General features: G+C 69.8%; 53 protein-coding genes and 1 pseudogene (2 of these 54 cut by a window edge). 31 read left to right on the forward strand and 23 right to left on the reverse strand.

Annotated elements, in window-relative coordinates; genetic code table 11:
• A protein-coding gene (locus tag AB0J76_RS02400) for a proline dehydrogenase family protein (protein ID WP_352325256.1) crosses the window boundary here: on the reverse strand, positions 1–186 show its 5' portion. It extends 696 nt beyond the left edge of the window; 186 of the gene's 882 nt are visible here — the first part of the coding sequence; it begins with the start codon at positions 184–186; its stop codon lies off the left edge, out of view.
• Between the two features lie 81 nt (positions 187–267).
• On the opposite strand from AB0J76_RS02400, the gene AB0J76_RS02405 reads away from it, so the two are divergent.
• From AB0J76_RS02405 to AB0J76_RS02435, 7 genes and pseudogenes are all read left to right on the forward strand, one after another.
• Complete coding sequence (locus AB0J76_RS02405) at positions 268–711, forward strand: hypothetical protein (protein WP_352325255.1); 444 nt, start codon at positions 268–270, stop codon at positions 709–711.
• A 236-nt stretch (positions 712–947) separates the two neighbouring features.
• Entirely contained in the window at positions 948–2,819 is a 1,872-nt protein-coding gene (gene dnaK, locus AB0J76_RS02410) for a molecular chaperone DnaK (protein ID WP_352325253.1), read from the forward strand.
• Entirely contained in the window at positions 2,819–3,418 is a 600-nt protein-coding gene (gene grpE / locus AB0J76_RS02415; RefSeq protein WP_352325252.1) for a nucleotide exchange factor GrpE, read from the forward strand. The genes dnaK and grpE overlap by 1 nt, the downstream gene beginning before the upstream one ends.
• Positions 3,419–3,439: 21 nt before the next feature.
• Positions 3,440–4,621, forward strand: coding sequence for a molecular chaperone DnaJ (dnaJ, locus tag AB0J76_RS02420; protein ID WP_352325251.1), 1,182 nt, complete (start codon positions 3,440–3,442; stop codon positions 4,619–4,621).
• A 3-nt stretch (positions 4,622–4,624) separates the two neighbouring features.
• Positions 4,625–4,906 (forward strand): annotated as a pseudogene (locus AB0J76_RS02425) (helix-turn-helix transcriptional regulator); the annotation flags it as partial.
• A gap of 72 nt (positions 4,907–4,978) precedes the next feature.
• Positions 4,979–7,549, forward strand: coding sequence for an ATP-dependent chaperone ClpB (clpB, locus tag AB0J76_RS02430; RefSeq protein WP_352325250.1), 2,571 nt, complete (start codon positions 4,979–4,981; stop codon positions 7,547–7,549).
• Positions 7,550–7,767: 218 nt separating this feature from the next.
• On the forward strand, positions 7,768–8,421 hold the full coding sequence (locus AB0J76_RS02435) for a hypothetical protein (RefSeq protein WP_352325248.1): 654 nt from the start codon (positions 7,768–7,770) through the stop codon (positions 8,419–8,421).
• 149 nt (positions 8,422–8,570) lie between these two features.
• Here AB0J76_RS02435 and AB0J76_RS02440 read toward each other — a convergent pair whose 3' ends face one another.
• Positions 8,571–9,101, reverse strand: a complete 531-nt coding sequence (locus AB0J76_RS02440) for a tetratricopeptide repeat protein (protein ID WP_352319079.1) — start codon at positions 9,099–9,101, stop codon at positions 8,571–8,573.
• A 173-nt stretch (positions 9,102–9,274) separates the two neighbouring features.
• Between AB0J76_RS02440 and AB0J76_RS02445 the strand changes: the two genes are divergently transcribed.
• Complete coding sequence (locus AB0J76_RS02445) at positions 9,275–9,634, forward strand: hypothetical protein (protein WP_352319081.1); 360 nt, start codon at positions 9,275–9,277, stop codon at positions 9,632–9,634.
• 190 nt (positions 9,635–9,824) lie between these two features.
• Here the strand turns inward: AB0J76_RS02445 and AB0J76_RS02450 are convergent, their stop codons facing one another.
• From AB0J76_RS02450 to AB0J76_RS02460, 3 genes are all read right to left on the reverse strand, one after another.
• A complete protein-coding gene (locus tag AB0J76_RS02450; protein ID WP_352319083.1) occupies positions 9,825–10,493 on the reverse strand; it encodes a TetR family transcriptional regulator in 669 nt (222 codons plus the stop codon).
• Between the two features lie 578 nt (positions 10,494–11,071).
• On the reverse strand, positions 11,072–12,145 hold the full coding sequence (locus AB0J76_RS02455) for a CapA family protein (RefSeq protein ID WP_352319085.1): 1,074 nt from the start codon (positions 12,143–12,145) through the stop codon (positions 11,072–11,074).
• A gap of 59 nt (positions 12,146–12,204) precedes the next feature.
• Positions 12,205–13,032 (reverse strand): helix-turn-helix transcriptional regulator, encoded by an 828-nt coding sequence (locus AB0J76_RS02460; protein WP_352319086.1) that lies wholly within the window; start codon positions 13,030–13,032, stop codon positions 12,205–12,207.
• 109 nt (positions 13,033–13,141) lie between these two features.
• Here AB0J76_RS02460 and AB0J76_RS02465 point away from each other — a divergent pair, with 109 nt between their 5' ends.
• A complete protein-coding gene (locus tag AB0J76_RS02465; RefSeq protein ID WP_352319088.1) occupies positions 13,142–14,551 on the forward strand; it encodes an MFS transporter in 1,410 nt (469 codons plus the stop codon).
• Positions 14,552–14,816: 265 nt separating this feature from the next.
• On the opposite strand, the gene AB0J76_RS02470 is transcribed toward AB0J76_RS02465, so the two are convergent.
• Entirely contained in the window at positions 14,817–15,041 is a 225-nt protein-coding gene (locus AB0J76_RS02470; RefSeq protein WP_352319089.1) for a DUF397 domain-containing protein, read from the reverse strand.
• Between the two features lie 56 nt (positions 15,042–15,097).
• A complete protein-coding gene (locus AB0J76_RS02475) occupies positions 15,098–15,961 on the reverse strand; it encodes a helix-turn-helix transcriptional regulator (RefSeq protein ID WP_352319091.1) in 864 nt (287 codons plus the stop codon).
• Between the two features lie 669 nt (positions 15,962–16,630).
• Between AB0J76_RS02475 and AB0J76_RS02480 the strand changes: the two genes are divergently transcribed.
• From AB0J76_RS02480 to AB0J76_RS02505, 6 genes are all read left to right on the forward strand, one after another.
• The gene (locus AB0J76_RS02480; RefSeq protein ID WP_352319093.1) at positions 16,631–16,846 is read left to right on the forward strand and encodes a hypothetical protein; all 216 of its coding nucleotides are present in this window, start codon (positions 16,631–16,633) and stop codon (positions 16,844–16,846) included.
• A 1-nt stretch (position 16,847) separates the two neighbouring features.
• Positions 16,848–17,498, forward strand: a complete 651-nt coding sequence (locus tag AB0J76_RS02485; protein ID WP_352319095.1) for a hypothetical protein — start codon at positions 16,848–16,850, stop codon at positions 17,496–17,498.
• Positions 17,499–17,617: 119 nt separating this feature from the next.
• A complete protein-coding gene (locus AB0J76_RS02490; RefSeq protein ID WP_352319097.1) occupies positions 17,618–19,843 on the forward strand; it encodes a molybdopterin-dependent oxidoreductase in 2,226 nt (741 codons plus the stop codon).
• A 1-nt stretch (position 19,844) separates the two neighbouring features.
• Complete coding sequence (locus tag AB0J76_RS02495) at positions 19,845–20,456, forward strand: HD domain-containing protein (protein ID WP_352319099.1); 612 nt, start codon at positions 19,845–19,847, stop codon at positions 20,454–20,456.
• A gap of 120 nt (positions 20,457–20,576) precedes the next feature.
• A complete protein-coding gene (locus AB0J76_RS02500; RefSeq protein ID WP_352319100.1) occupies positions 20,577–21,398 on the forward strand; it encodes a Rieske 2Fe-2S domain-containing protein in 822 nt (273 codons plus the stop codon).
• 29 nt (positions 21,399–21,427) lie between these two features.
• Positions 21,428–22,267 (forward strand): NAD(P)H-binding protein, encoded by an 840-nt coding sequence (locus tag AB0J76_RS02505; RefSeq protein ID WP_352319102.1) that lies wholly within the window; start codon positions 21,428–21,430, stop codon positions 22,265–22,267.
• Here AB0J76_RS02505 and AB0J76_RS02510 read toward each other — a convergent pair.
• The 3 genes from AB0J76_RS02510 to AB0J76_RS02520 form a co-directional block, all read right to left on the reverse strand.
• Positions 22,264–22,494 carry a hypothetical protein gene (locus AB0J76_RS02510; protein ID WP_352319104.1) on the reverse strand — a complete coding sequence of 77 codons (231 nt, stop codon included), beginning with the start codon at positions 22,492–22,494 and terminating at the stop codon, positions 22,264–22,266. The two genes, AB0J76_RS02505 and AB0J76_RS02510, sit on opposite strands and share 4 nt — an antisense overlap.
• A gap of 51 nt (positions 22,495–22,545) precedes the next feature.
• Positions 22,546–23,472: an SPFH domain-containing protein gene (locus tag AB0J76_RS02515; RefSeq protein ID WP_352319105.1), complete on the reverse strand. Its 927-nt coding sequence runs from the start codon at positions 23,470–23,472 to the stop codon at positions 22,546–22,548.
• A 95-nt stretch (positions 23,473–23,567) separates the two neighbouring features.
• Positions 23,568–24,356 carry an ABC transporter ATP-binding protein gene (locus tag AB0J76_RS02520; RefSeq protein ID WP_352319106.1) on the reverse strand — a complete coding sequence of 263 codons (789 nt, stop codon included), beginning with the start codon at positions 24,354–24,356 and terminating at the stop codon, positions 23,568–23,570.
• An 89-nt stretch (positions 24,357–24,445) separates the two neighbouring features.
• Between AB0J76_RS02520 and AB0J76_RS02525 the strand changes: the two genes are divergently transcribed.
• Positions 24,446–25,162, forward strand: a complete 717-nt coding sequence (locus tag AB0J76_RS02525) for a hypothetical protein (RefSeq protein WP_352319108.1) — start codon at positions 24,446–24,448, stop codon at positions 25,160–25,162.
• A gap of 36 nt (positions 25,163–25,198) precedes the next feature.
• On the opposite strand, the gene AB0J76_RS02530 is transcribed toward AB0J76_RS02525, so the two are convergent.
• Positions 25,199–25,822: a response regulator transcription factor gene (locus AB0J76_RS02530; protein WP_352319110.1), complete on the reverse strand. Its 624-nt coding sequence runs from the start codon at positions 25,820–25,822 to the stop codon at positions 25,199–25,201.
• Positions 25,819–26,937 carry a GAF domain-containing sensor histidine kinase gene (locus AB0J76_RS02535; protein ID WP_352319112.1) on the reverse strand — a complete coding sequence of 373 codons (1,119 nt, stop codon included), beginning with the start codon at positions 26,935–26,937 and terminating at the stop codon, positions 25,819–25,821. The genes AB0J76_RS02530 and AB0J76_RS02535 overlap by 4 nt, the downstream gene beginning before the upstream one ends.
• Before the next feature lie 112 nt (positions 26,938–27,049).
• On the opposite strand from AB0J76_RS02535, the gene AB0J76_RS02540 reads away from it, so the two are divergent.
• The 4 genes from AB0J76_RS02540 (at position 27,050) to serB (ending at position 30,676) form a co-directional block, all read left to right on the forward strand.
• A complete protein-coding gene (locus AB0J76_RS02540; RefSeq protein WP_352319114.1) occupies positions 27,050–27,706 on the forward strand; it encodes an SDR family oxidoreductase in 657 nt (218 codons plus the stop codon).
• Positions 27,703–28,713 (forward strand): S-adenosylmethionine:tRNA ribosyltransferase-isomerase, encoded by a 1,011-nt coding sequence (locus AB0J76_RS02545; RefSeq protein ID WP_352319116.1) that lies wholly within the window; start codon positions 27,703–27,705, stop codon positions 28,711–28,713. The genes AB0J76_RS02540 and AB0J76_RS02545 overlap by 4 nt, the downstream gene beginning before the upstream one ends.
• A 96-nt stretch (positions 28,714–28,809) precedes the next feature.
• A complete protein-coding gene (locus tag AB0J76_RS02550; RefSeq protein ID WP_352319117.1) occupies positions 28,810–29,385 on the forward strand; it encodes a hypothetical protein in 576 nt (191 codons plus the stop codon).
• A gap of 73 nt (positions 29,386–29,458) precedes the next feature.
• A complete protein-coding gene (gene serB / locus AB0J76_RS02555; protein WP_352319119.1) occupies positions 29,459–30,676 on the forward strand; it encodes a phosphoserine phosphatase SerB in 1,218 nt (405 codons plus the stop codon).
• On the opposite strand, the gene AB0J76_RS02560 is transcribed toward serB, so the two are convergent.
• From AB0J76_RS02560 to AB0J76_RS02580, 5 genes are all read right to left on the reverse strand, one after another.
• A complete protein-coding gene (locus AB0J76_RS02560) occupies positions 30,666–32,819 on the reverse strand; it encodes an FUSC family protein (protein ID WP_352319121.1) in 2,154 nt (717 codons plus the stop codon). The two genes, serB and AB0J76_RS02560, sit on opposite strands and share 11 nt — an antisense overlap.
• A 15-nt stretch (positions 32,820–32,834) precedes the next feature.
• Positions 32,835–33,305 carry a histidine phosphatase family protein gene (locus AB0J76_RS02565; protein ID WP_352319123.1) on the reverse strand — a complete coding sequence of 157 codons (471 nt, stop codon included), beginning with the start codon at positions 33,303–33,305 and terminating at the stop codon, positions 32,835–32,837.
• Between the two features lie 316 nt (positions 33,306–33,621).
• Complete coding sequence (locus AB0J76_RS02570; protein WP_352319125.1) at positions 33,622–35,934, reverse strand: sodium-translocating pyrophosphatase; 2,313 nt, start codon at positions 35,932–35,934, stop codon at positions 33,622–33,624.
• Between the two features lie 1,672 nt (positions 35,935–37,606).
• Complete coding sequence (locus AB0J76_RS02575) at positions 37,607–38,032, reverse strand: ATP-binding protein (RefSeq protein ID WP_352319127.1); 426 nt, start codon at positions 38,030–38,032, stop codon at positions 37,607–37,609.
• A 1-nt stretch (position 38,033) separates the two neighbouring features.
• Complete coding sequence (locus AB0J76_RS02580) at positions 38,034–38,384, reverse strand: STAS domain-containing protein (RefSeq protein ID WP_043629845.1); 351 nt, start codon at positions 38,382–38,384, stop codon at positions 38,034–38,036.
• 349 nt (positions 38,385–38,733) lie between these two features.
• Between AB0J76_RS02580 and AB0J76_RS02585 the strand changes: the two genes are divergently transcribed.
• On the forward strand, positions 38,734–41,148 hold the full coding sequence (locus tag AB0J76_RS02585) for a DEAD/DEAH box helicase (protein ID WP_352319129.1): 2,415 nt from the start codon (positions 38,734–38,736) through the stop codon (positions 41,146–41,148).
• On the opposite strand, the gene AB0J76_RS02590 is transcribed toward AB0J76_RS02585, so the two are convergent.
• Positions 41,145–43,196, reverse strand: coding sequence for a hypothetical protein (locus tag AB0J76_RS02590; protein WP_364388537.1), 2,052 nt, complete (start codon positions 43,194–43,196; stop codon positions 41,145–41,147). The two genes, AB0J76_RS02585 and AB0J76_RS02590, sit on opposite strands and share 4 nt — an antisense overlap.
• Positions 43,197–44,287: 1,091 nt before the next feature.
• Positions 44,288–44,746, reverse strand: a complete 459-nt coding sequence (locus AB0J76_RS02595) for a MarR family transcriptional regulator (RefSeq protein ID WP_352319133.1) — start codon at positions 44,744–44,746, stop codon at positions 44,288–44,290.
• 64 nt (positions 44,747–44,810) lie between these two features.
• Here AB0J76_RS02595 and AB0J76_RS02600 point away from each other — a divergent pair, with 64 nt between their 5' ends.
• Both AB0J76_RS02600 and AB0J76_RS02605 read left to right on the forward strand, forming a co-directional pair.
• On the forward strand, positions 44,811–45,179 hold the full coding sequence (locus AB0J76_RS02600) for a VOC family protein (protein ID WP_352319135.1): 369 nt from the start codon (positions 44,811–44,813) through the stop codon (positions 45,177–45,179).
• Entirely contained in the window at positions 45,166–46,029 is an 864-nt protein-coding gene (locus AB0J76_RS02605; RefSeq protein WP_352319137.1) for an NAD(P)H-binding protein, read from the forward strand. Before AB0J76_RS02600 ends, AB0J76_RS02605 begins: the two co-directional genes overlap by 14 nt.
• 172 nt (positions 46,030–46,201) lie before the next feature.
• On the opposite strand, the gene AB0J76_RS02610 is transcribed toward AB0J76_RS02605, so the two are convergent.
• From AB0J76_RS02610 to AB0J76_RS02620, 3 genes are all read right to left on the reverse strand, one after another.
• Positions 46,202–46,564, reverse strand: a complete 363-nt coding sequence (locus AB0J76_RS02610) for an Rv3654c family TadE-like protein (protein WP_352319139.1) — start codon at positions 46,562–46,564, stop codon at positions 46,202–46,204.
• Positions 46,565–46,791: 227 nt separating this feature from the next.
• Positions 46,792–47,172: a TadE family type IV pilus minor pilin gene (locus AB0J76_RS02615; RefSeq protein WP_352319141.1), complete on the reverse strand. Its 381-nt coding sequence runs from the start codon at positions 47,170–47,172 to the stop codon at positions 46,792–46,794.
• The gene (locus AB0J76_RS02620) at positions 47,169–47,306 is read right to left on the reverse strand and encodes a DUF4244 domain-containing protein (protein ID WP_352319204.1); all 138 of its coding nucleotides are present in this window, start codon (positions 47,304–47,306) and stop codon (positions 47,169–47,171) included. Before AB0J76_RS02620 ends, AB0J76_RS02615 begins: the two co-directional genes overlap by 4 nt.
• A 60-nt stretch (positions 47,307–47,366) precedes the next feature.
• On the opposite strand from AB0J76_RS02620, the gene AB0J76_RS02625 reads away from it, so the two are divergent.
• From AB0J76_RS02625 to AB0J76_RS02650, 6 genes are all read left to right on the forward strand, one after another.
• A complete protein-coding gene (locus tag AB0J76_RS02625; RefSeq protein ID WP_364388544.1) occupies positions 47,367–48,536 on the forward strand; it encodes a tyrosine-type recombinase/integrase in 1,170 nt (389 codons plus the stop codon).
• The gene (locus tag AB0J76_RS02630; protein WP_352319145.1) at positions 48,533–51,052 is read left to right on the forward strand and encodes a tyrosine-type recombinase/integrase; all 2,520 of its coding nucleotides are present in this window, start codon (positions 48,533–48,535) and stop codon (positions 51,050–51,052) included. Before AB0J76_RS02625 ends, AB0J76_RS02630 begins: the two co-directional genes overlap by 4 nt.
• Positions 51,049–51,633, forward strand: a complete 585-nt coding sequence (locus AB0J76_RS02635) for a DUF6262 family protein (RefSeq protein ID WP_352319147.1) — start codon at positions 51,049–51,051, stop codon at positions 51,631–51,633. Before AB0J76_RS02630 ends, AB0J76_RS02635 begins: the two co-directional genes overlap by 4 nt.
• Positions 51,634–51,747: 114 nt before the next feature.
• On the forward strand, positions 51,748–52,590 hold the full coding sequence (locus tag AB0J76_RS02640) for a hypothetical protein (RefSeq protein ID WP_352319149.1): 843 nt from the start codon (positions 51,748–51,750) through the stop codon (positions 52,588–52,590).
• Positions 52,587–53,546 carry a hypothetical protein gene (locus tag AB0J76_RS02645; RefSeq protein WP_352319151.1) on the forward strand — a complete coding sequence of 320 codons (960 nt, stop codon included), beginning with the start codon at positions 52,587–52,589 and terminating at the stop codon, positions 53,544–53,546. The genes AB0J76_RS02640 and AB0J76_RS02645 overlap by 4 nt, the downstream gene beginning before the upstream one ends.
• Entirely contained in the window at positions 53,543–54,094 is a 552-nt protein-coding gene (locus AB0J76_RS02650; protein ID WP_352319153.1) for a hypothetical protein, read from the forward strand. Before AB0J76_RS02645 ends, AB0J76_RS02650 begins: the two co-directional genes overlap by 4 nt.
• Before the next feature lie 74 nt (positions 54,095–54,168).
• Here AB0J76_RS02650 and AB0J76_RS02655 read toward each other — a convergent pair whose 3' ends face one another.
• The gene (locus tag AB0J76_RS02655) at positions 54,169–54,483 is read right to left on the reverse strand and encodes a transposase (protein WP_352319206.1); all 315 of its coding nucleotides are present in this window, start codon (positions 54,481–54,483) and stop codon (positions 54,169–54,171) included.
• 198 nt (positions 54,484–54,681) lie between these two features.
• Between AB0J76_RS02655 and AB0J76_RS02660 the strand changes: the two genes are divergently transcribed.
• Together AB0J76_RS02660 and AB0J76_RS02665 are read left to right on the forward strand one after the other, a co-directional pair.
• Complete coding sequence (locus AB0J76_RS02660; RefSeq protein WP_352319155.1) at positions 54,682–54,927, forward strand: helix-turn-helix transcriptional regulator; 246 nt, start codon at positions 54,682–54,684, stop codon at positions 54,925–54,927.
• Positions 54,928–55,124: 197 nt separating this feature from the next.
• On the forward strand, positions 55,125–56,991 hold the 5' portion of the coding sequence (locus tag AB0J76_RS02665; RefSeq protein WP_352319157.1) for a hypothetical protein. 1,004 nt of this gene lie beyond the right edge of the window; only the first 1,867 of its 2,871 coding nucleotides appear in the window; it begins with the start codon at positions 55,125–55,127; the stop codon falls past the right edge of the window.

Genomic DNA, 56,991 nt, shown 5'->3' on the forward strand with positions numbered 1-56,991 from the left:
GTCGGTCACCTCTTCGCCCAGGTGGTCGACGGTCACCAGCAGGCCCTCGTGGGACAGCGCGCGGATGACCTCGCCGACGTCGTCGGCGACGTATCGCTTGACCACGTCCCTGGTCAGCGGCGATGTGGTGATGACGCGTTCGGCGCGTTCGCTCTTGGAGACGGCGAGCATTGCCTGACGGAGCACGTGACCCACACTAACCGCCCACTTCCCGGGTATATCGCTGAACCGCGGACCTGCCCTTTTCGTCTTAGGGATATGCGCACAATGACGACAGCGACTCTTCTCGCCGGTTCTCTGGTGCTCGCGACGGGTTGTGCCACATCGCCGCCGGCCGCCCGTCCGCTGCCGCAGACGCCCGCCGAGCACGTCGTGACACCGGTCACCTCCGCCCCCAGCAAGGCCCCCGAGCCGGTCAAGCCCACCGGCGACGCCATCAACGTGCACAAGGTCCGCTGGACCAAGGCGGCGTCCTTCGCACGCGGCAAGCAGGTCAAGCTCACCTGGTGGTCGGGCGTGGAGCCGTGCACCGTGCTGGACAGGGTCAAGGTGAAGGAGACCGCCAGGAAGGTCACCATCACCCTGTACGAGGGCACGTCCCCCAAGGCCAAGAGCGTCTCCTGCATCATGCTGGCCGTGGAGAAGACCACGACCGTCAAGCTCAAGCACGCCCTCGGCAAGCGCAAGCTCGTGGACGGCGCGAAGCCCTAAGCCCGACGTCCCCCCGGCCGCCCTCCTCATGACCGCGAGGTGGGCGGCTTCCTCATGCCGGTGGAACCGCCGGGCGTCCGCCCCCGTTACGCCTGATGTGTGGAATCACCCCAGTTCGTGGGAATGCCGACGCGCTCATGGGGGTTGAGTCGGGTAGGCTCAAGTCGTTTGACAAAGACGACACGAATCCGTAGCTTGAGTCCAACCGACTCAACTTTGACTACAAGGACGTACTCATGGCACGTGCGGTAGGTATCGACCTTGGGACGACCAACTCCGTCGTCTCGATCCTCGAGGGCGGTGAGCCCACCGTCATCGCCAACGCGCAGGGCTCGCGGACCACGCCGTCCGTGGTCGCCTTCGCGAAGAACGGCGAGGTCCTGGTGGGCGAGGTCGCCAAGCGGCAGGCCGTCACCAACGTTGACCGGACGATCCGCTCGGTCAAGCGCGAGATGGGCACCAACTGGTCCCAGGAGATCGACGGCAAGAAGTTCTCCCCCCAGCAGATCAGCGCCTTCGTGCTGCAGAAGCTGAAGCAGGACGCCGAGGCGTACCTGGGCGAGAAGATCACCGACGCGGTGGTCACCGTCCCGGCCTACTTCAACGACGCCCAGCGCCAGGCCACCAAGGAGGCCGGCACGGTCGCGGGCCTCAACGTCCTGCGCATCATCAACGAGCCGACCGCCGCGGCCCTCGCCTACGGGCTCGACAAGGAGCAGGACCAGACGATCCTGGTCTTCGACCTCGGCGGCGGCACCTTCGACGTCTCGCTGCTCGACGTCGGCCAGGAGGACGGCCACGGCTTCGTCGAGGTCAAGGCCACCTCCGGCGACAACCACCTCGGTGGCGACGACTGGGACCAGCGCGTCGTCGACGAGCTGGTCAAGCGCTTCCAGAACGCCCACGGCGTCGACCTCGCCAAGGACAAGATGGCCCTCCAGCGCCTGCGTGAGGCCGCGGAGAAGGCCAAGATCGAGCTGTCCAGCCAGGCCGAGACCAACATCAACCTGCCCTACATCACCGCCTCCGCCGAGGGCCCGCTGCACCTCGACGAGAAGCTGACCAGGGCCGAGTTCCAGCGCCTGACGGCCGACCTGCTCGAGCGCACCAAGGGCCCGTTCCACCAGGTCATCAAGGACGCCGGCATCAAGGTCTCCGACATCGCGCACGTGGTGCTCGTCGGCGGCTCGACCCGCATGCCCGCCGTCACCGAGCTCGTCCGCGAGCTGACCGGCGGCAAGGAGCCCAACAAGGGCGTCAACCCCGACGAGGTCGTCGCCATCGGCGCCGCCCTCCAGGCCGGCGTGCTCAAGGGTGAGGTCAAGGACGTCCTCCTGCTCGACGTGACCCCGCTGTCGCTGGGCATCGAGACCAAGGGCGGCATCTTCACCAAGATCATCGAGCGCAACACGACGATCCCGACCAAGCGCTCGGAGGTCTTCACCACGGCCGAGGACAACCAGCCGTCGGTGCAGATCCAGGTCTACCAGGGCGAGCGCGAGATCGCCTCGTACAACAAGAAGCTGGCCACCTTCGAGCTGACCGGCATCGCCCCGGCGCCGCGCGGCATCCCGCAGATCGAGGTCACCTTCGACATCGACGCCAACGGCATCGTCAACGTCTCCGCCAAGGACCTGGGCACGGGCAAGGAGCAGACGATGACCATCACCGGCGGCTCCGCGCTGCCGAAGGACGACATCGAGCGCATGATGCGCGAGGCCGAGTCGTACGCCGAGGAGGACAAGAAGCGCCGCGAGGAGGCCGAGGTCCGCAACAACGCGGACGGTCTGGCCTACCAGACGGAGAAGTTCCTCCGCGAGAACGACGACAAGGTCCCCGGCGACATCAAGACCGAGGTCAACGACGCCCTGGCCGAGCTGAAGAAGGCTCTTGAGGGCACCGACACCGACGTCATCCGCACCTCCGCGGAGAAGCTCGCCACGGTCAGCCAGAAGATGGGCTCGGCGATCTACGCCGCCGGCCAGGGCCAGCAGGCCGGCCCCGAGGGCGCTCCGCAGGACGCCTCGGCCGGTCAGGGCGCCAAGGCCGACGACGACGTGGTCGAGGCCGAGATCGTCGACGAAGACCAGCCGAAGAAGGACCAGTGATGCCGGCGCGCGACAACGGGCACGAGGAGCCGGTGATCCGCGACAAGCGCAAGATCGACCCGGAGACGGGCGAGGTTCGGGAGACCTCGGGCGAGCAGCCCGAGGCGCCCGCCGAGCAGGCGCCGGCGGCGGCCCACGACGGTGAGCTGGCGGCCCAGCTCGCCGAGCGGACCGCCGACCTCCAGCGCCTCCAGGCGGAGTACACGAACTACCGCAGAAGGGTCGAGCGCGACAGGGTGGCGGTCCGCGAGCAGGCCGTCGCCGGCGCGCTGACCGAGCTGCTCCCCGTGCTCGACGACATCGGACGGGCCCGTGACCACGGCGAGCTGACCGGCGGCTTCGCGAAGGTGGCGGAGTCGCTGGAGTCGGCGCTCACCAAGCTGGGCCTCAGCGCCTTCGGCCAGAAGGGCGACCCGTTCGACCCGACGGTCCACGAGGCGCTGATGCACAGCTACTCGCCCGACGTGACCGAGCCCACCGCGATCGAGGTGCTGCAGCCCGGTTACCGGATGGGTGAGCGGGTGCTGCGCCCGGCGCGGGTGGCGGTGGCCGAGCCCGAGGACGCTCCTCCCGCGTCCAATGACGACGAAGCAAACTGACAAAAGGACGAAGGGCCGTAGATGAGCACCAAGGACTACCTGGAAAAGGACTACTACGCCGTCCTTGGTGTGCCCAAGACCGCCACCGCCGACGAGATCAAGAAGGCGTACCGGAAGCTGGCCAGGCAGTACCACCCGGACACCAACCAGGGCGACGCCGCCAAGGAGACCAAGTTCAAGGAGGTCTCGGAGGCGTACGACATCCTGTCCGACAGCAAGCGCCGCAAGGAGTACGACGAGGCGCGCACGCTGTTCGGGTCCGGGGTGGGCGGTCAGCGCCCCGGCGGTGGCGGTTTCCCGTTCGACTTCGGCGACCTGTTCGGCGGCACCGCCGGCCAGCAGGGCGGGGGCGCCGGTGAGCGGCTCGGCGACCTGTTCGGCGGGCTGTTCAACCGCGGTGGGGCGGGGGGCTCCACCCGCACGACGAGCGCGACCAGACCGCGCCGCGGCCAGGACGTCGAGTCCGAGGTCACGCTCTCGTTCACCGAAGCCGTCGAGGGCACCACGGTGTCGCTCAGGCTGACCAGCTCGGCCGCCTGCACCGCGTGCAGCGGCACCGGCGCCAAGGCGGGCACGACCCCCCGGGTCTGTCCCACCTGCGAGGGCACCGGCGCGGCCAGCCGCAACCTGGGCAACTTCGCCTTCTCCGAGCCCTGCCGCGACTGCAAGGGACGCGGGCTGCTCGTGGACGACCCCTGCCCCGTGTGCGAGGGCAGCGGCCGGGCCAAGAGCACCCGCACGATCCAGGCCAGGATCCCCGCGGGCGTGGCCGACGGGCAGCGGGTCAAGCTCAAGGCCAAGGGCGCGCCGGGCGAGAACGGCGGCCCGGCCGGCGACCTCTACATCCTGACGCACGTCAAGCCGCACCCCGTGTTCGGCCGGACGGGCGACAACCTCACGATCACGGTTCCCGTGACGTTCTCGGAGGCCGCGCTGGGCGCCGAGATCAAGGTGCCGATCCTCAAGGGCATGCCGGTGACCCTGCGCATCCCGGCGGGCACGCCCAACGGCCGCACGTTCCGCGTGCGGGGCAGGGGCGTCACCCGCAAGGACGGCACCAAGGGTGACCTGCTCGCCAGCGTCGAGGTGCTCGTGCCGAAGACGCTCGACGACAAGTCGCGCGAGCTCCTCACCGAGTTCAACACCGCGACCGCGGGCGACGACCCGCGCGCCGATCTGATTCAGCGAGCCAGAAGCGAGTAGCCGATGGACGCCAACTATTTCGACCTGTCCGACGACACGCCTGTTTATGTGATTTCGGTGGCCGCGCAGCTCTCCGGGCTCCACCCGCAGACGCTGCGCCAGTACGACCGGCTCGGCCTGGTCAGCCCGGGCCGCACCGCCGGGCGCGGCCGCCTCTACTCCACAAGAGACATCATCCAGCTCCGCGAGGTCCAGCGGCTCTCCCAGGAGGAGGGCATCAACCTCGCGGGCATCAAGCGGATTCTCGAGCTCGAGAACGAAGCTCTGCGGCTGCGTGAGGAGGTTCACCGCCTGCGCGCCGAGATGCGGATGGTCCGGGCGCTGATCCGCTACGAGCTGCCACCGGGGGCCTAGGTTATGGACTACAAGCTCACCCAGAAGAGCCAGGAAGCTCTCTCGGGTGCCATGCGGCGCGCCGCCGCCGAGGGCAACCCGGAGATCTCTCCGGCCCATCTGCTCTCCACGCTGCTCTCCCAGACCGGCGGCACGGCCGTGCCGCTGCTCGAAGCGGTCGGCGCCGACTGGCGCACGCTGCGGGCGCGCGTCGAGGAGCAGCTCGCGGCGCTGCCGAAGGCTCAGGGCGCGACAGTGGGCGCGCCGTCGAGCTCGCGGCAGCTGCTCACCGTCATGAACACCGCCGCCCAGCACGCCAACCGCCTCGAAGACCTCTATGTCTCCACCGAGCACCTGCTCGTCGGCCTGGCGGCCGACGGCGGCGCGATGGCCGAGCTGCTCAAGTCGCAGGGCGCGACCCCGCAGGCGCTGCTCGACGCCTTCGAGAAGGTACGCGGCCACGCCCGCGTCACCAGCGAGACGCCCGAGGACACCTACCAGGCGCTGGAGAAGTACGGCGTCGACCTGACCGAGCGGGCCCGCGGCGGCGGCCTCGACCCGGTGATCGGCCGCGACTCGGAGATCCGCCGCGTGGTCCAGGTGCTCAGCCGCCGCACCAAGAACAACCCGGTGCTGATCGGCGAGCCCGGCGTCGGCAAGACCGCCGTCGTCGAGGGCCTGGCGCAGCGCATCGTGGCCGGCGACGTGCCCGAGTCGCTGCGCAACAAGCGGCTGATCTCGCTCGACCTGGGCGCGATGGTGGCCGGCGCGAAGTACCGCGGCGAGTTCGAGGAGCGTCTCAAGGCCGTCCTCTCCGAGATCAAGGAGAGCAACGGGCAGATCGTGACGTTCATCGACGAGCTGCACACCGTCGTCGGCGCGGGGGCCGCCGAGGGCGCCATGGACGCCGGCAACATGCTCAAGCCCATGCTGGCCCGCGGCGAGCTGCGCATGATCGGCGCGACCACGCTCGACGAGTACCGCGAGCGCATCGAGAAGGACCCCGCGCTGGAGCGCCGTTTCCAGCAGGTCTACGTGGGCGAGCCCACGGTCGAGGACACGATCGCGATCCTGCGCGGGCTCAAGGGCCGCTACGAGGCCCACCACCAGGTGCAGATCGCCGACAGCGCCCTGGTCGCCGCCGCCGCCCTGTCCGACCGCTACATCACCAACCGCTTCCTCCCCGACAAGGCCATCGACCTGGTCGACGAGGCCGCCTCGCGGCTGCGCATGGAGATCGACTCCCGTCCGGTGGAGATCGACCAGCTCCAGCGGAGCGTCGACCGCATGAAGATGGAGGAGCTGGCCCTGACGAAGGAGACCGACGAGGCGTCGGTCCAGCGGCTCGACCGCCTGCGCCAGGAGCTGGCCGACCGCCAGGAGGAGCTCAACGCCCTGGTCGGCCGCTGGGAGCACGAGAAGGCCGGGCTCAACAAGGTCGGCGAGCTGAAGAAGCAGCTCGACGAGGCCAGGGGCGCCGCCGAGCGGGCCCAGCGCGACGGCGACTTCGAGGCCGCGTCCCGGCTCATGTACGCCGAGGTGCCCCGGCTGGAGCAGGCCCTCCAGGCCGCCTCCGACGCCGCGCCGCCGGACAACGCCATGGTCAAGGAGGAGGTCGGCGCCGACGACATCGCCGAGGTCATCTCCTCCTGGACGGGCATCCCCGCGGGCCGCCTGCTGGAGGCCGAGACGGCCAAACTGCTGCGGATGGAGGAGGAGCTGGGCCGCCGGCTCATCGGCCAGCAGCAGGCCGTACAGGCCGTCTCCGACGCCGTGCGCCGCAGCCGGGCCGGCATCGCCGACCCCGACCGTCCCACGGGCTCGTTCCTGTTCCTCGGACCCACCGGTGTGGGCAAGACCGAGCTGGCCAAGGCGCTGGCGGAGTTCCTGTTCGACGACGAGCGGGCGATGACCCGCATCGACATGAGCGAATACTCCGAGAAGCACAGCGTGGCCAGGCTCGTCGGCGCGCCTCCCGGCTACGTCGGCTACGAGGAGGGCGGCCAGCTCACCGAGGCCGTCCGGCGGCGGCCGTACACGGTGGTGCTGCTGGACGAGGTGGAGAAGGCGCACCCGGAGGTGTTCGACATCCTCCTCCAGGTGCTCGACGACGGACGCCTGACCGACGGCCAGGGCCGCACGGTCGACTTCCGCAACACGATCCTGATCCTGACCTCCAACATCGGCTCGCAGTTCCTGGTCGATCCGAAGCTGGAGAACGACGCCAAGCGCGAGGCCGTCATGGGGGCGGTGCGCGGCTCGTTCAAGCCGGAGTTCCTCAACCGGCTCGACGACGTCATCCTCTTCGACGCGCTCGGCTCCGAAGAGCTGGCCCAGATCGTCGACCTCCAGGTCGACCGCCTGGCCCAGCGGCTGGCCGACCGCCGGCTGACGCTGGAGGTCAGCCCTGCCGCCCGCGAATGGCTCTCGCTGACCGGCTACGACCCCATGTACGGCGCCCGCCCGCTGCGCCGCCTGGTCCAGTCGGCCATCGGCGACAAGCTGGCCAAGGCCGTGCTGTCCGGCGAGATCGCCGACGGCGACAAGGTCAGGGTGGAGCTCGGCGACGACGAGTTGCTCATCCAGCGCGGCTGAGGTCGTGCCGTCGAGCCCGGAGATCCCCGCGGATCTCCGGGCTCCGGCATGTCATGCCAGGGTCATGTCCCGTCGCCGCGGGGTAAGGTTCCCGCCACCCTTCGGACAAGCCGCACGCGACCGGCCGGACACGTGGCTAGCTTCGGCGTTCGTCAGATCACCGATTCCGATCAGAGGGACGTGCGGTGTCATCTCGTAAGATCCGAAGCATCCTCACGGTGGCCGCTCTGACCGCGGGCCTCACCTGGCCGGTAGCCGGTCCTTCGGTGGCCGACACCTGCCGGCCGCGATCCGAGGCCATCGCCTCGTACTGCGACGGCCACGCCAAGCTCCAGCTCAACGAAGGCAGGACGAACGGCCACCGGGTCGTCACCGAGGAGGTCGGCAAGCTGGCCATGGCCGCCGGCGACATGGCCAGGCGGCTCGGCCTGACGGGTCTGGCGGCCGCCAGGTCCGCCATGGGCCCGCTGGCCGACCTCGGCGGCGTCGGGGCGACGTGGGGCATGCCCTCGCTGAACAGCGCCTCGCCCGCGCTGTTCCCCGCGGCCTCCGGCAACAGCGGGATGCGTGACCTGGCGACGACGCTGCAGGTGCCGGCGCTGCCCGCCCTCCCCGCGTTGCCGCAGACTCCGGTCGCGGCCCGGGTGCCGGCCGAGACGACGCTCGACGAGAGGCCGACCGCCCCCGCCTCGGCCCGCGCCGCGAAGTCGCCGGGCAAGGCGCGGCAGCCGGTGCGGGAGGTCGGCGAAGACCTGATCTCGACCCTGCTGCCCAGGGCCGTGCAGAGCATCGAGGGCGCGTCAGCGCTGCCCGGCGGCTACCCCGCGATCGACGGCTTCAGCCGCCTGCTGCCCGGTCTCGACCTGCACTGAGCCAATGCGTCCGGGCGCGGGTCGTGCCTGCCGCGCCCGGGCTTCCTCAGCCGGAGGGGTCGTGGCCGCGCACTGTCGCGGCCCCTCCGGCCCGGCTTCGCGGGCACGCGACAAGCCGGGCCCCGCGCGGGGGCCCGCCGGCCCCCGGACTAGGAGACGAGCTCGTCGAGCTCGTCCTCCGGAAGGCCGAGGTCGACCCTGATCCGGTATCGCGTCCGCAGCAGCGCCACCTGCTCGGGGTCGCCCTCGTCGCAGCCCAGCACGGCCTGGGTGGCCCATTCGAGGCCGCCCCGCAGATCGCCGTAGGCGACCAGGGTCTCCGCGATGGTGTGGGCCGTCGCCGTGGAGACGTCGCCCTCCGCGCGGATGGTCTCGATGAGCTCCCGGGCCTCGTCGGGCCGTTCGAGCTCGAAGAGGGTGTCGGCGATGCCTGCGCGCGGGTCGAAGCCCGCGTCGCCGCCGTCCTCCACGGCGCGCTGGAAACACTCCATCGCGCGTGCGGGCTGTCCCGCCGCTCGCCACTCCTCGGCGGCCAGGACGAGGATGGACGCCCTGGAGACGTCGCCGGACGAATAACCGAGCGCGACGTCGTAAAGCCGACTGGCCAAGGAACTGTGGTCGTCGGCCAGCAGGGCCTGCTCCAGCAGACGATCAAGGTGCTCTCGGGTCACATGCGCCACACCCGCGAGACTACCGAGCCGCCAGGCGGTTTGCCCGGTCAATGCGCATCGCCGGTCACATGCAAATTCGGCAACGTCTCGTCCAAGGCTGGTCACGCTGCGCGTGTATGCGCAGGTCAGCGGGCATATACGGCATGCTTTGCGGTACGCGGGCGGAGGGGGCTGTAATGGGCATGTCCAGGCAGATGACCTTCACGCTGGCCTGCGCCGTCGTTCTCTCGGCCCTCGGGCCCGGTGTGGCCGGGTATCTGTCGGCCCGGCTGGAGGCGATCCAGACGGCCGAACGCAACCTGCACGCGCTGCGGGCCAGGCTCGACGTCCGGCAGGCCCGGGACGTCCGGCCGGTGTCGTTCCCGCTGCCCTGCCTGCGCACGCCGGTGACGCCGCGCATCCAGCAGGTGCCCGCGACCGCGCTGGGCGACCGGCAGTCCGCCAGACGCCGGCACCGGGAGGCGGCGCCCCTGGTGCCCGAGTCGTGGCGGCGGGCCGCGCCCGGCGCCCACCGGCCGGTCATCGCCGGCACGGCCCGGTGATCCGGCCGGCGACCGCGGACCGCACGGCCCGGGCGAGCCCGAGCGCGACGCGGACCGGCCCACGCCTGTTGCGGGGGTCGAAGGGGGCACTGCGCTTGAAGGCGGACGGCGGAAGCTCGTACATCCTCACCTCAGGAAGACCCGTGACGGACAGCGACGATCGCTCGTCGCTGTCATGCCCAGATCTCGGTCAGCGTCCCACCTCGCCCTCGGTCAGCACGTGCGGCGACCACGACTTGAGCTGACGCGACAGGAACCCCCGCACCAGGTGCTTGGCGGCGTCGATGATGTCGGGCGCGCCGGCGGGGTCGCGCCGGAAGGCCAGCTTGAGCACCGCGTCGCCGGCCTCGACCGCGACCAGCACGGCCAGGTCGAGCGTCTCGCTGTCGGCCAGCCCGAACTCCTTGAGCAGCAGGCCGCGCAGCCTGCCCGCGATGACCGTGTTGTTCTCGGAGTCGGAGTCGAGCAGGTTGAGGTCGACGACGTCGCCGAAGTGCAGGCTCCTGAAGCCGGGGACCGTGCGGTGCATGTCGACGTACTCGTCGATGATCGCGTCGACGGCCTCCCACCAGCCGCGGTACTCCTCCTCCATGAACCGCAGCCCCACGCGCGCCACGAACTGCTCGACGTTGCGCCGGGTGAGTTCCTGGGTGATGGCCCGCTTGTCGGGGAAGAACTGGTAGACCGAACCGATCGCGACGCCTGCCCGCTCGGCTATGCGGGTGGTGGACAGGGCCTCGTAGCCGGTCTCGTCGAGGAGTTCGGCGCAGGCGTCGAGCATGCGCTCGACGCGCCGGGCGCTGCGGCGTTGGGCCGGCTGCCGCCGGAGAGCTTTGGGGTGGACGCAGTCATCATCCATTTGCGGCGAAGACACGGATTCATCTTCTCTCGTCTGCACGATCGTTACCTACTAATTTGCGGGATTTCTCGGACGACCGCCCGCCGCGTCGCCCATGGCGAAATCCACGGGCCGGCATAACCGAATATCCGTACTGGTCGGCGCGCCGAATCCGGCCCGGCCCGCGACCCGCGGCGCAGCGCGGACGCCCGGCGGCCCGGTGCCGCCGGAGGGGAATGCGGCCCGGGACGACACCCCCGCCGATGATATGTTCGATAAAATGTTCCGGACGACGACCGCCATATTGTTCAGCACAATGCCCGGCACACTATATTGCGAGACGATATTTCGCGAATAATCTTCAATTCGAGCGATATCAGCGACACCGGGCCGCACAGTCGTCGCGTGGCGGCCCCCCGCCGCGGGTGCACGGCGCGAACATGTTGCGCCGGTGGAGCTCCAGCCCGTTGCGCGCGCCCCTGACGCGGCGGGTCGGCAGCAGGATCGCGGGCGCGACGGGGGCGCCCTCGAAGACCGCCGGTCGCACCCAGCCGCATGGGCGACCTCCTATTGGACGAACTGTCCAGAGGATAGATCGATCATGGCCGCGCGGCCAGCCCCGAGCACGAGCGCAGCGCCTTCCAGTCGCTCACGGCCTGGCTCCTGGCCGCGCCCGTCATGGGGATCGGGATGCCGCCCTGGATCGTGGCCGGGGTCCACTGGTCCTTGAGCACCTTGCGGCCGTTGATCGTCAGCGTCAGCACGCCCGTCCTGCCCGTGGTGCCCGGGGTGGAGTTGTAGAAGACGAAGTTGCCCATGCCGTAGCTGACGTAGGCGTCGTCCAGGTATCCGGCGCCGAGCAGGATGTGCGCGTGCCCGCCGACCACGACGTCGGCGCCCGCCGCGACCAGCTTGGGGGCGAGCGAGCGCTGGGCCTCGTTGGGGCACTTCTGCATCTCGGTGCCCCAGTGCAGGTGCACGATGACGGTGTCGGAGGTCTTGCGCGCCTGGCGCACGGCCTTCAGCAGGCTGGCCTCGTCCTTGGCCGAGGCGAGTCCGCCCTTGTCGGCCGTGGCCGTCCACGACTGGATGAACTCGGCGTCGAGCACCTGCGTCGCGCCGATGATCGCCACCCGGTTGCCGTTCACCGTCTTGCGGAAGGGTCTGTAGGCCTGCGCGGCGTTCGCCCCGATGCCCACGATCGGGAACTTGCTGCGCTTGATGGCCGCCAGCGAGTCGGCCAGGCCGCTCTCCATGTAGTCCATGCCGTGGTTGTTGGCCATGGAGGCGACGTCCACCCCGGCCGCCTTGAGCGCGCTGAACGCGGTCGCCGGCGCGCGGAAGGTGAACTGCTTGCCGGGCGCGGGCGTCCCGGCCGTGGTGATGGCGGTCTCCAGGTTGACCATTGTCAGGTCGGCCTTGCGCAGCACGTTCGCGATGGGTCCGAGGGCGGTGCCCGGGTTGGCGAGCCTGCCGCGCAGGACGCCCTCGAAGTGCACGTCGCCGCCGAAGGAGATGGTGAACGGCCGGCGCGCGGGCTTCGGCTTCGAGCTCGGCGACCCGGCCGCCTGCTGCTCGACCTGCTTGCTCTGGGGCTCTTTGTCAGGTGCCGACGAGCATGCCGCGAGGGAGGCGGCGACGACCAGCACCGGTAGGACACGGGGGAGTCTCATCTATCGCCATTTCCGCTCGATCCAGACTTTTACGGATCGAGCATTCTATGGGCGGCAGATTAGGACTTGGTACCCATCAACCAGGTCAAAGCGGACCTGGTGGCGTCGTCCTTGGGGCTGTAGACGATCAGCCGCGTCTCGGGCGTGGCGGAGACGTTCAGGCTGGTCGTGCTGAAGCGGAGGTCGCCGGCGACCTCGTGCTTGAAGACCTTCACGCGGGGGCCCGGCTCGGCCACGTCCTGCCTGGCCCACATGCGGGCGAACTCGGCGCTCTCCGCGCTCAGCCGCCGTACGAAGTCCTGCCAGCAGGGGTCGTCGGCGTGCCGGCTGTAGGCGCCCCTGAAGACCGCGACCGCGCGCGGCAGCTCCGACTCGCGGTTGACGAGGGTGGTCGGGGCCTCCGTGTTGACGAACGTCTGCCACAACGAGTTCCGCTCGCCGTCCGGGGCCTCGACGACGTGCGGGAACAGGGCGGCGTAGGCCGCGTTCCAGGCCAGCAGGTCCGAACGGCTGTTGGTGACGGACGCGGGCATGTCGCCGAGCTGGTCGAGGATGCCCTGCAACTCGGGCGGCATGCGGCTGGCGTCGGCGACGGCGGGAGGCTCGGCCTGGCCGGTGAGCCGGTAGAGGTGCTGCCGCTCGGCGTTGTCCAGCATGAGCGTACGGGCGACGGCGTCGATCACCTGGCCGCTGACGTTGATCGGCCGGCCCTGCTCCAGCCACGTGTACCAGGTGACGCCCACCCCGGCGAGCTGGGCGACCTCCTCGCGGCGCAGCCCCGGCGTACGCCTGCGGGGGCCCGGCGCGAGGTTCACCATCTCGGGGGTGATGCGCGCCCGGCGAGTCCGGAGGAACGCCGCCAGATCCGTACGTCTTGCCTCGGTCACGGTCACACCTCCACTATGGGGGCATCCGCGCACACTTATCCAGGTGCCGCCAATACCAGTATAAAGGGACTCTCGTTACTGGTATCGGATTCGCTAAATAATGAAACACATGACCGAATCCGCCACTGTCACCACTCCTGTCCAGGTCACCCCACCGGACAGGGCCAAGGCCAGCGGTCTGCTCCTCGCAGTGATCCTCGTCGGGCAGTTCCTGGCCATCCTCAACGTCAACATCGTCAACGTGGCCACCCCGACCATCGAGGCGGACCTGCACTCCTCCGGCGCGGGGCTGCAGATGATCGTCGCCGGTTACACCATTGTCTATGCCGTCCTTTTGATCACCGGCGCCCGGATCGGCGACCTCTTCGGCTACCGCAACGCCTTCCTCGGCGGTCTGGCCGTGTTCACCCTCACCACGCTCGGCGCCGGCCTCGCGCCCTCGACGGGCTGGCTGATCGGCTTCCGCCTCGCCCAGGGCGCCGGCGCGGCCCTGATGATGCCGCAGGTGCTGACCCTGATCCAGCGCAACTACCAGGGCGCGGCCCGCGGACGGGCGATCGGGCTCTGGTCACTGGTGATCAGCGGCGGCATCGTCGTGGGCCAGGCGCTCGGCGGCATCCTGCTCGGTTTCGGAGCCGGCTGGCGGGTGGTGTTCCTGGTGCTCGTGCCGGTCGGGGCGGTGCTGCTCGGCATCGGGTTCCGCGCCCTGCCCGCCGACGAGGGCGGCGGCAGGACCGGGCTCGACCCGTGGGGCCTGGTGACCCTGTCGGCGGCCGTGCTGCTGTTCGTGGTGCCGCTGGTGCTCGGACGTGACCTGGGCTGGCCCGTCTGGGGCTGGGTCTCGATGGGGCTCAGCGTCGTGATGTTCGTGGCGTTCGTCCGGGTCGAGCGCTGGGTGACAGGCCGGGGCGGGCGTCCGCTGGTGGACGCCAAGGTGCTGGCCGCGCCGGGCATGCGTCCCGGCCTGGCGATCCTGCTGTTCGGCCCGGCGACGTGGGGCGCGTTCCTGTTCACCTCGGCCCTGCACCTGCAGGGCGACCTGCACCTCTCCCCGCTCGGCTCGGGCATGATGCTGGTGCCGTGCGCGCTCGCCTTCGGCCTCGTCGGCCTGCTGTGGCCGCGGCTGCCCGCGGGGCTGCAGCGCCCGCTCGTCCCGGTCGGCTACGTGGTGGCCGCGCCCGCCTACCTCGGCCTCGGCCTCGCCGCCGACGGCGGCGTCCTGTACGCGGTCATGAGCGCCCTCATCGGCGCCGGGCTCGGCGTGCAGGTGGCGGTGACCAACATGGCGACCGAGCAGGTCGACGGCGCGTACGCGGCGGACGCGAGCGGCGCGCTGCTCACCGTGATGCAACTCGGCCAGGTCATCGGCGTCTCGACCGTGGGCACCCTGTTCATCTCACTGAGCCAGGGCCACGGCACCGTCTCGGCCTCCCTCATGGCCGCCGTCGCGATGGCGGCCCTGGCCGTCCTGGCGGGCCTGAGCAGCCTCTTCCTGATCCGCCGCCGCGCCAGGCGCTGACCGCCGGACCGGTGCACGGGCGTACGCGATGCTTCGGGGCTCCTGGCCGATGGAGGGAGGGGCCCTGGGGCTTGGCGACGCAAGGGGCCAGGGCCGTTCGTCACCTCGGGCGGGCACAGACCTTGATCACCCGGGTGGTCCTCATGCGATGATGTAGGCGTCTTCACTGCTCACAAGCTGGGCGACCGAAGTACGGTCGTGGCCGATGCGGCCTCGTCCGGAGCGGCCCTGAGAGGTTGTGCCACCAACTCGCCAGGGCCGCTTTTCACACGCCGGCGGCCAGGGAGTCCAGGTCGAACTCACCGTCGCGCACGCCGGCCGTGAAGGCGGCCCACTCGGACGGCGTGAAGACGAGCACCGGGCCGTCCTGCACCTTGCTGTCCCGCAGGGCGACGTTGCCGTCGCCCAGAGGTGCGACCTCGACGCAAGAAGACGCTCCGTTGCAGAAGCTGCTCTTCCGCCAGGCCCGGATCGTAGTAGTGGTGTGCATTTTCTCCCCAAAAGGTATAGGCAGGCCCCATTGCCCGCCTACTGGGACCGCGTGCTCTAGCGCCGCCACAACATGGCTTTGCGTTGGATGAGTACGCGGGATTCGTCCTCGTCGAGTGCCTCTGCCCACATGTGGTCAAAAGCGTTCTCATAGCCGGCGACTCGTTCGAGGTCCTCTACGAAGTGAGCAGTGTACAAGTGCTCCAAATAGACGACATCGTCGAAACCGGTGAACTTCAGGTGAATGAACGCCCCGGTATTGACCGGATGGAGCGAGTCCAGCGGCAACACCCGGACGTTGACGTGCGGCAACAGGGAGACCTCGATGAGGTGTTCCATCTGCTCCCGCATGACCGAGGGCTCCCCGAAGCGCCGCATCAGCACCGCTTCGTCGAGCACCACGTTGAGGCGGCAGGGATCGGGCCGGTGCAGAACCCGTTGCTGACGGTCGAGGCGGGCCTCGACGCGACTGCGCACGCCGCTGTGCGTGATCCGGACGATTCCGCGCGCGGAGAGGATGACCTCTCGCGCGTAGTCCTCGGTCTGGAGGAGACCGGACACCAACTGGGGTTCCCAGTTGCGCTGAACCGTCGCCTCCGCCTCCAGCCCGAGAAGCCTGATGTACTCCTCGGGAAGGGAGTCTTCATAATCTTCCCACCACCCGCGCTGCTCCGCATCTCGCAGGAGGCCGAAGAGTTCGTCAAGTCTGTCGCCGTCGAGGCTGTAGAGCTCGCCCAACGCCTTGATGTCGGCGGCGCTCGGCATGGTCTTCGCGGCTTCGATGCGGCTGACCTTGCTGGCCGACCAGCCGAGCTCGCGCGCCGCCCGGGCCCCGGTGAACTTCCGTCGTTCGCGAAGGAGGCGCAACTCCTGGCCTAGGCGGAGCCTGCGCACTGTCGGACTGCCCTGCTGCGATGGCACCGTCCACTCTCCTTGTCGGGAATGAAGGTGTGGCGGGAACGGATCGTTTGGCAACCCGGTTTGTGGGCCGTTCACTCAATCTTACACTGCAACTTGCACGAACTCTGCCGCATGGGGTTGCCCGAAGGCTTTCACGGAGAGAGCGTGGGAGCAAGACAAGGCTTCACGTAGGCATAGAGGTCGGGGGGAGGATTTACGGCCGTCCCGGACGTCTCATATACACCTGACAGAACGCATGCAAGTTGCACGGCAACTGGAACAGCAACCTGCGAAGAAACTTAATTCTTCCCTTGCTCGATGTATTGCAGCATCTCCGTACGCGGAGGACGATCGAGCCAGGAGGGTTCTCGACCGACGAGGGGAGGCCGGGATGACGAAACGGCCCCGCGCGTCGGGCTCTCCGCTCACGATCGGGCGCCCGCGACAGGGCCGCCTCACCGGCAACGGAGCCGTCCCGGATACGAATGTCCGCCCAAGGGAGGCCGCTTGCCGGAAGGACCGTCCCATCACCTGAAAAGCGTGTCGCTCATCGGAGCACGAAAGAAATTGCCGGGCCGAGACCGGATCCGCGTTCGCCGCATATGGGCTGCCACCCTGCGGCGGGACGGGGACCCGACCTGCGACCCGGCGAAGAAGCCACCTCTGGAAATGCCGCGAAAGGGGTCTTCTATGTACTCACAAGGTACCAAGGGGCTCGGCCGAATCAAGACCCGGATCCGGGATCTGATCGCATGGGCGGACCGCGAGATCTGCATGGAGCCGGACGAGTTCGCCATCTACCGGGGCTGGACGGTCACCAGGACGGGCTTCGGCGCCCGCGCCTACCGCGACCCGCGCTTCGACCAGCTCACGGTGACGTCACGGGTGCCCGAGGAGGTGTCCTGACGTGCCGAGGAACCCGCGCAACCAGATCTACCCGGCCGTCGAGGACCTTCCGGGCGCGGGCGGTGGGGGCCCGCTGACGCGGATCTGGCGCGTCCGCAGCGAGCTCATGGTGCTCGGGGCGCTGGGGCTGCTGGTCCTGGCCCTGCTGGGCGCCGCGCGGGACGGCCACTGGGTGCCGTTCGTCCTGCTGAGCAGCGCCGTCTCGGTGCCCGCCGTCACCAGGACCGGCCGCAACTGGGCCCTGGCCCACTTCTGGTGCGTGGTCTCCCGCCACCGCCTGCAGCGGGTCTGCCTGGAGACGACCATGCACACCCGGTCGGGACGGATCCCGCTGGTGCTCTGGATCACCCCCTCGGCCAGGGGCGAGAAGGCGCTGGTCATGACGCGGGCGGGCATCTCGGCCGAGGAGTTCGACGCCTACGCCGCGGAGATCGCGGCAGCCTGCTGGGCCAGGAGCGCCACCGTCCACCGGCACCGCGACCGGGCCCACCTGCTGCTGGTGGAGATCGTCCGGCGGGACGAGTTGCCCGGCGTGACCGCTCCCGGCCTGGAACGCCTGTACGGCCGCCATTCCTGGACGCCGCTGCGGTCCGACCTGGAGGAGCCGCACGATCTGCGCACGCCGCTGGCGTTGCCGCAGGTCGTCCGATGACCTAGGGAAAGCGGGACATCTCCCTAGGAACGGCCCCGGGGACCGCGGGGGCTCCCGGGGCTTCCCCCTGCGGACGGGACGGGCCAAGATGAGTTCACCTGGCGAACTCAGGAGTCGCGATGACCTCGACCGTCCACCGCACCTGTCCCCTCTGCGAGGCCGTCTGCGGCCTGACGCTCACCCTCGACGACGGCGGCCACGTCACCGGCGTCCGCGGCGACCGGGACGACCCCTTCAGCAAGGGGTTCATCTGCCCCAAGGGCGCGAGCCTGGGCCGCCTCGACGAGGACCCCGACCGCCTGCGCAAGCCGCTGATCCGCGAGGGCGACCAGTGGCGCGAGGCGAGCTGGGAGGAGGCGTTCGAGGCCGTCGGGCAGGGCCTGGCCCGCGTCACCGAGCGGTACGGACGCCGGTCGGTGGCGGTCTACCTGGGCAACCCCAACGCCCACACGATGGCCGGCGGCCTCTACGCCGGGCCGCTGATCAAGGCGCTCGGCACCCGGAACGTCTTCACCGCCGCGACCGCCGACCAGATGCCCAAGCACGTCGCCAGCGGCCTGATGTTCGGCCACCCGCTGGCCGTCCCGGTCCCCGACCTGGACCGGACCGACTTCCTGCTGATGCTGGGCGCCAACCCGCTGGAGTCGAACGGCTCGCTGTGCACCGCCCCCGACTTCCCCGGCCGGCTCAAGGCCCTGCGCCGGCGCGGCGGCAGGCTCGTCGTGGTGGACCCGCGCCGCACCAGGACGGCGGCGCTGGCCGACGAGCACGTGTTCGTCCGGCCGGGCTCGGACGCGTACCTGCTGTTCGGGATCGTGCACACGCTGTTCGCCGAGGACCTTGCCAGGCCGTGGCACGAGGTCAACGGGCTGGCCGAGGTGCGCGAGGCGGCCAAGCACTTCCCGCCGGAGGCGGTCTCCCGGCGTACCGGCGTGCCGGCCGCGACGATCGTCCGGCTGGCCAGGGAGCTGGCCGGCGCGCGGACGGCCGCCGTGTACGCCCGGATGGGCACCTGCACGGCCGAGTTCGGCACGCTGGCCCAGTGGCTCGTGGACGTGCTCAACGTGCTCACCGGCAACCTCGACCGGCCCGGCGGGGCCATGTTCCCCAAGCCGGCGACCGAGTTCGGGGCGCGGCGGCGGCCGTACGCGACAGGGCGGTGGCGCAGCCGGGTGCGGGGGCTGCCCGAGTCCAACGGCGAGCTGCCCGTGGCCACGCTGGCCGACGAGATCGAGACGCCGGGCGAGGGCCAGGTCAGGATGCTGGTCACGATCGCGGGCAACCCGGTGTTGTCCGCGCCGCACGGCGACCGGCTGGCGGCGGCCTTCGCCGGGCTCGACTTCATGGTGAGCGTCGATCCGTACCTGAACGAGACCACCCGGCACGCGCACGTGATCCTGCCGCCGCCGCGCGTGCTGCAGTCGGGCCACTACGACTTCGCGCTGCTCGGGTTCGCCGTACGCAACTACGCCCGTTACTCGCGCCCCGCGCTGCCGCTGGACGGACGGCCCAGCGAGGCCCGGATCCTGGCCAGGCTGGCCGTGATCGCGTCCGGCATGGAAGGGCCGGGAGGGCCGGACGGGCCGGACGGGCCGGAGGCGGCCCTGGACGAGTTCCTGATCGGCGAGATGCTGCGCAAGGCCGTGCAGACGCCCGGCTCCGGCGTCGAGGGGCACGACGTGGCCGCGCTGCGGGCCGCGCTGGAGGGCGAGACGGGCGCCGAGCGCAGGCTGGACCTCATGCTCCGGCTCGGCCCGTACGGCGAGTGGGCCGGCAAGGGCGACCTGTCGCTGCGCAAGCTGCTCGACCACCCGCACGGCCTGGACCTCGGCGCGCTGGAGCCCCGGCTGCCCGAGGTGCTGAAGACCGCCTCCGGCGTGATCGAGCTGGCCCCGCCGCAGCTCGTCGAGGACGTCGAGCGCCTGCGCGGCAGGCTGGCGGAGGAGCCGCCGGACATGGTGCTGATCGGTCGGCGCCACCTGCGCTCCAACAACAGCTGGCTGCACAACGTGGGCCCGCTGGTCGGCGGCACCAACACCTGCACGCTCCAGATCAACCCCGCCGACGTGGCCAGGCTCGGCCTGGATGGCCAGGCCGTGGTCACCTCGGCCACCGGAAGTCTCACGGTGACGCTGGAGCCCACCGACACGATCATGCCGGGCGTGGTCAGCCTGCCGCACGGCTGGGGGCACGCGGGCAGCACGCAGCAGGTGGCGGCCCAACACGCCGGTGTCAACACGAACGTGCTGACGGACGAATCCGCCCTGGATATCCCAAGTGGTAACGCAGTGTTCAACGGAGTTCCGGTCACGATTTCACCAACCGGGGTGATCACCGCACATTAGGGTGTCGCGCGTGACTATCGCGCCAGAAGAGGACCGCCTGTACGCCCAGATCGCGTTCGCCGTCGAGATCGACAAGTTGAAGCGGATCATCCGCCGCAACCATCTGATCGACGGGTCGCGGCGGGAGAACTCCGCCGAGCACTCCTGGTACGTGGGCACGCTGGCGATGGTCCTCGGCGAGCACGCCCCGCCCGGAACGGACCTCCAGCGGGTGGTGGCGATGTTACTCGTGCACGACCTGGTCGAGATCGACGCCGGCGACACCTTCGTCTACGACCACGTGGCGGTCGCCGCCCAGGCCGCCGCCGAGACCGCCGCGGCCGACCGCATCTTCGGCCTGCTCCCCGCGGAGCAGGGCGCCCGGCTGCGCGAGCTCTGGGACGAGTTCGAGGCCAGGCAGACGCCGGAGGCCAGGTTCGCCAAGGCGCTCGACCGGTTCGCGCCGATCCTGGCCAACCACCACACCGAGGGCGGCACCTGGCCGCTGTTCAAGGTGACGGCCGGCGAGGTCAGGGAGAAGGTGCGGATCATCCAGGAGGGGTCGGCCTCCCTCGGCGCGTACGCGCTGGAGCTGGTAGAACTCTCCGTGGCCAGGGGACACCTCTCCGAGTGATCCCGTCTAGGCCGGGGTAGGGGACTTGTCGTGAAAGAGACAGTGCGAGCGAGACGTCGGCAATTGCGGGGTTTCGTCGGTCCGGTTGACCTCGCCGATCGACTCGAGAAGTCGAAGGCGATGGACAAACCGATCCGGGGGCTGGCCAAGGTCGTACGCGAGCGCCTGCGTCAGGGCACTCTGCGCGACCTGCTGCACGGCGTGCCCACGGGGAAACCGCTGCACCCGCCGCTGGCCACGGTCACCCTCGGCTGCTGGTTGTCGGCCGCCGTGCTCGACCTGGCCCACGCCGACCCCAGGGCGAGCAGGCTGCTCCTGGCCACGGGCATCGCCAACGCGCTGCCCACGGCGGCGGCCGGGCTGACCGACTGGTCCTCGCTCCACCGCGAGCAGCAGCGCGTGGGCTTCGTGCACATGGCGGCCAACATGACCGCCCTGGGCCTGATGTCGGCCTCGCTGGTGGCCCGGCTGCGCGGCGCCGAGCGGGCCGGGCGCGTGTTGTCGTACGTCGGGCTCGGGCTGGGCGGGCTGGGCGGCTACCTCGGCGGCCACATGGCCTACCGCCAGGCCGCGGGGGCCAACCACGCGCCGCAGGTCGCCCATCTCGTACCGCTGGGCTGGCACGACCTGTGCCCGCTCAAGGACCTGCCCGACGGCAGGCCGGTCGCCCGCCGGCTCGGCTACATCCAGCTCTTCGTGCTGCGCCAGGGCGACGGGGTGACCGTGCTGGCCGACCGCTGCCCGCACCTGGCGGGCCCCCTGCACCAGGGCCGGCTGGTCATGGAGGACGGCGAGGCGTGCGTGGTCTGCCCCTGGCACAGCAGCACGTTCCGGCTGGCCGACGGCTCGGTGAAGCACGGTCCCGCGACCGCGCCCGCGCCCATGTTCGAGACCCGCATCCGCCGCGACGGCACGATCCAGGTACGGCCGGGGTTGACCTGAACTTAACTTGAGGTCCTACCGTCGGGGCCATGAGCAAGATTCTGGTGACCGGCGCGACCGGCAATGTGGGCAAACATGTGGTCTCCCAGCTCGCGGAGGCGGGCCTGGACGTGCGGGCGCTGGTCAGGAACCCCGACAAGGCCCGGCTCCCCGAGGGCGTGGAGGCCGTGCGCGGCGACCTGACCGTGCCCGAGACCCTTGAACCGGCGCTGCGGGACGTCGAGAGCGTCTTCCTGCTGTGGCCCGGCTACTCCGAGGCGGCGACCGCGGGCGCGGTGACGGCCCTCGCCCGGCACGCCCGCCGCGTGGTCTACCTGTCCGCCGACGTCGAGGACCTGGCCGACGGCGAGGAGCCGACGCTGTTCCACCAGAGCGTCGAACGGCTGATCCGGCATTCCGGCCTGGCCTGGACGTTCCTGCGGCCCGGCGGCTTCGCCGCCAACACGCTGGGCTGGGCCGCCCAGATCCGGCAGGGAGTCGTGCGCTGGCCGTTCGGGCAGGCGGTCAGGGCGCTGATCCACGAGAAGGACATCGCCGCGGTGGCCACGCACGTGCTCACCTCGGCCGGCCACACGGGCGGCAGGTACGTGCTCTCCGGCCCCGAGCAGCTCACCCAGGCCGAGCAGGTGCGGATCATCGGCGAGGTGGCCGGGCACGAGGTGCGCTGGGAGGAGCAGCCGCTGGACGAGGCCCGCGCGCACCTGACGGCCGCCTGGGGCGATCCCGGGTTCGTGGAGGCCGCGCTGAAGGGCTGGGGGGCGGCGGTGGACAACCCGGAGCGGGTGACCGACACGGTGGAGCGGCTGCTCGGCCGGCCCGCGCTGACCTTCCGCCAGTGGGCCGAGGACCACGTGGCGGACTTCCGCTAGTCGTCCCCGGCGGCCTCGTCGGCCGGATGCTCCACGAGGGCGAGGATCCGGCTGGACATGAATCGGGCCGTGCGTACCGGCGTGCCGCTCCGGGTGACCTCGCTCACCTCCACCAGCCCGCGCCGGTTGGCCACCTCGACGCGCCGGCCCGCGCGGGTGGCCGTGACCTCGTAGGTTCGCGGGGAGCCGCCCGCGTCGATGACGATCTCCACCCGATCACCCTTCATGTACTGATTTATACCCACTTAGGCCGGTATTTATCCGTACATGTGTTTGAGTTATTCTTCGGGGTTCTTGGGCGCGGGCGGGGCGAACAGCCCGCCCAGCCCTTCCAGCACCTTGCCCATCTCCGAGGGCACGATCCACACCTTGTTGGCGTCACCCTTGGCGATCTCCGGCAGGGTCTGGAGGTACTGGTAGGCCAGCAGCCGCTGATCGGGTTTGCCGTCGTGGATGGCCTTGAAGACCATGCCGATCGCGTCGGCCTGGCCCTTGGCGCGCATGGCCTGGGCCTCGGCGTCCGCCTGCGCCCGCAGCACGGCGGCCTCCGCCTCGCCCCTGGCGCGCAGCACGGCCGCCTGCTTGTCGCCCTCGGCGGCCAGGATCGCCGCCTGGCGCTGCCCCTCGGCGGCCAGCACGGCGGCGCGCTTGTCCCGGTCGGCGCGCATCTGCTTCTCCATCGAGTCCTGGATGGACACGGGCGGGTCGATGGCCTTCAGCTCGACCCGGTTGACCCGGATGCCCCACTTGCCGGTTGCCTCGTCGAGGCTGCCGCGCAGCTCGGTGTTGATCTCCTCACGCGAGGTCAGCGTGCGTTCCAGGTCCATGCCGCCGACCACGTTGCGCAGCGTGGTGACGGTGAGCTGCTCGACGCCGATCAGGAAGTTCGCGATCTCGTACGTGGCCGCCTTGGGGTTGGTGACCTGGAAGTAGATCACCGTGTCGATCGACACCACCAGGTTGTCGGACGTGATCACCGGCTGCGGTGGGAACGAGACGACCTGTTCCCGCAGGTCGATCAGGTCTTTGATGCGGTCGACGAACGGGACCACCATGTTGAGCCCGGGCGTCAGCGTGCGGTGGTAGCGGCCCAGCCGTTCGATGATGGCCGCCGTGGCCTGCGGGACGATGCGGATGCTGCGGACCACCACGAAACCCATCGCCGCGACCACGACGAGGGCGACGACGAGCTGCTCGGTCGACATGGCGAAGCTCCGGAGTCGAGGGGACCGACTCGGTGCATGATATTTCGTTTCACCTTTAGGCGACCGATATCCGCATAAATGGTGATCCAGTGAGGTCAGTGTGCCCTGGCGTACCAGCGGCCCTCGGCACTCCGGTCGAGCGTCAGCGGCACCCCGAACGTCCGGGAGAGGTTGTCGGCCGTCATCACGTGGTCGAGCGGCCCCTGCGCCACCACCGAACCGTGCCGCAGCAGCAGGCCGTGCGTGAACCCGCTCGGCACCTCCTCGACGTGGTGCGTCACCAGCACCAGCGTCGGCGAGCGGTAGTCGCCGGCCAGCGCCGACAGCCGGCGCACCAGGTCTTCCCTGCCGCCCAGGTCGAGGCCGGCGGCCGGCTCGTCGAGCAGGAGCATCTCGGGGTCGGGCATGAGCGCGCGGGCGATCTGCACCCGCTTGCGCTCCCCCTCCGACAGGGTGCCGAACCGCCGCCTGATCAGGTGGGCCGCGCCCATCATGTCGATCAGCTCGACGGCCCTGGTGACGTCGTTGGAGTCGTACTCCTCCGTCCAGCGGCCCATGATGGCGTACGAGGCGGTCAGGACGAGGTCGATGACCTTCTCCTCCGGCGGGATGCGCTCGGCCAGCGCGGCGCTCGCCAGCCCGATGCGCGGCCGCAGGTCGAACACGTCGGTCTGACCCAGCCGCTCCCCCAGCACCTCGACCACGCCCTCGGTCGGATAGAGCAACGTCGCGGCGACCTGCAACAACGTGGTCTTGCCCGCGCCGTTGGGACCGATGACGACCCAGCGCTCGTCCTCGTTGACCGTCCAGTCGATGCCGCGCAGCAGGGCCGCTCCGTCGCGCCTGACGGCGACGTCCTGGAGCCGCAGCACCTGACCACCCATCCCCGTTCCCTCCTTAGGAGTCACCCTGGGGACCTCTGGAGTCACCCTGGGGACAAACCTATTGCAGGGCGAGCGCTTATCGTGGATCGGTGCACCCTGAATCACCTGTCTGTCCCTCGCTGGTCGCCTGGGGCAACGCGTGGCTCTCCGGTCACGTCGGCCTCGACGAGGCGGCTGACCACGTGGAAGCCGTCGCGGGGCCCGTCGTCGCCGGTGACGTGCCGCTGCGTAAATACCTCGCAAACCTGCGGTCCGACGGTCTGCACGAGTTCCGGCTCGCCCTTCCCGCGCCCGGCGACCCGCTGGGGCTGTCCGGGCCGGCGCCGTTCAACTCCTCCGCCGTGGAGGCCGGGCAGGCCGCCGTCGCCGTGCTGCGCGACCGGCGGCTCGGCCTGGTGCCCGTGCCCGACCGGCGCGGCTCCTCCTACGTGGGGACCCGCCTGGAGGTGCACGACGCCGGGCCGGTACGCCAGGACCTGCCCTCGCTGGCCGAGGCCGAGCACGAGCTGTCGTCGGCCATGCGCGCCGCCACCGAGGCGCTGACTGGCGTCGACGGCCCGGCCCAGGCGCGGCCCGACCGGCCGCAGCGCGGCGGCGAGCTGGCCCCCGGCTACCCGGCCCGCGCCCACCGCGTCTCCACGCTGGCCACCCGGCTGGCCGCCGTCCTCGTCCTGGCCGACGACCGCGGGCTCACCTCGACCCAGGTGGCGGCCAGGGCCACGGCCCTGCGGGAGCTCGACCGGGCGGTCCGCCGCGCCCTGGTGGCCGCCCATCACGCCATCTTCGAGCCGGCACGCCACTCGTAGGCGGCCCGGGGGCCCGACCGGCGAAGGCCGCCGAGGTCAGGCCAGGCCGTGCCGCACGGCGTACAGCGCGGCCTGGGTCCGGTCCTGGACGCCCAGCTTCATCAGCACGTTCGACACATGGGTCTTGACGGTCTTCTCGGCGACGGCGAGGCTGCGCGCGATCTCCCTGTTGGACCGCCCGGCCGCGATCAGGGCGAGCACCTCGCGCTCCCGCTCGGTCAGCGGCGCCGGCCCCGGCACGGCGGCCGCGGGCGCCGGGGCGGCCAGCATCGCCTCGGCCGCCTCCGGCGCGAGCAGCACCTGACCGTTGTGCACCGCGCGCACGGCCTGGACCAGCGCGGACGGATCGACGTCCTTGTAGAGGAAGCCCGCGGCCCCCGCCCGCATCGCCGGGCCGACGTCGGACCGGTCGCTCACGGACGTCAGCACCACCACCCGCGTGGCCGAGCCGGCCAGCCGCTCCAGCGCGCCGAGCCCGTCGAGCACCGGCATCTTCAGGTCGAGCAGCAGCACGTCGGGCCTCAGCTCGCCGACCAGCTCGACGGCCTGCGCGCCGTCGGCCGCCTCGCCGACGACGGTGACGTCGTCCTGGAGGTCGAGGAACGTCCGCAGCCCCTGCCGGACCACCGGATGATCGTCGGCGATCAGCACCCGGATCACACGCCCACCTCCACGCGTACGGTGGTCCCCTGGCCGGGGGCCGAGGAGACCGTCATCGCCCCGCCGACCGACTCCGCCCGGTCGCGCATCGACACCAGGCCCAGGCCGCGCGACTCCCCCTGCTCGAAGCCGTCGCCGTCGTCGTGGACGGTCAGCGCCAGCGCCCCGTCGCCGAGGGCCAGGCGTACGGACACCCGCGAGGCCCCGGAGTGCCTGAGCGCGTTGTGCAGCGCCTCCTGGGCCACCCGCAGCACGGCCACCTCCACCGCCGAGTCGAGCGGCGGCAGCTCGTCGCACTCGAACGTGACCAGCGAGGGGTGGAGCCGGTCGAGCATGCGCACGTGCTTGCGCAGCGTCTCGGCGAGCCCGTGGCGGTCGAGCTCGGCCGGGCGCAGCTCGACGATCACCGCGCGCAGCTCCGACAGCGCCTCCCCGGCCAGGCGCTGGACGCGTTCGAGCTCGGTGTGCGCCTTCTCGGGGGCCTTGTCCAGCATGGTGGCGGCGGCCTGGGCGGTCAGCCGGAGCGAGAACAACTTCTGGGTGACCGCGTCGTGCAGCTCGCGGGCCACCCGGTTGCGCTCCTCCAGCATGGCCAGCTCGCGCCCGCGCTCGTAGAGCCTGGCGTTGGTGAGCGCGATGGCGGCGTGCGCGGCGAACAGCGTCAGCAGCTCCTGGTCCTCCTGCGTGAACCCGCCGGGGGTGCGCTTGTTGGCCAGGAAGATGATGCCGATCACCTGGTCGGCGTCGCGGATCGGGACGCCGAGGAAGTCCTTCATCACCGGGTGCGCCTTCGGCCACCACTCGAACCGCGGGTCCTCCCGCAGGTCGGGCAGCCGGGCCGGGGTGCCTTCGCGGAGCATCGCGCCGAGCATGCCGTGCTGCCTGGGCAGCGGGCCGATGGCCTCCCACTGCTTGTCGGTGATGCCCTCGGCGACGAACTCGGCGAACGAGCCGTCGTCGTCGGGCACGCCGAGCGCGGCGTAGCGGGCGTCGAGGAGGCGCTGCGCCGACCGTACGATGACCTGGAGCACCTCGCGGACCGACAGATGCCGGGTGACCGCGAGCACGGCGGAACTCACCGCCTGCAGGATCTCGTCCCGGTCCGATGAGCTCACGGACCCACTCTAGGGTCCCGCTCCAGGGGCGGAGTCCTAGGACGATGTGCCCAGGCCGGGGCGGGCCCTGCGCCCGATGCCGGCGCGGCGCGCCGATCCTAGCGTCGATGTCATGACGAACACCGCTCTCATCACCGGCGCCTCCCGCGGCCTCGGCCTCGCCCTGGCGAGGTCCCTGGCGGAGGCGGGCTGGTCCCTCGTGCTCACCGCCCGCGGCGCCGACGAGCTGCGCCGGGTCGCCGACGAGCTGGGCGCCACCGCGATCCCCGGCGACGTGACCGACCCGGAGCACGTCGCGCGGCTGGGACGGGCCGTGCCCGAGCTGGACCTCCTGGTCAACAACGCCAGTGACCTCGGGGTGACCCCCCTGCCGCCGCTGGCGGGCTACCCGCTGGAGGCGTTCCGGGTCCTGCTGGAGACGAACGTGACCGCGCCGCTCGCGCTCATCCAGGCCACGCTGCCCGCCCTGCGCGCGGCCGGCGGGGCCGTGGTCAACATCACCTCCGACGCCGCCACCGGCGCCTACCCGGGCTGGGGCGGCTACGGCGCGACCAAGGCCGCCCTGGAGCAGCTGTCGAACGTGCTGGCCGCCGAGGAGCCCGGCCTGCGGGTCTGGTGGGCCGACCCGGGCGAGATGAACACCCGCATGCTCGCCGACGCCGTCGGGGCCGAGGAGGCGTCCGCGGCGACCGACCCCGCCAAGGTGGCCGCGGCGCTGCGCGACCTGGTCACGTCCCGGCCGGCGGGCGGGAAGGTGAGCCTGCAATGACGGCGCTGCTGGACTTCGCGCTGCCCGACGACCTGTCGGCCCACGAGCCGCCCGAGGCGCGCGGGCTGGCCAGGGACGCGGTGCGCCTGATGATCTCGCGCGGCGATGCCGAGCCCGCCCACCACCGGTTCGGGGACCTGCCCGGACTGCTCGACCCCGGCGACCTGATCGTGGTCAACAACTCGGCGACGCTGCCCGCGGCGGTCCGGCTCGACCGGCTCGCCGTGCACTTCTCGACCGCCCGCGAGGACGGCACCTGGCTGGTCGAGCTGCGCCGCAGGACCGCCAAGGCGTCCGAGCCGTACGGCGGCGGGGAGCCGGGCGAGTGGCTGCCGCTGCCCGGCCGGGCCACGCTGCGGCTGATCGAACGGGAGACGCCGCGGCTGTGGCGGGCGCGGCTGGACCGGGACGTGCTGCCGTACCTGCGCGAGCACGGCCGTCCGATCCGCTACTCGTACGTGCCGGCCGACTGGCCCATCGACGCCTACCAGACGGTGTTCGCCACCGTGCCGGGCAGCGCGGAGATGCCGAGCGCGGCCCGGCCGTTCACCTCCGAGCTGGTCACCGCGCTGGTCTCGCGGGGCGTGACGATCGCGCCCGTCACGCTGCACACCGGCGTGGCCTCGCCCGAGAAGGACGAGCGGCCCTACGCCGAGCGGTACGAGGTGCCCGCCGCCACCGCCCGGCTGGTCAACCTGACCCGGCGGAACGGCGGCCGGGTGATCGCCGCGGGGACGACCGTCGTGCGCGCCCTGGAGACCGCCGTGGGCCCGGACGGCCAGGTCGGCGCCGCCTCCGGCTGGACCGGCCACGTCGTCACCCCGGCCGTCGGCGTACGGGCGGTCACCGGGCTCATCACCGGCCTGCACGAACCGCGCTCCAGCCACCTGCTCATGCTGACGGCGATCGCCGGCGAGAAAGCGCTGGCACGCGCGTACGAAGAAGCGCTGCGGAAGGGATATCTGTGGCACGAGTTCGGCGACACGCACTTGATTCTGGATAAATAAGCTTTACATGGATTTTGCCCTCGTGATAGGAACAGCGGACATTTACGGGGGCTTGTTCGTGCGCGTCCCCGTGCCACTTCCTCTCCGGAGACGTTGATGCGCAACTCCCTCACTAAGGTCGCCTCGCTAGCTTTGCTGGCCGGTGCGCTGATTGTCCCGGCGGTGCCCGCGTCCGCCACGACGACCACCGCCGCCCACGCCGCCAAGGCGGCCGACGCCCCGTTCGCGGTCTTCGACATCAAGCTGCAGGCGTCGAAGACCGCCAAGGCGGGCGGCCAGATCAGGTACAGCCTCAAGGCCACCAACACCGGCCCGTTCTCGGCCGACGCCTGGTTCGTCGGCGGCCAGTTCCCGAAGGGCGTGGACCTGCGCAGGGTCCGCTACGACGCTCCGAAGGGCACCGTCTGCACCCTCGACGGCCGCGCCCTGTACTGCAGCGTCCCCTACGTCCTGGAGAAGAAGGACTGGGTGCGCCTCGACTTCTACGCGAAGCTGAAGAAGAACGCCACGGGCACGCAGAAGGCGACCCTCGGCGTGGTCTCCTACGACGTCCAGCAGGGCATGTGGGACCAGGAGAAGGGCACGTGGGCGCTGGCCGAGGAGGAGCTGGAGCGCGTCGGCGTCCCCGTGCACGGCTACGCCAAGACCGTCAGGACCAGGATCGTCCGCTAGTCACGCTGCGCCCGTGTCCGAATGGCGAGCCTGCTGCGCGGGCACCGGACCGGGCGCAGTACCGTGGCTGGATGTGGACCAGCGCACCCTCCTGATCACCCTGACCGGCCCCGACCGGCCCGGTGTCACCTCCAGGCTCTTCTCCGTGCTGTCCGGGTTCCCGGTGACGGTCGCGGACATCGAACAGGTCGTCATCCGCGGCAGGCTCACGCTCGGCGTGCTCGTCGCGTACGCCGGCGGCCCGTCCACCGGCACGGGCACCACCCTCGGCGCGATGTGGACCGCCGTCGAACGGGTGGCCGAAGACCTCGGGATGGAGGTCGAGCTCTCCACCGGCTCCCAGGCCAAGGAGCAGCGCCGCCGCGGCCGCCTGTCGGTCAGCGTGCTGGGCGCCACCCTCCAGCCCGCCGCCATCGCGGGCATCGCCGGCCGCATCGCCGCCGCCGGCGCGAACATCGACCGCATCGAACGCCTCGCCCAGTGGCCCGTCACCTGCATCGAGCTGTCGGTCTCCGGCGCCAACCCGGCCGCCCTGCGCGTCGAGCTGGCCGCCGAGGCCGCCGCCCAGGAGGTCGACGTCGCCGTCCAGCGCACCGGCCTGTCCCGCCGGGCCAAGCGGCTCATCGTCATGGACGTCGACTCCACCCTCATCCAGGGCGAGGTCATCGAGCTGCTGGCCGCGCACGCCGGCTGCCTCGACGAGGTCGCCCGGGTCACCGAGCAGGCCATGCGCGGCGAGCTCGACTTCGCCGAGTCGCTGCGCCGCCGGGTCGCGCTGCTGGAAGGGCTGCCGGCCGAGGTGTTCGAGCAGGTGCGCCAGGAGGTCGTGCTCACCCCGGGCGCCCGCACCCTCGTCCGTACGCTCAAGCGCCTCGACTACCGCTTCGCCATCGTCAGCGGCGGCTTCACCCAGATCACCGACGCCCTGGTCGAGGAGCTGGGCATCGACTACTCGGCGGCGAACGTCCTGGAGGTCATCGACGGCAAGCTCACCGGGCGGGTCGTCGGCGAGATCGTCGACCGGCCGGGCAAGGCCCGCGCGCTGGAGCGGTTCGCCAGGGAGGCCAGGCTGCCCATCTCCCAGACGGTGGCCATCGGCGACGGCGCCAACGACCTCGACATGATCGCCGCGGCCGGGCTGGGCATCGCCTTCAACGCCAAGCCCGTCGTCCGGCAGGCGGCCGACACCGCGGTCAACACGCCCTACCTCGACTCGATCCTCTACCTCCTGGGCATCTCCAGGGACGAGGTCGAGGCCGCCGACGCCGAGGACGGCGTGCTCACGTCCTGAACCGGGCGGTGACCTCGGCGGCCAGGTCGAGCGCGTCCTTGCAGAGCGACCTGAGCGCCGGGTGGGCGGTCACCGCGTGCCGCAGCCGCCTGCGCACGGCCGTGCCCTCCCCCGCCGCCGCCTCCTCCATCAGCGAGCTGACCTCGCGCGCCACCTCGTCCAGCTGCGACTCGAACGCGTCGGCGGCGGGCGGCGGCTCGCGCTCCCGTACGGCCTGCCCCACGGCGTCCAGCCGGTCGGCCACCGCGTCCAGCACGCCGGCGGTGGCGTCCGAGCCGGGTTCGGCCCCGCGCAGCACGGCGCCGAGCAGGATCGCGTCGTCCCTGAGCTTCCTGGCCAGCGTCAGCGCGGCGCGCAGCTCGGCCGGCGCCCTGCCGCCCGGCTCCTTGTCCAGCTTGTCCAGCGACTCGCGCAGCCGGTCGGCCGCCGTCCCGGCGGACTCCGTACGGTCCGGCAGCCGGTCCAGGTCGCCTTCGGCCAGCGCGCGGACCAGGCACGCGTGCTCGCGCAGCAGCTCGGCGGCCAGGCCGCGCAGCCGTCCCGCCTGGCCGCGCGGCCACAGCAGCCGGGCCGCCGCCAGCGCCAGCACGCCGCCGGCCGCGGTGAGCGCCAGCCTGATCCCCGCCGCCTCCCAGTCGAGCCGGGTCGAGAAGTCGGTGAGCATCATGGCCAGCGGCGTCGCGAAGATCGACCAGTAGCCGTAGCTCACCTCGCGCAGGGCGAACCCGAGCGTGCCGAACACCAGCACCGTCCCCACGATCGTGTAGGGCCCCGGCACCGCCGCCAGGATCAACGCCGCCCCCGCGGCCCCCGCCACGGTGCCGGCCACCCGCAGCACCACCCGCTCGACGGTGTCCCCGTAGGTGGGCCGCACCGCCAGCAGCACGGTGAACACGAACCATTTGCCGTACTGCTCGTGCACCCCCAGCATCAGCGCCATCGCCACGGCGGCGGTGAGCCCCAGCCGCCCGGCGTGCTCGGGCCCCGAACCGCCCGGCGGCGGCTTCCACGGCAGCCGCGGGAACAGCCGGCGACCCGCCGCAGGCTTCCCGGGCAACAGCCCGCGGCCCTCCGGCGGCTTTTCCGGCAACCCGGCCAACAGCCCGCCGCCCGTCGGCGGCCTTCCTGGCAACCCCGGCAGCAGCCCGCGGCCCGCCGGTGGCACGTGCCGGGCGGCCAGGAGGCCGACCGTGCGCACCCCCACCGCGATCCGGTCCAGGCAGCGCCGGGCCTGCCCGAGCACCGCGCCGCTGCGCAGCGCCGCCGGGTCGGCGCCCGGCTCGCGCGCGCCCAGGCGCTCGGCGTAGTCGGCGGTGACGGCCAGCGCCTCCACCACCCCGGCCCGCCGCCCGTCCGCGGCCTCCCGCAGGTCCGCGGCCAGCGTCGTGGCCACGTCGTCGATCCCGTCCTGCTCGTCCGGGGCCGTCGCGCGCAGGGCGCGCAGCGCCACCGTCTCGTGGAAGATCCGGACCAGCGCCTCGACGTACGCACCGGCGGACCGGCCGGCCGCGTCCATGCTCTCGAACGACGCCGACGCCGTGGCCGCCGTCTCCAGGGCCTTGGACGCACGTTCCCTGCGCTCGTCCCAGTCGTCGCCGGCGAGCCCGTCGATCAGCCCGGCCACGGCGCGGACGGCCTCGCCCAGCGCCGTCGCCAGCGGGTCGAACCGGCGCAACGGCCACAGGGCCAGGGCGAGCACGGCGTACAGGAGGCCGCCGAACACCATCAGCTCGGGCGGCCCGAAACCCGCGGGCACCGCCAGATAGAACCCGGTGACCAGGGCGAACGCGGGCGGCGTCCCGACCGTACGCCACCGGCCGCCCGCCGCGGCGACCGCTCCGAGCGCCAGCACCGCCCACCAGGGCCGGTCCGCCAGATACAGGCCCAGCCAGCACCCGCCGGCGATCAGCACGATCTTGATGGCCATGGACCGCGCCCGCGCCGCGTACGGCTGCCCGTACGTGTCCCCGAACGCCGTCAGGTAGGCCCCGAGGGCCAGGAACGCCCCCGACTGCGGCCGGCCCGCCAGCACCCCGGCCAGCAGCGGCCCGGCCACCGCGAGCCCGCACAGCAGCCCGTACCCCCAGGGCGGACGCGCGGGCAGCGAGAAGCCGTCACGCAGCGCTCTGGCGGCCCCCCGCATAGGCGTCGTCCCCGGTCAGTGCTCCTTGGGAGCCCAGTGCATGACCAGGCGTCCCTCCCCCGGCCACAGGTCTACCCACGCCGCCTCCACCTGGATCACCGCGAACGCCCCGGGCCGGAAGCCGTAGTCGCCGCCGCCCAGTTGCAGGGCCAGCTCGTGCACCGCGGGATTGTGCCCGCACAACACGACCGTGCCCAGCTCCGGGTCGGTCCTGCGGAGCAGTTCCAGCAGTTCTTCCGGATATGCCTGGTAGATGTCGCGTTCGTAGCTGATCTCCATGCCCGGGAAGGCCAGCTCGGCGGTGCGCCTGGTCCGCAGCGCCGGTGAGCAGAGCACCGCGTCGGGGCTCAGCCCGGCCGCCCTGATCTCGTCGCCGGCCCGGCCGGCGTCGCGCTCGCCGCGCTCGGTCAGCGGACGTTCGCGATCGGCCAGGCCGGGCACCTGTGCGGCCTTGGCATGGCGGAGCAGTATCAGGGTCCGCGTCACGTCGTCACCTCGACCTGTCATTCGCTCGACTTGTCGTCGACCCGTCCATGCGTCGACCCGTCATTTCCTCGACTTGTCGTCGACCCGTCCATGCGTCGACCCGTCATCCCCTCGACGCCCAGATCCCGAGCCCGATGATCACGCCCAGGATGACCAGCATCGCCAGCAGGATCAGGCCCAGCGTCTTCCCGCCCGAGGGCCGGTTGTCCTCTTCCACCCGCCCAGTTTCCCACCGCGCCCCCGCCGTCCCCGCGCCACCCACCCACATGCGAAGACGCCCGCCCCTGGCCGGGACGGGCGTCTCGCCGATCGGTCGTTACGAGGCCACGGGCTCGTGCTCGCGGTCGTTGTTGGCCGGCTCGCTCGTCACCGACCTGCGCTTGGAGACGACGATGGCCGCCACCACCACCGCCACCGCCACCACCGTGATGCCGACCCGCAGCGCGGCGTTGCCCGCGTACAGGACGACGGCCGGCGCGACCAGCAGCGCCACCAGGTTCATCACCTTGATCAGCGGGTTGATGGCCGGGCCCGCGGTGTCCTTGAACGGGTCGCCGACCGTGTCGCCGATGACCGTGGCGGCGTGGGCCTCGGAGCCCTTGCCGCCGTGGTGCCCGTCCTCTACCAGCTTCTTGGCGTTGTCCCAGGCGCCACCGGAGTTGGCCAGGAAGACGGCCATCAGGGTGCCGCAGGCGATCGCGCCGGCCAGGAACGCGCCGAGCGGCGCGTAGCCGAGCGCGAACCCGACCGCGATCGGGGTCATCACCGCCAGCAGGCCGGGCGTGGCCAGCTCGCGGAGCGAGTCGCGGGTGCAGATGTCCACGACGCGGCCGTACTCGGGCTTCTCGGTGCCGTCCATGATGCCCGGCTTGTTGCGGAACTGGTCGCGTACCTCGAAGACCACCCGCATGGCCGCGCGGCCGACCGCCGAGATCGCCAGGCCGGAGAACAGGAACACCACCGCGGCGCCGACGATCAGCCCCACTAGCACGTTGGGCTGGTCGATGCTGAGGCTGAAGGTGGAGAAGGCGCCGAGCGCCGCCTTGATGTCCTGGCCGGCCTTCGAGAGCTGGTCCTCCACCGCCGTGCGGAACGCGCCGAACAGCGCCGTCGCCGCCAGCACGGCCGTGGCGATGGCGATGCCCTTGGTGATGGCCTTGGTGGTGTTGCCGACGGCGTCGAGGCTGGTGAGCACCCGCGCGCCCTCGCCCTCGACGTCGCCGGACATCTCGGCGATGCCCTGGGCGTTGTCGGAGACCGGGCCGAAGGTGTCCATGGAGACGATGACGCCGACCGTGGTCAGCAGGCCGGTGCCGGCCAGGGCCACCGCGAACAGCGCGATCGTGACGTTCCCGAACCCGAGCAGGAACGCCCCGTAGACCGCGCCGCCGATGATCAGCGCCGAGTAGACGGCCGACTCCAGGCCGACGCTGATGCCGGCGAGGATGACGGTGGCCGGGCCGGTGGCCGAGCTCTCGCCGATCTCGCGCACCGGACGGCGGTTGGTCTCGGTGAAGTAGCCGGTCAGCAGCTGGATGGCGCTGGCCAGGACCAGGCCGATCAGCACCGCGCCCACCGCGATCAGGCGCGGATCGGCGTCGGAGGTGACGGTCGAGCCCGACAGGGCGCCGAAGCTGCTGGGCAGATACCAGAAGGCCGCCGCGGCGACCAGCACCGCCGAGATCCCGGCCGAGATGAAGAAGCTGCGGTTGATCGCCGCCATGCCGCTGCGGTCTCGGTCGCGCAGCCCGGTGACGAAGATGCCGATGATCGCCGTCAGCACGCCGATCATGGGCACGATCAGCGGGAAGATCAGGCCCTGCTCGCCGAAGGCCACCTTGCCCAGGATGAGGCTGGCGACCAGCATGACCGCGTACGACTCGAACAGGTCGGCCGCCATGCCCGCGCAGTCGCCGACGTTGTCACCGACGTTGTCGGCGATCGTCGCGGCGTTGCGCGGGTCGTCCTCGGGGATGCCCTGCTCGACCTTGCCCACCAGGTCGGCGCCGACGTCGGCGGCCTTGGTGAAGATGCCGCCGCCGACTCGCATGAACATCGCCAGCAGCGCCGCCCCGAACCCGAAGCCTTCGAGAACGTGGGGCGCCTCGCCCTGGTAGATGAAGACGACCACGGCCGCACCGAGCAGCCCGAGGCCGACGGTGAACATGCCGGCGACGCCGCCGGTGCGGAAGGCGACGCGCATGGCGCGCTTCTCGCCCGACTCGTTGGCCGCGGCGGCGACGCGCACGTTTCCGCGCACCGCCAACCACATGCCCATGAATCCGGTCAATGCGGAGAACACCGCACCGACCACGAAGAAGATCGAGCGACCGACGCGTACGTCCATTTCGCCCGGCAGCAAGAGCAACAGGAAGGGAATGACGATCACGAAGATCGCCAGTGTGCGGAATTGGCGCGCGAGATAGGCAGCCGCGCCTTCCTGCACGGCTCGCGCGATGTTCTGCATGCGTTCGGTGCCCTGGCCGGCGGACAGCACCTCGCGTACGAGGCCGCCGGCGACGGCTAGCGCGATCAGCGCGACCGCGGCTACCACGATCACTATGGTGAGATTGTTACCGCTCAGGGACAGATTGGGCGCTGGCGCCAATGCCAGCATGTGCCTGCTCATCGTTCTCCTCGGCAAGACCGGTCGTCTCGCCCGAACGGTGCTGCGGATCTCTCGGCGGGCGGGTGCGGCACCATCCGGGTTGTGGGTGCCGCTTCCGGTTGAATCCGCGGTTCCGCCGGATCACCTTGGCCGGTGCCGGGAGTCTACGCAGGCACTGAACGGATATGAAGGCTCTCGGGGCGGGTATTTGCGCGGGCGTTCAGTAATCCCCTGACAGCGGGCCGGTTTGAGATCTGACAGGCGAAATTTCCTCAGGTTTACGGGCGTGACAACCCCACAAATCGGACCGCCCGAAACCCAGATTTAATCCCCACGACACGCCGACCCCCTTCCACACACACCCCGCCCCCACCACCTGGCGGCACCTCCGCACACCACCGCCGGACCGTCACCTCCCGGCCCCGCCCCCTGGCCAGCTTCCGGCGCCACCTACCGGCCCCCTTCCAGCGCCACCTTCCGGGACCACCTTCCCTTCCAGCGCCACCTTCCGGGACCACCTTCCCTTCCAGCGCCACCTTCCAGCGCCACCGCCGCGAGATGCGGCGGGGCGCCACGACCGGCGGACGCGCCCTCCGTGACTCGGGCCGCCGGCCGCGGCCTGACCGGCGCGGCACAACGCCACGGCCTCGCAGGGACACAGCCAGGCCCACACGGCCCGCCGCCACACGCCCCGCGACACACGGCGCCCAGCGCAAGCCCTTCCAACAACCCGGCCGACTATCCCCCACTCATCCACAGCCTGTGGACAACTCCCACCCCTGTCCACAGACACCACTGCGGCGGCAAGAGCCATGGGCAGTCGTATTGCTCTACCAAGGCACGTCAGGCAGCCCAGCCACGCCGCCGTCCTGGCCTTCCGCCCCTCAGGCGCGCCCCTCGCCGGCGAAGTCGTCGCACCGTACTGAGCTCTCAGCCCAGCCCCTTGCCACGCTGTCCTTCGGACTCCAGCCTCCGGCTGCGCTGCCGTAGATTTTCGCCCTTCGATCCCAGCCGCTGACCCGCCCCCCGCAGAACCGCCTGCACCGCCGACCCGCAGTCCGCGCCCTCGAGCTACCGCCCGATCGAAACCTGGACGTCTCGCCGCACAACACAGCGGTTGAACGCGCGAAGCGGACTTGGGCCTGCTCTGAGGCCGAAGCCCAGGCAGCATGCGACGTAGAGGCGTGCGATGTAGAGACGTGTGGCGTAGAGACGTGCGACCTGGAGACGTGCGACCTGGAGGCGTGCGGCCTGGAGGCGTGCGGCCCTCGCACTGCTTCGATGCCGCGCCAGCCCCGCGCGGGCCGCTCTGAGCTCTTCGGCCGGTCCACGCCGAGCCCCTACGGCGCTGAACCCCTGCATCGGGACCTCGCTGAACGGCTCCCGCAGGACCCCTGCACCCCGGCTTCGCTAAGCCCTGCACCAGGCCTGGCCAAGACCCTGGGCGGGTCCGCCGGCGACCGAGCACACGCTGCCGCTTCTCTCGGATCGATGCAGGCCGTCCGGACATGCCGACAGGACGAGGCACCGAGCGCCCTCGTCAGGACATGCAGAAACGTGGCGCGACTCGACAGGGAGGAAGGCATGCCACGACCGGACATCCCCTCATCCCCGTCTATCGCCCCTGAAACCACACCCGACCAGCTCGAACACGCCCCTTGGGAGACAAGGGACCGATCCAAGCGATGTCAGGTCAGGAACCCGCCCCGTTGGAGGCGGGCCAGCTCATCCGGATGTTCGTCCCCTTGGGGCTGGGGAAGACCTCGACGTCATCGGCCAGACCCGTGATGACGGCGATGCCGAAGCCTGACATGAACGAGTCAGAGAGCATGCCCAGATCGAGCGGCTGCTCCTGCTTGATCTCGTCACTGGGGGCCAGATCGCTGACCGTGACCTCGAAACGCCCGGAGTCGTCACGTAGCTCGATGCGGATGGGCTCGCCCGGGCAGTGAAGTCGATGCGCCTCGACCGCCCGGGAGCATGCCTCACCCACGGCGAGCCTGACTTCGTCCAGCAGCGATTCCTCCACGCCGGTACGACGGGCGATCGCCGTGGCCACCAGCCGGGCGGTCCGCACATGCGCGGGGAGAGCGCTGAACGTCAGCTCGACGGTAGCCATGCTACTTGTCTTTGCCGTGAGCTTCCTTGGCCTCGTCGACGGAAGCGTAAATCCCGAAGACCTTGGTCAGACCGGTGATGCGGAAGATCTTGAGGATGCGCTCCTGGGTGCACACCAGCTCGAGCGAGCCGTCGTGCGCCCGGACCCTCTTGAGCCCTCCGACGAGCACTCCCAACCCCGTGGAGTCGAGGAAGTCGACCTTCTCCATGTTCACCAGAAGGTGGAAGTTGCCCTTGTTCACCAGGTCGATGAGGAGCTCACGCAATCTCGGCGCCGTGTAGACATCGATCTCACCCTCGACCTCCACGATGGTGAGTCGGTCTTCGGTGCGGTGATCCAACTTCAGATCCACAGATCCTCCAGCGCCTCGCCTGCGAAAGTACTCTTGCGGGCCTGGCAATCTGGAGCGTGGCCCCAGACTGTCCGACCCTGACGCGCGGCATTCAACCACGCGTCTGGCTTGTGTCTATACGAAATCACGATTCCCGGCGACTTTGCCCATCGATGCAAGACTGGAAACAGTGACTTCCTCGGCATCCTCCCCACAACAGGCAGGTCCACTCCTCGCCCACCTGCTCGGAGTTCCCGCACGTCATGAGCGTGTCACCCATGTGGAGCATGTTCCTGCACGTCAGGCGGGTCAAGCGCGTTGGCCGGACTGGGCGCCGGAAGTCCTCGTTACGCGCTTGGCGAACCGTGGAGTGACAGGACTCTGGCCTCACCAGCACGAAGCCGCCGACCTGGCTTTCCGTGGCCGAAACGTGATCATCAGTACCGGAACGGCCTCGGGCAAGTCCCTGGCGTACCTCACGCCGGCGGTCGCCTCCTGCCTCGACGGCGGCACCGTCCTGTACCTGACGCCGACCAAGGCCCTGGCCGCCGACCAGCTCCGCGGCCTGCGCGAACTGCGCATCACGCAGGTGCGCGCCGCCTGCTTCGACGGCGACACCCCCTTCGAGGAACGCACGTGGATCCGCCAGCACGCCAACTACGTCCTGACCAATCCGGACATGCTCCACCGCGGCGTGCTGCCCCGCCACGCGCAGTGGTCCTCGTTCTTCCGCCGCCTCCGCATGGTGGTCGTGGACGAGTGCCATGGATACCGCGGCGTCTTCGGCTCGCACGTGGCCCAGATCCTGCGCCGCCTGCGCCGCGTCTGCGCCCGGTACGGCTCGCGCCCCACGTTCATGCTCGCCTCGGCCACGGCGAGCGAGCCCGGCGTGTTCGCCATGAGGCTGACGGGGCTTGAGATGGACGAGGTGACCACGGACGCCTCTCCGAAGGGTTCTACGACCATCGCGCTCTGGGAACCGCCCCTGACGGACCTGCGGGGCGAGGGAGGGGCTCCTGTGCGCCGCACGGCCACTGCGGAGGCCGCTGACCTCCTCGCGGACCTGGTCCTGGCGAACGTACGGACGCTCGCGTTCGTGCGTTCGCGACGCGGCGCCGAGACGGTCGCCCTGTCCGCCCGCGCCAAGCTGGCCGACGTCGCCTTCTCCGTCACCGCCCCCTGGCCCCCGCACGCCACGCCCGAAACCGCGCCCTGGCCCCCGCACGCCACGCCCGAAGCCACGCCGTGGCCCCCGCACGCGACACCCGAAGCCACGCCCCCGGGCTTCTCCCCCGGCGCCGAGTCCCCGCCGCTCACCTCCTCCTCGCCCCTTCAGGACTCCGCTTCCCCCACCGGAAGCGCCGCATCCGACGTCCAGGACCCGCGCCACTCCACCCCGCCGAGCCCGCTCACCTGGGCCATCCCCGACGACGTCCAAGACCTGGCCGCCCTCCCCGACAAGGTCGCCGCCTACCGCGCCGGCTACCTCGCCGAGGACCGCCGCCTCCTGGAGAAGGCCCTGCGCGCCGGCACCCTCATGGGCCTGGCCACCACGAACGCCCTCGAACTCGGCGTGGACGTCTCGGGCCTGGACGCCGTGCTGATCGCCGGCTGGCCCGGCACCCGCGCCTCCCTCTGGCAGCAGGCCGGCCGGGCAGGACGCGACGGCCAGGACGCCCTCGCCGTGCTCATCGCCAGGGACGACCCCCTGGACACCTACCTCGTCCACCACCCGCAGGCCCTGTTCGGCCGGCCGGTGGAGGCGATCGTCCTGGACCCGGACAACCCGTACGTCCTGGGCCCCCACCTGTGCGCCGCCGCCGCCGAGATCCCGCTGACGGACGACGACCTGCCCGTCTTCGGCGCCACCACCGCCGACGTCCTGGAAGACCTGGTCGCCCGGAACCTCCTGAGACGCCGTCCCGCAGGCTGGTTCTGGACCCGCCGCGAACGCGCCACCGACCTCGCCGACATCAGAGGCGGCGGAGGCGCCCCGATCCAGGTGGTCGAGTCGTCGACCGGCCGCCTGCTCGGCAGCGTGGACGAGCCGTCCGCCCACACCACGGTCCACACCGGCGCGGTCTACCTCCACCAGGGCGAAACCTTCCTCGTGGAGACCCTCGACCTGGACGCCGGAGTCGCCCTGGTCGAGGCAGCCAATCCCGACTACTCCACGTTCGCCCGCGACATCACCGACATCTCCATCCTCGCCACCCAGCGCTCGCGCCCCCTCGGCCCGGGAACGCTGCACTTCGGCGAGGTGGAGGTGACCAGGCAGGTGGTCTCGTACCTGAAAAGACGCCTGCAGTCAGGCGAGATGCTCGGTGACGAACCCCTCGACCTGCCGCCGCGCACCCTCCGCACCCGCGCGGTCTGGTGGACCCTGCCCGCCACGGCGGTCGCGCCGCTCGCGGCGGCGGACATCGACCTCGGCGGCGCCGCGCACGCCGCCGAGCACGCCTCGATCGGCCTGCTCCCCCTGTTCGCCACCTGCGACCGATGGGACATCGGGGGCGTCTCCACCGAACTGCACGCCGACACCGGCCTGCTCACCGTCTTCGTGTACGACGGCCACGAAGGCGGCGCGGGCTTCGCCGAACGCGGCTACGCGCGGGCCACCGACTGGCTGACGGCCACGCGTGAGGCGATCGCGTCCTGCGAGTGCGAGCGCGGGTGCCCGTCCTGCATCCAGTCCCCGAAGTGCGGCAACGGCAACGAGCCCCTGCACAAACGCGGCGCGCTCCAGCTCCTGGACATCCTCCTCGCCCCCGGCCCTCTGTCCTAACTGTCACCCTTCTCCGGCCGGCGCCCCGCATACGCCCGCTCATCGTCATCGTCATCGTCATCGTCATCGTCGTCGTCGGAGGCCCAGAAGTCGCCGGCGCCCGGCAGCGGACGCTCCCAGAAACCGCTGTCCTCCATGCACCTGGGCGACGGTGGCAGGTAGTCGTCCCAACGCTGCTCCAGGGGGGTGGCGGGTGGGACGACGGGGCCGGTGGCGGGCTCGGGAACGTCCGTGACAGCCGAACTGGGCAACGCGATGCGCGGCGGATTCTGCGGATCCTGCCCTGCCTCCCCCGCCGTTTCCCGGCCCGTTTCCCGGCCCGTTTTCGGCCGAGCCTCGTGACGGCCTGTCTCCCGTGCTTTCTGGGCCGCGCGTAAGTCCTGCACGCTCAGATGGATCGGCAGAGCGACCGGCACCTGCCTCGACGCCCCACCCGGCATCCGAGCCCCCCTTGGCTCCGCCTCCCGCCACCCCCGAACGTCGTACGCACCCTGAGCCTCCCCCGCCCTGGGGGCCGCGCTTTCTGGAAGCGGACCAGGTGCGGCGGCCGCCCCTTCGAGAGCACGCTGCGGCGTCTCACGCGCCTGGCCCTGCGCATCCCCTGCCCTCTCGTCTTCGCCGGCGCCTTGCCTGATCGCAGGCTCGGGCAGGGGCGTCGGGGGGTTCGGCTGGGGAGGTTCCGGCATGCGTGTCCTGGCGACGGCGAGCACCACGGTAGGACGTCGGGACGCTGTCCTGGCTCGCGGAACCTCGTCGGGGTTGGGCTGAACCGCCCTGCTTCCTGCTGATGTGGCTGCACGGCTGGCCGAAGCCGCGGCGCTCGCACCGCCACGCCCGGCGCCGGTGGCCAGCGCGCGCCGCCGAGCCCATGCACCGGCGTGCGCCGCGAGCAGGAGAAGCAGCAGGCCTCCTGTCACGTACATCCCGTACTGCCCGAAGTTCCCCGTCGGCGACTCGTCCGACTGCGCCCTGACGCCGCCCGCCTGGATCGCAGCCGCTTCGGTGTCGTCGTCCGCGCGCTTGTTCGTCCCGGACGGTTCCTCGCGGCCCGGGTCGGCCGCGGTCGAGGTCGGGAGGCTTTCCGGCATTGCGGGCAGGGCGGAGGTGTGCCTGCGGGTCGTCGTGGGCTTGCGGGTGGGTACGGTCGTGGGCCTGACGTGCTTCTTGGCCGGGAGGGTCGGCAGCGGATCGACCCGCGTCCTCCCGTCCGTCTTCGTCGTCTGCTGCTTGGTCGTCTGCTGCTTGGTCGTCTGTTGCTTGGTCGTCTGCTTCTTGGTCGTCTGTTGCTTGGTCGTCTGCTTCTTGGTCGTCTGTTGCTTGGTCGTCTGCTTCTTGGGCTGGGACGCGGCCGGCGCGGGAACCGTGACGTACGCGACACCCGATTTGCCCGACGCGACCGAACCACCGTCCCCGTCGCCGCGGAACGCCTTGACCGTGATGCCCACGCGCCGCCCCGCCGCCTTGGCGGGCACCGCGAGGACGGCCTTGCACGAGGAGCCGGAGCACGCGTTGTCCGCGGACAGCCGGCCGACGACGCCGGACTGACTTGTGGAGACCTCATAGGACTGGAGATCCGGCTCCGAGCCCTTGCTCCAGGTCACCTCGACCTTGGTGGTGCCCTCCAGACGCGCGTCCACGTTCCTCGGGGGCTCGGGAGGTCGCCGCAGTTTGAACGTGCTGGTGGCGTACCTGGTGCCCGTGATGTCTCCTTTGAGCGTCACGGTGAAGGTGCCGTTGGGCGCGCTGCCGGCGTCGAACGTACCGGAGATCGTCTGGTTCGCCCCGCCTCCGGCGACCCTCTGGCTCGGCGTGGCGGGGCCTTCGACGTACAAACCCATCTTGAGCTGCATCAACCCGGTCTGGGCAGAAACCGTCACGGACGACCCCGTGACCACCTGGCCGTCGGAAGGCGACGTGATCTGCCCAGAGGCTTCGGCCTGCCGCGTCACCACAGCCGCCTGCGCCGACCCGCCCAGGACGATCGAACCCGCCACGACCGCCACAGCGGCCACCACTCTGCCAACCACCGTCACGACGATTCCCTCCACAGAGAGCCTCGCGCCGCATGACCGTCCAGGGGGCGTGCACGCGACGACCGGAAGTGCAGTCCGCCCGGCCGATGCGGTCACCGACCGCTCCTGAATTCGCCCTGTTGGCGACGTTCTGGAAGCGCGCCGTGGATGGCATGAACCGAGGGTAAGCGGAACCTTATGCGACGTAACGAACTCTTGGACACCGCGTCCAAGAAGTCGTGACTCGATTGCGACATTGCACCGCAACTCACAGAAATATCGCCTGTTTGATGGGGATGATCCAAAAAGACCAATAAACCCCAGCCGAAAAGGCGCCTCTCCCATCAATCACACAACTTCGGCCCCAGACTTTCGCGCAATACCTCACCTAAGAACAAATCCCGAGAATCTCCGCGCCCCGCCTCACACCGAAACGCCCCGGGCCTCCCCGCAACGCTTCACATGGGAACGTCTCGCGCATCCCCTCAGCGCTTCACACCGGAAAGTCCAGCGAGCCTCCTCAGCGCTTCACTCCAGAACGCCCCCGCGGGACTCCCTGCAACGCTTCACACGAGAACGCCCCCAAGAACATCCCGTGGCGTTTCACAAGGGACACGCCCCACGAACCCTACGTGGCGTTTCACGCGACACACCCCGCCGACCGCACGCTGGCCGGACGCCCCCAAGACGCCTCTCACCTCGACACGAACACCGCTGCTGGCACGCCGCCCCAGCTTCCCGTCGACGAACCGCGTGCCGCCTCGGCCGCCAACCGCCCTACGTTGCCCGATCCCCGCCGACCGCACCCTGGCTTCAACTTGCTCCGCCAGGTTCCAGGCGAAGCCGCCGTCGACTCATCCCCGCGCCCCTCGCGCCTTACTCCGCACGCTTCAAGCGGAAAGCCCCAGCGCACGAGCCGCCACGCCTCGCACCTCACACCCGCTGATTCGCACGCCACCATCGATGCCCGCAGCCCACGCCACAAGGCCCTTATCCATTTCGCCCGCCGAACGATTTATCAGCCCATCGCAGAACAGGGTGGGCAGTAGTTCGAGGTCCCTCGCACAGACTTCCACGCTCCGCCACACCCCTGTCCCGACGCGACGAATCGTGCACCGAGAAACCAGCTATGCCCCGTCGTCACCATCGCGCAGCGAATGAATCATGCTCTGCAAAATCCGGAACGCGTCCGACTGCTCGGCCTCGGTCATGCCGGCCAGCATTCTGACCTCGACGGACCGGACCGCCGCGCTGGCCTTCTCCAGGCTCCGTCGGCCGCGAGGCGTGAGCCGCGCGGGAAGCGCCTTCCCGACGGGCGCCTCCGCGGGCCTGGTGACGTAGCCGTCTCGCTCCAGGGTCTGGAGCAGCACGTTCATCGACTGCCGGGTCACGAACGCGCCACGCGCCAGCTCGGAGTTCGACAAGCCCGGCCGTTGAGCCAGCAACTCCAGGCAGGAGTAGTGCGTCACGCTCATGCCGAGTGGCCGCAGCACCTCCTCCATGGCTGCACGCAGGGTGCTGGAAGCCTCTTTCAGCAGGTAGCCCAGCGATTTGTCCAGGTCGACGCCGGCACCGTTTTGACTCATGTCAGTATTCTGACATACATTGATGCGTGTCAGAAAACTGACATAAAACTGAAGGAGCATCCTCATGCCCGTCACCGGCCCCGACTTCATCTCACTGCAAGCGCGCGACCTCGACGCTTCGCAGGCGTTCTACGAGCGGTATCTCGGCCTCGTCCGTTCGCAGGCCGGCCCTCCGCACGCCGTCGTCTTCGAGACGAAGCCGATCGCCTTCGCACTCCGCGAGGTCGTTCCCGGCACCGATCTCGGCTCCGTTGCCCAGCCCGGCATCGGTGCCGCGATCTGGCTGCACGCCACCGACGTCCAGGCCATCCACGACGCCCTCCTCGCCGACGGTCACACCATCGTCTCCGCACCGATCGACGGCCCCTTCGGCCGCACCTTCACCTTCGCCGACCCCGACGGCTACCAGATCACCCTCCATGACCGCGCCTGAGGCGAGCACCCTGGTCTTCGGAGCTACCGGGGCACTCGGCCGCCACCTCCTGGACGCGCTGGTCGCTCGTGGAACCAGCCCCGGAACAATCACCGCGGCCGGACGGAACCAAGCACGTCTGGGGGAACTCGCCTCCGCCGGGTTCAGCACCGCCGCCGTCGACCTGTCGGATTCAGCCGGCGTCGCAGAGCTGGTCGCCAGGCACTCCGACATCGTGTTGATCTCGGGCAGAGACCCGAACCGTCTTGCTCAGCACGAGTCGGTCATCGAGGCGGCGAAGAACGCGAACGTCCGGCACCTCTACTACACCAGCGGCGTTCGAGCCGACGACGACCGGTTCGAGATCAACGCCGACCACAGAGCGACAGAGGACGCTCTCACCGCTTCCGGCGTGACCTACACGATCCTGCGGAACACCTGGTACATCGAGAACTACATCCAGACGCTGGCAGGCCCCCGCTTCACCGGCGTTCTCGCCGCAGCGACCGGCGACGCCGTCGTTGCCGCAGCCAGCCGGAAGGACCTGGCTGAGGCGTTGGCCGTCGTCGTCACCACAGCTGGGCACGACAATGTGACTTACAGCCTCTCCGGCGACACGAACTTCACCTACGCCGACATTGCCGACGCGATGTCGGTCGTCCTGAAGCAGGAGGTCACGTACCGCCCTGTAACTTCCGAAGAGTTGCGGGTAGCACTGATCAACTCCGGGATGGACGGCGAGCTGGCCGGCTTCTTGGCACGTCTCGATGAGACCATCGCCGCGGGAGTTTTCGCTCGCGTCGGTGACGATCTTTCTCGACTCCTCGGCAGGCCGACCACCGGCCTGGTCGAGGGACTGACGGCAGAGTGAGCACCGGAGCCGGCGCAGGCGCGTTGGCCTCTCGGCTCGCGCCGTCCCGTCTCCCGATCAGCCAGTGGCCGGACTCGCGCGCGACGCCCCGAGGCCTGCATGTGTCGCGGTCGATCACGCGCCCCCAAGGCCCCAGGACGGCGGCCTGACGACGGGCCGCCGCGATCAGCTGCTACCCAGGCGACATCGTGACCGGCCCTGCGCGAGACCTGCCTGTAAGGGTGTGTGCTCCGGCGATCGGCAAGGTGATCGACAAAGAGGTCCGGACGTCCGCGATCTCTCCCGTGAGCTCACAAGCCGCCAGCCGGACACCGTTCTTTCTGGCCAACGCGGCCGCCCTGCCGCACGCGCCCTCGGGGTCGACGATGGCCGTTCTGGCCGCGGCCAGAGCGCTCAGATCGGCCGCGCTGTCAACCCGATGGCGGGCCACACGAACCGCCCCCACGGAGGCCAACCCTCCGGCAACCGCCATCAGGAGCCCCATGAGGGCCACTCCCCATAAGGTCGCCGACCCTCGTTCCCTGTGCTTGATCATCCTTGTCCTCGCCGTGATTGATCGGTGAAAGGTCGTCGATTCGCCGAGCTTGAGACGCTTCCGCACCTCCCGCGCTGACGATCTCCGCGCCGCGTCGCGGAGTTGTTGTCTCTTCTTGTGGGTAGAAGACGCCGTAGGGGTTGGAGATTTCGCCCCCCGGCTGCCAGGAGGACACGAGGGCTCATGTCCTCCTGGCAGATCTCATTTCGGCAGGCACCTGCGTGACGTCACGGTTCTGTGGCGGCTGTCGCCGAGGCCGACACGCGGACGGCCGGCAGCGAAGCGCCCCAAGCTGGTCGTACATCTACTGCGATCTCTACGTGGGTGAATTCTGCGTCGCGGGCGATCTCTACGTGTGCGTCTGGGCGGGTGGCGGAGCGGGCGAGTTCGCGGACCTGGTCCAGCGGCTCACCTCGGGCTGCGGCGCGCACTGCCGCTCGGGCTGTGTCCACGCATTCCAGTTGGACGTTCACCGCTTGTATGGCCCAGAGCGCGGCTGCCAGGACGATCATGAGCGCGGGCAGCATGGCGGCGGTCTCGGCCGTCACCGAGCCGCGTGATGCCGACCGTTGCCTGGTGGCGGCGTTCCGCGTCTGGTGGAGGGTCATCCGGTCATCTTGAGCGCTCGGTCTATGAGGGACTTCAGCATCTCCTGCACCTCCGGGCTGCTGACCACTTTGAACAGGAGCGCGGCGAAGGCGCAGGCCGCGATGGTTATCTTTGGTGACTCTCGGTCGTGCATCAAGTACTTCAAGTAGTGTCGATGGCTAGTTGACGCACAGTATCTAGGGGTCCGTTTGGCATGTTGGACAGATTAGATGTGGCAGAACGGCGCTACCGAGCTGAACGAGCAGTAGCCGCTGATGAGTCGGTGTCGTGGGTTGTGGTCAACGAGGATCTCGAGTTGCATGTCGAGGCCTGCGCGTACCTGGCAGGGCTACGTGGGGCGGGCCGAGCGTTCAATACCGAGAAGGCCTACGCCGGTCGGATCGCCTTGTATCTGTCGTACTGCCGAGATCATGGGCTGAACTGGTCCGGCCCGAGCCTTCCCCAGCTGATGACGATGATGCGCTGGCTGGTTAATGAGCCAATGCCGTCGCGATCACGCAAACCGGGCGCCACAGTGCGGTATCGCAGCGAGGGCACCGCGAACGCGATCATGGGAACCATCGGCGAGTTCCTGTCGTGGTGCAGCCTGCAGGGTTGGGTGCCGCCGACGGTGGTCAACACGCTTACCCAGCCGAAGTTCCTGCGCTACCTGCCGGCGGGGTTCGACCCGGGCGAGGACGATCAGCACCGCACGGTCATGGCCCGCTCGATCAAGTACAGGGTTGCGATCCCGGGCTATGAGTGGCTGACGGATGAGGAGATCGACGTGCTGCTCGGCCTTGCCCGACACGACCGCGACAGATTTCTCATCCAGCTTCTTTCTCAAACTGGCATGCGGATTGGTGAAGCGCTTGGACTGCGCAAAGAGGATATGCACCTGCTGCCTGATTCTCGGGTGCTGGGCTGTCGGCACGAGGGGCCGCATGTTCATGTCCGGCGGCGGGTCAACGCCAATGGGGCGTTCGCTAAGGCCCGACAGCCCCGGGCGATCCCAGTGGACGAGGTCACGATCGAGATTTATGCGCACTATCAGTTCGAACAGGCCGAGATCGTCGAGGACGCCGGGGACATGGTGTTCGTGAACCTGTTCCACGCGCCGCTAGGCAAGGCCATGTCGTACGGCACCGCCTATGAGCTGTTCTGCCGCCTGGCCAAGCAGGCCGGATTCCGGGCCAGACCGCACATGCTCCGCCACTCGTCGATCACCAGGCTCCGGCGGGCCGGGGTGGATCGCCGGGTCGTGCAAGAGATCGCCGGTCACGTCTCGGTGACCTCGCAGGACCCGTACTCCCATGTCACCGACTCCGACAAGCGCGAGGCCGTGGAGATGGTGGCCGCCAAGAGACGGCAGGCCCGTTCGTGAGCCGCCCAGGCAACGTGCTCACCTTCCCCTCGCCGGACGACGAGCCGGACGGGCACGAGCCGATACAGGGAGCGCTGGCACCGGCGCAGGCCGAGATCTGGACCGCGTGGCTGTCGGCGAACACGCCCACCCCGTGGCGGGTTGGAGAGTGGGACGCGGCCACGTGGCTGTTCACCGGCGATGTCGACAACCGCTCCACAGTCGCCTACCGCTGCACAGTGACAGCCTGCGACCGGATCTCACGCACGAAAACCCTGTGTGACCTGTGCGAGAAGGCCTTCCGGAAGTCGAAGCTGACGCTGGAGGAATTCCGGGACAGCTTTGTCCCGGACCGCAACCGGGTGATCGACGGCCGGACCGAGCCCTGCATCGTGGCGAACTGCCCACGGGACGGGGCTGTGTGGGGGTTGTGCGCCGCGCACGGGTCGTTGCGGCACAAAGACATGATGCGCAAGCGGCACGGCGCCGAGGACCTAGAGGCGTGGGTCGCCGCTGCGACCCCCTACAACCCACTCCCAGCGTGTCTGGTCGGCGGCTGCGGACGTGATTGGCGGCCGGGCTCGGGTATATGCGACCTGCACGCCCGGCGGCTGAAGGTAGACGGCTTGGAGGTGGCGGACGCGGCCTGGCTCGACAAACAGGCGCCGTTTCTGATCGTCAACCAGTTCTCCCTGGCACCGTTGGGGCCGGTGGTGCGCGCGGAGTTGCTGTTCGCACTAGCCGGCCGGGATGAGCGGGGACAGCGGCTGGACCCGACTGCGATCCGTCAGTCGGTCGCGGTGCTGGCCGACCACCGCATCACCGCGATCGCGGCGGTCCAGTTGGGCGCGCTGCCGACCCGGGCCACGGCGAACGTCGATGCGCTGTTGCGAGAGACGTTCCGGGTGGTGGCTGCGGCCTTCGACCGGTTCCGCGGCGTGGATCCGGCCACGCGGCCGACCCTGGACCTGGTCGACCTCGGGGCCCGGGGCAGGCACGGCAGGCCCACCGCTCGGCCGGGAGATCTGGACATCTCGATGATCCGGCAGGCCTGGCTGCGGGACATCCTGGTGGCCTGGATCAGCGAGGCCAAGCCCACGACCAGCGAGGTCCGCCGGGCGCACAAGGCGGTACAAACCGCCGCCCAGGCGCTGGACGCGCGCACCGGCGGCGGGCTGGACCCCGCGACGCTGGGGTTCGCCGACATGACCGCGATCGTCGCGGGCTTCGAGAACCTCCTGCGCGCCGATGGCCAGGAAATGAGCCAGAAGAACAAAGCCAGCCTACTGTCGATGTGGTTCAAGGTGCTGGACTGGGGCCGGCTCACCGAGCGGCTGGACGGCATGGCCGCAGGGTTCGCCCGGCACTCCAGCCACGTCATCAAGCAGGTCCAGGTTAACGAGGACGAGATCGGCAGGGCGATCCCAGAGTCGGTGATCATCCAGTTGGACGCGCACACCGAACTACTGGGCACGGGCATCACCCACGGAAGGCTCTCACCCGAACAGGTCCACGCAATGTCGGTGGCGATCTATGAGCTGCTGCGCGACACCGGGCGCCGCCCTGCCGAGATCGCACAACTGGAGGTCGACTGCCTGGAGCGGGACGGGCAGGACTGGCAGCTGCGCTGGGACAACAGCAAAGGACTGCGCAACCGGCGCCGGTTGCCGATCCCGTCGGAGACGGTGACCACCATCCACACCTGGCAGGCCGTCCGCGCTACGACCGCGTTGCCGTCCGGCTCAGAGGGGTTTCTGTTTCCACCGGCCGGAGAGTTCGGGGAGGTCCGGCATCTGACCTCCGAGCAGATCTCGCCGATCATCCGGGCCTTCGCCGATGCGATTCCACAGCTGCTGGCCGAGGAGTTCGGCCCCGACGGGCGGCCGCTGCCGTTCGATCGCTCGCTCATCTTCCCCTACGCATTTCGCCATTCTTACGCCCAACGGTATGCCGACGCCGGGGTGCCGATCGATGTGCTCCGCGACCTTATGGATCACCGATCGACGCAAACCACGGCCGGGTATTACACCGTCTCCCTGAAGCGGAAGCGGGAGGCGGTGGAAATCGCTGGCCGTCACGGCTTCGACCGCGCCGGTCATGCTCGGCCGACCCGTTCAGGCACCGCCTATGAGGCGCAGTCGGTGGCGGTGCCTTACGGCCGCTGCCAGGAGCCCGCCAACGTCAGAGCCGGGGGCAACGTCTGCGCCATCCGCTTCCAGTGCGCCGCCTGCAAGTTCTTCCGCGCCGACCCGACCTACCTGCCGGAGATGGAGCAGCACGTCATGCAGTTGCGGGCCGATCGGGAGCGGGCGCTGGCGATGGACGTCGACGCGTACGTGATCGCAAACTTCGACGCCAACATCGACGCTATGGGAAGGGTCGTGGGCATCGCCCGGGACAAGCTGGAGGCGCTGCCCGAGGAGGAACGGGCCGAGCTGATGGCGGCCGCCGAGTCGTTGCGTATCATCCGGGCCCAGCAGGCCGGTGGCGTCACTGATCTGGGCATGCCCGGGCGGCGCGGGCAGGAGAGCGCATGAGCCATAGGTTGCCGGGCGCCGGACGCACCCCCGGCGACGTGCTACGCGAGGTTCGTCGCAAAGACAGCCAGCTCAAACGTGGCAAGGTGCTGGCCACACTGGAGGAGTTGAAGGCCTGCAGGGAACCGATCACATTCCGGGCTGTCGCCGCGGCGGCCCGGGTGTCGATCTCGCTGGTCTACTCCCCAGGCGTCCGCGAGCACATCGAGACCGCGATCGCCGGACAGGCCCAGGCAGCCCGGCGCGCCACTGCGACCGGGATCAAAGCCTCGGCCGCGTCCCTGGCCTGCGACCTGGAGCTGGCCCGCGCACATATCAAGCAGCTGCGCGCGGAGCGAGACAAGCTCAAGGCCGCCGTGCAGCGCCATCTGGGGGCGGTATTGGCGACAACCGGAAGCCGGGAATTGACCGAGCGGATTGACGAGTTGCTTGCCCAGGTCGAACGCCTGGCCGCCGAACGCGACGCCGCGCTGGCGGAGAACACGCGGCTGAAGGCCACAGTGACCGAGACCGAAGACAACTTGACCGCCGCCCGGACGGCGCTGAAAGACCTGATGAAGGAGGTCAACCGTGATCGCTGACCCCGGCGCCGCCCCCTTCCCCGACCGCCTGGGCAGGCAATCGGCAAACAGAAACGTATCTTTCTGATTACACTGCGTGCTCGTCACGCATGCCCGGTTCGCTGAGGGGTCCGCATGAGCTTCACAGAACACGACGTTTACGAGTGCCGCCGCCTTATGAGCGCCTGCCGCATCAACCAGCTGGCGATCGGCGACATGCTGACGGCCGCGTGGGCCGACGGCGACACGCTCGGGAAGTTCTGCGAGCGGGTCGGCCTGTCGGTGACGACCGCCAAGCAGTGGCGGGCCACAGCGAAGGCGGTCACGCCGGACCTGCGCATGCTGCTGGAGACCTCCGGCGTCTTCGTCTCCTACAGCGTCTTGCGCGAGGGAACACGCATGATGGGCGGCCAGCCCATCGACCCCGGCTACGCCAAGCTCCGGCGATTGATCGACGACGCCAGGACGACGGGCGCCGATCGGGTCAACCACGCCACCTACCAGACAGTCTTGGGCACGGCTCCCTCGCTGGCCATCGTCTTGGATCCGCAGGCACGAGAGGCTGAGGAGGTCGTCGACTACGTCAGCGATATGAACAACAGCCCCAACCGCGACCTACTCGTCTCGGCGCTGCTCGCCGACGACGCCGTGACCCACGCCGAGCTGGAGGCCGAGTTCAACAAGCAGCGGGCCGAGCGAGAGGAACAGGGTGGCCAACAGCCTCCGAAGCAGCCCACGGGCAAGCCCGATCCCAGCGCCGCGCTGGTTGCTGATCTGCTCACCCTGGCTGCCCAGTCCGCACGGATCATCAAACGCCTTCCCAGGACAGTGCAACTGGACCTCGCGCAGCAGGCCAACGCGTCCGTCGCCTTGGACGACCTGGACGTCTTCACCACGAGGATCCGTCACATCGCGGCGATCCGCACGGTCAGCGTCCCGGCGCAGCGTCGCGCACCACGCCAAAAGGCGCGAGCGTGATGAGCCAGGAACCACCCGAGCCGACCATCGACGATGGCGAGGACGCCGTCGTCGCGGACATCGCCGAGTTCGTCAAGCTGGAGAGCAAGGGCCCGTGGGTGCTGGCCTTCCTCGTTGCCAGGCGGGTCGCGCCTGGGCAGGGTCATGGAGTCACTATCGAACAGCAGTCCAAACGTTTCGGCCGAAATGTTTACCGGCGTGTCAGCGCCAGCGAGTTCGCCCGCCGGGCCGGCACCAGCGCCAAGAGGGTCCTGGCGTTCTTGGATGCCTGGAATCGGCTGGCGGAGGAGGGTGTCGTTGACCATGCTGCCGACCTGCACCCGGACAAGGACGTCGAGCTCCCCGATACCTCGAAGTATCCCTTCTACGGCAAGAACGGCTATTACCGTAGCTGGGAGGCCACCAACCTCTCACCCAAACGGCGCGAGGCGGTTGAGGAAGAGGCGGAGAAGTCCGGAACTCGTCCTCCTGCCGTCGCCTACATCCTCAGTCATCCCAAGGCGGTTAAGACCGCTCTGCTGGCCGATGAGACGACACGAACGGCGGCACGGCAGGCCCTGGCGGAGTTCGACGCCCGTCAGGCCGCCGCAGATGCTGAAGACCGCGCCGCAGCCGCCAAGGTCACCAGCGAGCGGCATCGCGAACACGACGATGCCATCCGCGCAGAGCGGGACACCTACGCGACACAAGCCCGTGAAGCCAACGAGGGATCACAGGCCGAGGCGTCCATGGACGTCTTCAATGCCATGGCCGAGATCCGCATGGCTGCCTCGCGGGCGCTGGCGTTGCTGAGCAAGCAGCAAATTAACTTCACCATGGACCGCGCGGAGGCCATCGCGGAGCTATGTGATGGCGCCGAGGCGGCGATCGCCGCCGTCCGCGACATAGCCACCGGTGCTGCTCTGGACGATGCCGCGCTCGCGGCTTTCATGGATGAGAATGGAAAGTTCCTATGAGCCGACGCGGTGATGTGATGGGCTGGACCCGCGCCGAGACCGACGTCGCCGAGGTGACGATCTGGCTGCGCAGCAACCACGGCCGCGAACTCAGCTACACCGACATCGCCGCCGGCGTCGGCATCAAGAACCGCGCTCGCCTGCGGCGGGCCGTCAGGGTTGCCCGCGTGGTTGCAGCCAACAGGGGCGATCGCCTGGAACGGTTCATGCCGTCTACCGACCCCGCCCGGCGCGACGCTGGCCGGCGCCGGGTCTGGGTCACCCGCTACATGCGCTCGGGACACGGCGACGAGTTCAGCGCCCGCGACGCGATGTCGGCCGCACGCGCGGCGATGACCTCGGTCCAGGACATGCACCGCGCCACCACGTTCGAGGCCAACAACCTTCACTCGAACGCGCGCCAGGAGTTCGCCACGATGGCCCAAGCCGCCGATGAGTGCATCACGAAAGTGTCCGGCCTCGACAAGGTCGGCTCGCAGGTGGTCCGGACCGAGAACACCAGCCTGCTGACGCAGATGATCGCTGACCTAGAAGCCCGGCTGACCTAGCGCAAACCTGGCTGGCCGGGACTGGGGCTCTCCTGCTAGCGCCGGGCGTGATGAGCGGCGCGGCCGAGACGGGTTCACCAACTGGCTTCCGCGGCAAAGTACTTGACCGTGCGCCGCAAGATGTCCCGCTCGTGTTCAAGTTGCCGGACCCGGTTGCGCAGCTGTTTGTTCTCCTCCTGCGGATCCCGGCCGCCGATGTCCGGTGCGGTTGCCTTGCGGCGGTCCTTGCCGGGGCCGCCGCCCTGCTGTGCCTGCGCGGCTCGTACCCAAAGCCGCAGCGTCTCGCGATTGACTCCCAGGTCCTTGGCGACGTCGGTGAACGTTCGCGAAGGGTCGGCCATGTACGCGGCGACGCCGCTTGCCTTGAACTCCGGTGAGTAGGTCTTCATGCTCACGCGGTGACTCTCCTTGATAACGAGATCCCCTACGGCAAGATCCATCCGCTGACGCTTGTCCGGCGCGGGGGTATAGGCGGGCGTGGAACATCCTCATGCTGCAATGACGGCGAGTCCGCTCCCGGCCACCTTCCGTCATTTGTACCAACGCTGGTACAGATCTTTGGGGATCATGGACGCCACCGTGGGTGAGTGCCCGATCCGATCACGCCGCGCCTTGCTGAACTGCGCAGACAGTTCGGGCTCAGGCTGCGTGAGCTACGCGAGGCACATGAACTCACCCAGGAACAACTGGCCGAGTTGGCCGAGGTAGATCGCAAGACCATCAACCGGATCGAGAACGGCATGTACAGCCCACACCTCGATAAGGTGTTCCAGATCGCAGATGCCTTGCGAATCCCGGTGAGGGATCTGTTCGACCTGCGCAGCGTGCCATGACGGGCGGGTCCGACATGGAAGCAATCTTGAACGAGCATTCGGGCTGAACGAGCATCCTGCAAGACCTGCCGACTGCCGCGGTAGGGATGTGCTCTCAGGCGTGCCCCCCAGGAACCGGATGAAGCTCTCATGCGCACCCCGGCTCGTGGATGCACAAGACGGTAGGTTGGTCGTCCTGAAGTACTACTGAAGCGGGTATGGCGAGATCGCAGAAGGGCGTGCGGGTGGCCTCCAACCTGGAACAGTTAGGACCCATTGGCTTCCAGGATCTCGCAGCGGCGCTCGCCGTGCAGGCCTTCGGCCCGGGCGTTCAGGTGATGGGCGCCGGCCGCGACGGTGGCCGCGATCTGTACTTCAAGGGCCCGCTCGTCTGGCAACAAGCCGGAGGGCAGCCCGGTGAGGTCTGGGATGGGTACACGGTCTTCCAGGTCAAGCACAAGGAGCAACTGTCGGCGCGGCCCCAAGATGATGCGTCGTGGTTGTGGGGACAGGTCCGCAAAGAGCTCGAGACCTGGGCCGACCCCGCCAAGGGCAGGGACCCGGTCCCAGACCATCTCGTGGTCATCACCAACGTGCCGCTAAGCCCGGTACCGGGCTCTGGCGGCCATGACAGCCTCAACAACAACATTCGGAGCTACCTCAAGACGCTGGCCGATGACAGCCGCGATATCGGCGATGGCAGTCTGCGGAAGGCCAAGCTCGCCCGTCTATCACGGATGCGCAAGTGGCGCTTATGGGACGGCAACCAAATCCAAGCCCTGCTGAGTCTCTACCCTGGCGTACGGCAAGCGTTCCCAGGCTTCCTCACCGCCGCCGACGTGTTCGCCAACCTGGCCGAGGTAGCCGGGTCCCTGCCGCTTGACCGACTCGAGCCGGGGCTGCGCGCTCACGCCCGCACCACCTTGATCGGTGAAGGCACCATCTACTTCGACGAGGCCGGCAGCAGCGACGGCAAAGGCTTGCCCGTTCACCAGGTGGCCATAGACCTTCCTGTCACCTTCGACGGCGGAGCTGATCACGGCAGTGTGATTCAGCTCGTGCTTGAGCGGGGCGAGCACATACTGCGTCCTCGTCTCACCACCCGCCGAGGCCCGCGACACCTCATCGTGGCCGGCGCCCCAGGCAACGGGAAGAGCACCGTCTCCAAGTTCCTCGTCCAGGCCTACCGGGCTGCCATGCTCGCCGGAGCGAGCAACCTCAGCGGCGAACACCAAGCCGTGATCTCCGGTATGGAGGAGGCGCTGCAGCGGCTCGGTACGGCGCTGCCGCGTCATCGGCGATGGGCCATGCGCGTCGACCTGGCCGAGTTCGCTCATGAGCACGGAACTGAGGAAGACATCACGCTGATCCGCTACATCGCCGAACGGGTCTCCAAGCGTTCCGATCTCGGCAACGTCATGCCCAGCGCGCTGTCGGCGTGGATGCGCCGCTGGCCCTGGTTCCTGGTGCTGGATGGACTGGACGAAGTCACCGACCCGACCGTGCGCAAGCGGCTCATCGAGCGAGTCACCGAACTCGTGGCCACCGCCGAGGGCGATGACTGTGACTTGTTCGTCGTGCTCACCACTCGCCCCATCGGCTATACCGAGAACATCGCCCCCACCCAGTTCGAACGCATCGACTTGGACTACCTTCAGCCCGAAGAGGCCGTGCGCTATGGCACGCTGGTAACGACGGTACGACTGGGCAACGATCAGGACCGGATCGAAAAGATCGTCGCGCAGTTGCGAAAAGCGGCCGATGACGAGGCGCTACGCAACTTGCTGCGCACGCCGCTACAAGTGCTGATCATGACCATCATCCTCGGCGCCGCGGGCCGCCTGGCCCCAGATCGCTTCAGCCTGTTCTGGGGCTATTACGAGATCGTTTTCAGGCGCGAACGGGACAAGCAGACCAGCTTCAACCGGATCCTGCAGGAGTACGGGCTTCAGATCCAGCAGTTGCATGAACGCATCGGGTTCGAGCTCCAGGTCCGAAGCGAGTCCGGCGACCGGTCCAACGCCACGCTCACCCACCAGGAACTGGAGGACCTCACCTGGCAGGTGCTGCACGAGGCCGGCTTCA

This window comes from Nonomuraea sp. NPDC049624, assembly GCF_040675255.1.
Classification (GTDB): Bacteria; Actinomycetota; Actinomycetes; order Streptosporangiales; family Streptosporangiaceae; genus Nonomuraea.

Bases quoted from the DNA above. Each gene is read 5' to 3' on its own strand.
- AB0J76_RS02605 (WP_352319137.1), top strand. From the start codon at position 45,166: ATGACCGCGCCTGAGGCGAGCACCCTGGTCTTCGGAGCTACCGGGGCA.
- AB0J76_RS02650 (WP_352319153.1), top strand. From the start codon at position 53,543: ATGAGCCGACGCGGTGATGTGATGGGCTGGACCCGCGCCGAGACCGAC.
- AB0J76_RS02510 (WP_352319104.1), bottom strand. From the start codon at position 22,494: ATGAAGGGTGATCGGGTGGAGATCGTCATCGACGCGGGCGGCTCCCCG.
- AB0J76_RS02515 (WP_352319105.1), bottom strand. From the start codon at position 23,472: ATGTCGACCGAGCAGCTCGTCGTCGCCCTCGTCGTGGTCGCGGCGATG.
- AB0J76_RS02505 (WP_352319102.1), top strand. From the start codon at position 21,428: ATGAGCAAGATTCTGGTGACCGGCGCGACCGGCAATGTGGGCAAACAT.
- dnaK (WP_352325253.1), top strand. From the start codon at position 948: ATGGCACGTGCGGTAGGTATCGACCTTGGGACGACCAACTCCGTCGTC.
- AB0J76_RS02445 (WP_352319081.1), top strand. From the start codon at position 9,275: ATGTCCAGGCAGATGACCTTCACGCTGGCCTGCGCCGTCGTTCTCTCG.
- AB0J76_RS02570 (WP_352319125.1), bottom strand. From the start codon at position 35,934: ATGAGCAGGCACATGCTGGCATTGGCGCCAGCGCCCAATCTGTCCCTG.
- AB0J76_RS02575 (WP_352319127.1), bottom strand. From the start codon at position 38,032: ATGGCTACCGTCGAGCTGACGTTCAGCGCTCTCCCCGCGCATGTGCGG.
- dnaJ (WP_352325251.1), top strand. From the start codon at position 3,440: ATGAGCACCAAGGACTACCTGGAAAAGGACTACTACGCCGTCCTTGGT.
- AB0J76_RS02560 (WP_352319121.1), bottom strand. From the start codon at position 32,819: ATGCGGGGGGCCGCCAGAGCGCTGCGTGACGGCTTCTCGCTGCCCGCG.
- AB0J76_RS02625 (WP_364388544.1), top strand. From the start codon at position 47,367: ATGTTGGACAGATTAGATGTGGCAGAACGGCGCTACCGAGCTGAACGA.
- AB0J76_RS02500 (WP_352319100.1), top strand. From the start codon at position 20,577: ATGGACAAACCGATCCGGGGGCTGGCCAAGGTCGTACGCGAGCGCCTG.
- AB0J76_RS02480 (WP_352319093.1), top strand. From the start codon at position 16,631: ATGTACTCACAAGGTACCAAGGGGCTCGGCCGAATCAAGACCCGGATC.
- AB0J76_RS02520 (WP_352319106.1), bottom strand. From the start codon at position 24,356: ATGGGTGGTCAGGTGCTGCGGCTCCAGGACGTCGCCGTCAGGCGCGAC.
- AB0J76_RS02550 (WP_352319117.1), top strand. From the start codon at position 28,810: ATGCGCAACTCCCTCACTAAGGTCGCCTCGCTAGCTTTGCTGGCCGGT.
- AB0J76_RS02655 (WP_352319206.1), bottom strand. From the start codon at position 54,483: ATGAAGACCTACTCACCGGAGTTCAAGGCAAGCGGCGTCGCCGCGTAC.
- AB0J76_RS02405 (WP_352325255.1), top strand. From the start codon at position 268: ATGACGACAGCGACTCTTCTCGCCGGTTCTCTGGTGCTCGCGACGGGT.
- AB0J76_RS02490 (WP_352319097.1), top strand. From the start codon at position 17,618: ATGACCTCGACCGTCCACCGCACCTGTCCCCTCTGCGAGGCCGTCTGC.
- AB0J76_RS02540 (WP_352319114.1), top strand. From the start codon at position 27,050: ATGACGAACACCGCTCTCATCACCGGCGCCTCCCGCGGCCTCGGCCTC.
- AB0J76_RS02595 (WP_352319133.1), bottom strand. From the start codon at position 44,746: ATGAGTCAAAACGGTGCCGGCGTCGACCTGGACAAATCGCTGGGCTAC.
- AB0J76_RS02455 (WP_352319085.1), bottom strand. From the start codon at position 12,145: ATGAGACTCCCCCGTGTCCTACCGGTGCTGGTCGTCGCCGCCTCCCTC.
- AB0J76_RS02635 (WP_352319147.1), top strand. From the start codon at position 51,049: ATGAGCCATAGGTTGCCGGGCGCCGGACGCACCCCCGGCGACGTGCTA.
- grpE (WP_352325252.1), top strand. From the start codon at position 2,819: ATGCCGGCGCGCGACAACGGGCACGAGGAGCCGGTGATCCGCGACAAG.
- AB0J76_RS02610 (WP_352319139.1), bottom strand. From the start codon at position 46,564: ATGATCAAGCACAGGGAACGAGGGTCGGCGACCTTATGGGGAGTGGCC.
- AB0J76_RS02600 (WP_352319135.1), top strand. From the start codon at position 44,811: ATGCCCGTCACCGGCCCCGACTTCATCTCACTGCAAGCGCGCGACCTC.
- AB0J76_RS02450 (WP_352319083.1), bottom strand. From the start codon at position 10,493: ATGGATGATGACTGCGTCCACCCCAAAGCTCTCCGGCGGCAGCCGGCC.
- AB0J76_RS02640 (WP_352319149.1), top strand. From the start codon at position 51,748: ATGAGCTTCACAGAACACGACGTTTACGAGTGCCGCCGCCTTATGAGC.
- AB0J76_RS02545 (WP_352319116.1), top strand. From the start codon at position 27,703: ATGACGGCGCTGCTGGACTTCGCGCTGCCCGACGACCTGTCGGCCCAC.
- AB0J76_RS02615 (WP_352319141.1), bottom strand. From the start codon at position 47,172: ATGACCCTCCACCAGACGCGGAACGCCGCCACCAGGCAACGGTCGGCA.
- clpB (WP_352325250.1), top strand. From the start codon at position 4,979: ATGGACTACAAGCTCACCCAGAAGAGCCAGGAAGCTCTCTCGGGTGCC.
- AB0J76_RS02465 (WP_352319088.1), top strand. From the start codon at position 13,142: ATGACCGAATCCGCCACTGTCACCACTCCTGTCCAGGTCACCCCACCG.
- AB0J76_RS02470 (WP_352319089.1), bottom strand. From the start codon at position 15,041: ATGCACACCACTACTACGATCCGGGCCTGGCGGAAGAGCAGCTTCTGC.
- AB0J76_RS02620 (WP_352319204.1), bottom strand. From the start codon at position 47,306: ATGCACGACCGAGAGTCACCAAAGATAACCATCGCGGCCTGCGCCTTC.